56 protein-coding genes and 1 tRNA gene (2 of these 57 only partly in view) are annotated in these 55,978 nt (G+C 61.3%); 34 read left to right on the top strand and 23 right to left on the bottom strand.

All coding sequences use genetic code 11. The features are described from left to right. A protein-coding gene (bla, locus tag ROSMUCSMR3_RS16310; protein ID WP_237183467.1) for a class A beta-lactamase crosses the window boundary here: on the top strand, positions 1-634 show its 3' portion. It extends 251 nt beyond the left edge of the window; the window shows 634 of its 885 coding nt (coding positions 252-885); its start codon lies off the left edge, out of view; it ends in the stop codon at positions 632-634. A 108-nt stretch (positions 635-742) separates the two neighbouring features. Here the strand turns inward: bla and ROSMUCSMR3_RS16305 are convergent, their stop codons facing one another. Further along, complete coding sequence (locus ROSMUCSMR3_RS16305; protein WP_081507995.1) at positions 743-1,627, bottom strand: LysR family transcriptional regulator; 885 nt, start codon at positions 1,625-1,627, stop codon at positions 743-745. 114 nt (positions 1,628-1,741) lie between these two features. On the opposite strand from ROSMUCSMR3_RS16305, the gene ROSMUCSMR3_RS16300 reads away from it, so the two are divergent. Continuing rightward, positions 1,742-2,464 (top strand): SDR family oxidoreductase, encoded by a 723-nt coding sequence (locus ROSMUCSMR3_RS16300; protein WP_081507994.1) that lies wholly within the window; start codon positions 1,742-1,744, stop codon positions 2,462-2,464. Between the two features lie 23 nt (positions 2,465-2,487). Next, complete coding sequence (locus tag ROSMUCSMR3_RS16295) at positions 2,488-2,775, top strand: Atu4866 domain-containing protein (RefSeq protein ID WP_199861257.1); 288 nt, start codon at positions 2,488-2,490, stop codon at positions 2,773-2,775. Positions 2,776-2,953: 178 nt separating this feature from the next. Here ROSMUCSMR3_RS16295 and ROSMUCSMR3_RS16290 read toward each other — a convergent pair whose 3' ends face one another. Beyond that, positions 2,954-3,577, bottom strand: coding sequence for a TetR-like C-terminal domain-containing protein (locus ROSMUCSMR3_RS16290; RefSeq protein WP_237183466.1), 624 nt, complete (start codon positions 3,575-3,577; stop codon positions 2,954-2,956). 56 nt (positions 3,578-3,633) lie between these two features. Between ROSMUCSMR3_RS16290 and ROSMUCSMR3_RS16285 the strand changes: the two genes are divergently transcribed. The 11 genes from ROSMUCSMR3_RS16285 to ROSMUCSMR3_RS21290 all read left to right on the top strand — a co-directional run bounded on the left by ROSMUCSMR3_RS16285 (position 3,634) and on the right by ROSMUCSMR3_RS21290 (position 12,678). Beyond that, positions 3,634-4,071: a nuclear transport factor 2 family protein gene (locus ROSMUCSMR3_RS16285; RefSeq protein ID WP_008280009.1), complete on the top strand. Its 438-nt coding sequence runs from the start codon at positions 3,634-3,636 to the stop codon at positions 4,069-4,071. Further along, positions 4,068-4,241, top strand: coding sequence for a hypothetical protein (locus ROSMUCSMR3_RS21295; protein WP_157667344.1), 174 nt, complete (start codon positions 4,068-4,070; stop codon positions 4,239-4,241). Before ROSMUCSMR3_RS16285 ends, ROSMUCSMR3_RS21295 begins: the two co-directional genes overlap by 4 nt. A 776-nt stretch (positions 4,242-5,017) precedes the next feature. Further along, complete coding sequence (locus tag ROSMUCSMR3_RS16280) at positions 5,018-5,854, top strand: alpha/beta fold hydrolase (protein ID WP_198385622.1); 837 nt, start codon at positions 5,018-5,020, stop codon at positions 5,852-5,854. A 266-nt stretch (positions 5,855-6,120) separates the two neighbouring features. After that, the gene (locus tag ROSMUCSMR3_RS16275) at positions 6,121-6,816 is read left to right on the top strand and encodes a hydrolase (protein ID WP_081507991.1); all 696 of its coding nucleotides are present in this window, start codon (positions 6,121-6,123) and stop codon (positions 6,814-6,816) included. Positions 6,817-6,958: 142 nt separating this feature from the next. Then, positions 6,959-8,959, top strand: a complete 2,001-nt coding sequence (locus ROSMUCSMR3_RS16270; protein WP_087148907.1) for an amidohydrolase — start codon at positions 6,959-6,961, stop codon at positions 8,957-8,959. Between the two features lie 11 nt (positions 8,960-8,970). Continuing rightward, entirely contained in the window at positions 8,971-9,213 is a 243-nt protein-coding gene (locus ROSMUCSMR3_RS16265; RefSeq protein ID WP_081507990.1) for a XapX domain-containing protein, read from the top strand. Continuing rightward, the gene (locus ROSMUCSMR3_RS16260; protein ID WP_081507989.1) at positions 9,210-10,034 is read left to right on the top strand and encodes an efflux RND transporter periplasmic adaptor subunit; all 825 of its coding nucleotides are present in this window, start codon (positions 9,210-9,212) and stop codon (positions 10,032-10,034) included. Before ROSMUCSMR3_RS16265 ends, ROSMUCSMR3_RS16260 begins: the two co-directional genes overlap by 4 nt. Further along, positions 10,031-10,255, top strand: coding sequence for a hypothetical protein (locus ROSMUCSMR3_RS16255; protein ID WP_081507988.1), 225 nt, complete (start codon positions 10,031-10,033; stop codon positions 10,253-10,255). Before ROSMUCSMR3_RS16260 ends, ROSMUCSMR3_RS16255 begins: the two co-directional genes overlap by 4 nt. 15 nt (positions 10,256-10,270) lie before the next feature. Continuing rightward, entirely contained in the window at positions 10,271-11,236 is a 966-nt protein-coding gene (locus tag ROSMUCSMR3_RS16250) for a pirin family protein (protein ID WP_008279999.1), read from the top strand. Next, the gene (locus ROSMUCSMR3_RS16245; RefSeq protein WP_081507987.1) at positions 11,233-12,141 is read left to right on the top strand and encodes a ring-cleaving dioxygenase; all 909 of its coding nucleotides are present in this window, start codon (positions 11,233-11,235) and stop codon (positions 12,139-12,141) included. Before ROSMUCSMR3_RS16250 ends, ROSMUCSMR3_RS16245 begins: the two co-directional genes overlap by 4 nt. Before the next feature lie 171 nt (positions 12,142-12,312). Beyond that, positions 12,313-12,678: a hypothetical protein gene (locus ROSMUCSMR3_RS21290; protein ID WP_157667343.1), complete on the top strand. Its 366-nt coding sequence runs from the start codon at positions 12,313-12,315 to the stop codon at positions 12,676-12,678. A 98-nt stretch (positions 12,679-12,776) separates the two neighbouring features. Here the strand turns inward: ROSMUCSMR3_RS21290 and ROSMUCSMR3_RS16235 are convergent, their stop codons facing one another. After that, a complete protein-coding gene (locus tag ROSMUCSMR3_RS16235; protein WP_081507985.1) occupies positions 12,777-13,577 on the bottom strand; it encodes an alpha/beta hydrolase in 801 nt (266 codons plus the stop codon). A 701-nt stretch (positions 13,578-14,278) separates the two neighbouring features. Here ROSMUCSMR3_RS16235 and ROSMUCSMR3_RS16225 point away from each other — a divergent pair. The 3 genes from ROSMUCSMR3_RS16225 (at position 14,279) to ROSMUCSMR3_RS21285 (ending at position 16,246) form a co-directional block, all read left to right on the top strand. Then, positions 14,279-14,932, top strand: a complete 654-nt coding sequence (locus tag ROSMUCSMR3_RS16225; protein WP_081507983.1) for a hydrolase — start codon at positions 14,279-14,281, stop codon at positions 14,930-14,932. 531 nt (positions 14,933-15,463) lie between these two features. Continuing rightward, positions 15,464-16,096 (top strand): LysE family translocator, encoded by a 633-nt coding sequence (locus tag ROSMUCSMR3_RS16220; protein WP_081507982.1) that lies wholly within the window; start codon positions 15,464-15,466, stop codon positions 16,094-16,096. Between the two features lie 12 nt (positions 16,097-16,108). Next, on the top strand, positions 16,109-16,246 hold the full coding sequence (locus tag ROSMUCSMR3_RS21285; RefSeq protein WP_157667342.1) for a hypothetical protein: 138 nt from the start codon (positions 16,109-16,111) through the stop codon (positions 16,244-16,246). A 106-nt stretch (positions 16,247-16,352) separates the two neighbouring features. On the opposite strand, the gene ROSMUCSMR3_RS16215 is transcribed toward ROSMUCSMR3_RS21285, so the two are convergent. Continuing rightward, complete coding sequence (locus ROSMUCSMR3_RS16215; RefSeq protein WP_008279992.1) at positions 16,353-17,264, bottom strand: helix-turn-helix domain-containing protein; 912 nt, start codon at positions 17,262-17,264, stop codon at positions 16,353-16,355. 574 nt (positions 17,265-17,838) lie between these two features. Then, a complete protein-coding gene (locus ROSMUCSMR3_RS21280) occupies positions 17,839-18,009 on the bottom strand; it encodes a hypothetical protein (RefSeq protein WP_198385542.1) in 171 nt (56 codons plus the stop codon). Between the two features lie 336 nt (positions 18,010-18,345). Here ROSMUCSMR3_RS21280 and ROSMUCSMR3_RS16210 point away from each other — a divergent pair, with 336 nt between their 5' ends. Further along, the gene (locus tag ROSMUCSMR3_RS16210) at positions 18,346-19,809 is read left to right on the top strand and encodes a catalase (RefSeq protein ID WP_081507981.1); all 1,464 of its coding nucleotides are present in this window, start codon (positions 18,346-18,348) and stop codon (positions 19,807-19,809) included. A 187-nt stretch (positions 19,810-19,996) separates the two neighbouring features. After that, positions 19,997-21,253 (top strand): DUF5996 family protein, encoded by a 1,257-nt coding sequence (locus tag ROSMUCSMR3_RS16205; RefSeq protein ID WP_081507980.1) that lies wholly within the window; start codon positions 19,997-19,999, stop codon positions 21,251-21,253. A 211-nt stretch (positions 21,254-21,464) separates the two neighbouring features. Here the strand turns inward: ROSMUCSMR3_RS16205 and ROSMUCSMR3_RS16200 are convergent, their stop codons facing one another. From ROSMUCSMR3_RS16200 to ROSMUCSMR3_RS16165, 8 genes are all read right to left on the bottom strand, one after another. Further along, complete coding sequence (locus tag ROSMUCSMR3_RS16200) at positions 21,465-22,214, bottom strand: amino acid ABC transporter ATP-binding protein (protein WP_081507979.1); 750 nt, start codon at positions 22,212-22,214, stop codon at positions 21,465-21,467. Beyond that, positions 22,211-22,885 carry an amino acid ABC transporter permease gene (locus ROSMUCSMR3_RS16195; RefSeq protein ID WP_037297133.1) on the bottom strand — a complete coding sequence of 225 codons (675 nt, stop codon included), beginning with the start codon at positions 22,883-22,885 and terminating at the stop codon, positions 22,211-22,213. Before ROSMUCSMR3_RS16195 ends, ROSMUCSMR3_RS16200 begins: the two co-directional genes overlap by 4 nt. Before the next feature lie 3 nt (positions 22,886-22,888). Beyond that, complete coding sequence (locus tag ROSMUCSMR3_RS16190; protein WP_081507978.1) at positions 22,889-23,656, bottom strand: amino acid ABC transporter substrate-binding protein; 768 nt, start codon at positions 23,654-23,656, stop codon at positions 22,889-22,891. Between the two features lie 320 nt (positions 23,657-23,976). Next, positions 23,977-25,491 (bottom strand): VOC family protein, encoded by a 1,515-nt coding sequence (locus ROSMUCSMR3_RS16185; RefSeq protein ID WP_081507977.1) that lies wholly within the window; start codon positions 25,489-25,491, stop codon positions 23,977-23,979. A gap of 20 nt (positions 25,492-25,511) precedes the next feature. Further along, the gene (locus ROSMUCSMR3_RS16180; protein WP_081507976.1) at positions 25,512-26,096 is read right to left on the bottom strand and encodes a glutathione S-transferase family protein; all 585 of its coding nucleotides are present in this window, start codon (positions 26,094-26,096) and stop codon (positions 25,512-25,514) included. Between the two features lie 93 nt (positions 26,097-26,189). Next, a complete protein-coding gene (locus tag ROSMUCSMR3_RS16175; protein ID WP_008279984.1) occupies positions 26,190-27,023 on the bottom strand; it encodes an alpha/beta fold hydrolase in 834 nt (277 codons plus the stop codon). A gap of 85 nt (positions 27,024-27,108) precedes the next feature. Further along, positions 27,109-28,698: an MFS transporter gene (locus ROSMUCSMR3_RS16170; protein WP_081507975.1), complete on the bottom strand. Its 1,590-nt coding sequence runs from the start codon at positions 28,696-28,698 to the stop codon at positions 27,109-27,111. A 256-nt stretch (positions 28,699-28,954) separates the two neighbouring features. Beyond that, entirely contained in the window at positions 28,955-29,206 is a 252-nt protein-coding gene (locus tag ROSMUCSMR3_RS16165) for a DUF1427 family protein (RefSeq protein ID WP_081507974.1), read from the bottom strand. Between the two features lie 734 nt (positions 29,207-29,940). Between ROSMUCSMR3_RS16165 and ROSMUCSMR3_RS16160 the strand changes: the two genes are divergently transcribed. The 6 genes from ROSMUCSMR3_RS16160 to ROSMUCSMR3_RS16135 all read left to right on the top strand — a co-directional run bounded on the left by ROSMUCSMR3_RS16160 (position 29,941) and on the right by ROSMUCSMR3_RS16135 (position 36,532). Further along, entirely contained in the window at positions 29,941-30,267 is a 327-nt protein-coding gene (locus ROSMUCSMR3_RS16160; RefSeq protein WP_081507973.1) for a hypothetical protein, read from the top strand. 24 nt (positions 30,268-30,291) lie between these two features. Beyond that, positions 30,292-31,266 (top strand): zinc-dependent alcohol dehydrogenase family protein, encoded by a 975-nt coding sequence (locus ROSMUCSMR3_RS16155; protein ID WP_198385541.1) that lies wholly within the window; start codon positions 30,292-30,294, stop codon positions 31,264-31,266. 94 nt (positions 31,267-31,360) lie between these two features. Continuing rightward, positions 31,361-31,693, top strand: a complete 333-nt coding sequence (locus ROSMUCSMR3_RS16150) for an antibiotic biosynthesis monooxygenase family protein (protein WP_081507971.1) — start codon at positions 31,361-31,363, stop codon at positions 31,691-31,693. Between the two features lie 178 nt (positions 31,694-31,871). After that, the gene (locus ROSMUCSMR3_RS16145) at positions 31,872-33,527 is read left to right on the top strand and encodes an acetolactate synthase large subunit (RefSeq protein ID WP_081507970.1); all 1,656 of its coding nucleotides are present in this window, start codon (positions 31,872-31,874) and stop codon (positions 33,525-33,527) included. Positions 33,528-33,570: 43 nt separating this feature from the next. Then, positions 33,571-34,953 carry an aldehyde dehydrogenase family protein gene (locus tag ROSMUCSMR3_RS16140; protein WP_081507969.1) on the top strand — a complete coding sequence of 461 codons (1,383 nt, stop codon included), beginning with the start codon at positions 33,571-33,573 and terminating at the stop codon, positions 34,951-34,953. A gap of 181 nt (positions 34,954-35,134) precedes the next feature. Beyond that, positions 35,135-36,532, top strand: a complete 1,398-nt coding sequence (locus tag ROSMUCSMR3_RS16135) for an MATE family efflux transporter (protein WP_081507968.1) — start codon at positions 35,135-35,137, stop codon at positions 36,530-36,532. A 326-nt stretch (positions 36,533-36,858) separates the two neighbouring features. On the opposite strand, the gene ROSMUCSMR3_RS16130 is transcribed toward ROSMUCSMR3_RS16135, so the two are convergent. The 5 genes from ROSMUCSMR3_RS16130 to ROSMUCSMR3_RS16110 all read right to left on the bottom strand — a co-directional run bounded on the left by ROSMUCSMR3_RS16130 (position 36,859) and on the right by ROSMUCSMR3_RS16110 (position 41,516). Further along, positions 36,859-38,247 (bottom strand): lyase family protein, encoded by a 1,389-nt coding sequence (locus ROSMUCSMR3_RS16130; RefSeq protein ID WP_081507967.1) that lies wholly within the window; start codon positions 38,245-38,247, stop codon positions 36,859-36,861. A 6-nt stretch (positions 38,248-38,253) separates the two neighbouring features. Next, a complete protein-coding gene (locus ROSMUCSMR3_RS16125; protein WP_198385620.1) occupies positions 38,254-38,976 on the bottom strand; it encodes an amino acid ABC transporter ATP-binding protein in 723 nt (240 codons plus the stop codon). Positions 38,977-39,011: 35 nt separating this feature from the next. Beyond that, complete coding sequence (locus tag ROSMUCSMR3_RS16120; RefSeq protein ID WP_081507965.1) at positions 39,012-39,887, bottom strand: amino acid ABC transporter permease; 876 nt, start codon at positions 39,885-39,887, stop codon at positions 39,012-39,014. Then, a complete protein-coding gene (locus ROSMUCSMR3_RS16115; protein WP_008279970.1) occupies positions 39,884-40,627 on the bottom strand; it encodes an amino acid ABC transporter permease in 744 nt (247 codons plus the stop codon). The genes ROSMUCSMR3_RS16120 and ROSMUCSMR3_RS16115 overlap by 4 nt, the downstream gene beginning before the upstream one ends. A gap of 79 nt (positions 40,628-40,706) precedes the next feature. Next, positions 40,707-41,516, bottom strand: a complete 810-nt coding sequence (locus ROSMUCSMR3_RS16110; RefSeq protein ID WP_081507964.1) for a transporter substrate-binding domain-containing protein — start codon at positions 41,514-41,516, stop codon at positions 40,707-40,709. Between the two features lie 182 nt (positions 41,517-41,698). Between ROSMUCSMR3_RS16110 and ROSMUCSMR3_RS16105 the strand changes: the two genes are divergently transcribed. After that, on the top strand, positions 41,699-42,553 hold the full coding sequence (locus ROSMUCSMR3_RS16105; protein ID WP_081507963.1) for a MurR/RpiR family transcriptional regulator: 855 nt from the start codon (positions 41,699-41,701) through the stop codon (positions 42,551-42,553). A gap of 361 nt (positions 42,554-42,914) precedes the next feature. Here the strand turns inward: ROSMUCSMR3_RS16105 and ROSMUCSMR3_RS16100 are convergent, their stop codons facing one another. Next, the gene (locus ROSMUCSMR3_RS16100) at positions 42,915-43,916 is read right to left on the bottom strand and encodes an AraC family transcriptional regulator (RefSeq protein ID WP_081507962.1); all 1,002 of its coding nucleotides are present in this window, start codon (positions 43,914-43,916) and stop codon (positions 42,915-42,917) included. 186 nt (positions 43,917-44,102) lie between these two features. On the opposite strand from ROSMUCSMR3_RS16100, the gene ROSMUCSMR3_RS16095 reads away from it, so the two are divergent. From ROSMUCSMR3_RS16095 to ROSMUCSMR3_RS16080, 5 genes are all read left to right on the top strand, one after another. Beyond that, complete coding sequence (locus tag ROSMUCSMR3_RS16095) at positions 44,103-44,561, top strand: (2Fe-2S)-binding protein (protein WP_081507961.1); 459 nt, start codon at positions 44,103-44,105, stop codon at positions 44,559-44,561. Positions 44,562-44,564: 3 nt separating this feature from the next. After that, the gene (locus tag ROSMUCSMR3_RS16090; protein ID WP_081507960.1) at positions 44,565-46,808 is read left to right on the top strand and encodes a xanthine dehydrogenase family protein molybdopterin-binding subunit; all 2,244 of its coding nucleotides are present in this window, start codon (positions 44,565-44,567) and stop codon (positions 46,806-46,808) included. Positions 46,809-46,931: 123 nt separating this feature from the next. Then, positions 46,932-47,561 (top strand): isochorismatase family cysteine hydrolase, encoded by a 630-nt coding sequence (locus ROSMUCSMR3_RS16085; protein WP_081507959.1) that lies wholly within the window; start codon positions 46,932-46,934, stop codon positions 47,559-47,561. Positions 47,562-47,747: 186 nt separating this feature from the next. Then, a complete protein-coding gene (locus tag ROSMUCSMR3_RS21270; RefSeq protein ID WP_157667339.1) occupies positions 47,748-48,032 on the top strand; it encodes a hypothetical protein in 285 nt (94 codons plus the stop codon). Positions 48,033-48,114: 82 nt separating this feature from the next. Beyond that, entirely contained in the window at positions 48,115-49,509 is a 1,395-nt protein-coding gene (locus ROSMUCSMR3_RS16080; protein ID WP_081507958.1) for an MATE family efflux transporter, read from the top strand. 415 nt (positions 49,510-49,924) lie between these two features. Here the strand turns inward: ROSMUCSMR3_RS16080 and ROSMUCSMR3_RS16075 are convergent. Together ROSMUCSMR3_RS16075 and ROSMUCSMR3_RS16070 are read right to left on the bottom strand one after the other, a co-directional pair. Next, positions 49,925-50,010: transfer RNA gene (locus ROSMUCSMR3_RS16075), tRNA-Leu, on the bottom strand. A 70-nt stretch (positions 50,011-50,080) separates the two neighbouring features. Further along, complete coding sequence (locus tag ROSMUCSMR3_RS16070) at positions 50,081-50,563, bottom strand: Lrp/AsnC family transcriptional regulator (protein ID WP_008279962.1); 483 nt, start codon at positions 50,561-50,563, stop codon at positions 50,081-50,083. 101 nt (positions 50,564-50,664) lie between these two features. Between ROSMUCSMR3_RS16070 and putA the strand changes: the two genes are divergently transcribed. Continuing rightward, entirely contained in the window at positions 50,665-54,096 is a 3,432-nt protein-coding gene (putA, locus tag ROSMUCSMR3_RS16065) for a bifunctional proline dehydrogenase/L-glutamate gamma-semialdehyde dehydrogenase PutA (RefSeq protein ID WP_081508648.1), read from the top strand. 12 nt (positions 54,097-54,108) lie between these two features. Here the strand turns inward: putA and ROSMUCSMR3_RS16060 are convergent, their stop codons facing one another. After that, positions 54,109-54,711, bottom strand: coding sequence for a LysE family translocator (locus ROSMUCSMR3_RS16060; RefSeq protein WP_081507957.1), 603 nt, complete (start codon positions 54,709-54,711; stop codon positions 54,109-54,111). A 125-nt stretch (positions 54,712-54,836) separates the two neighbouring features. Between ROSMUCSMR3_RS16060 and ROSMUCSMR3_RS16055 the strand changes: the two genes are divergently transcribed. Together ROSMUCSMR3_RS16055 and ROSMUCSMR3_RS16050 are read left to right on the top strand one after the other, a co-directional pair. After that, positions 54,837-55,583, top strand: coding sequence for a rhomboid family intramembrane serine protease (locus ROSMUCSMR3_RS16055; protein WP_081507956.1), 747 nt, complete (start codon positions 54,837-54,839; stop codon positions 55,581-55,583). After that, a complete protein-coding gene (locus ROSMUCSMR3_RS16050; protein WP_081507955.1) occupies positions 55,580-55,948 on the top strand; it encodes a GFA family protein in 369 nt (122 codons plus the stop codon). The genes ROSMUCSMR3_RS16055 and ROSMUCSMR3_RS16050 overlap by 4 nt, the downstream gene beginning before the upstream one ends. 9 nt (positions 55,949-55,957) lie before the next feature. Here ROSMUCSMR3_RS16050 and ROSMUCSMR3_RS16045 read toward each other — a convergent pair whose 3' ends face one another. After that, positions 55,958-55,978: the 3' portion of a hypothetical protein gene (locus ROSMUCSMR3_RS16045; protein WP_157667338.1), read on the bottom strand. The gene runs 345 nt beyond the window's last position; 21 of the gene's 366 nt are visible here — the last part of the coding sequence; its start codon lies beyond the right edge, outside the window; its stop codon occupies positions 55,958-55,960.

The raw sequence follows: 55,978 nt of genomic DNA, 5'->3' as shown, positions 1-55,978 counted from the left end.
CTTGCATCGTGTCGATGAGGGCGACCTCGACCTCGAAGAAAGGATTGCGATCGAGGCCGCAGAAGTCCTCGAGTATGCGCCTGTCACCGAAAAGATGGTCGGCGAAACGATGAGCGTGGGCGAACTATGCCACGCCGCGCTCGACATGAGCGACAACACGGCGACCAATCTGCTGATCGACCGGATCGAAGGACCGCAAAGCGTGACCGCATTTTTGCGCGAGATCGGCGATCCGGTGAGCCGTCTGGACCGCCGCGAGCCGGACGTGAACACCTTCGCGCCGGACGATCCGCGCGATACAACCACGCCCGAAGCGATGGTGTCGACGATGGAGACGTTGCTGACGGGCGGTGCACTGTCCCCGCAATCGCGCGCGCTACTGGTCGACTGGATGAGCGACGGTGGCGTTACGGGCGCACTGATCCGTGCGAGCACGCCAGCGGGCTGGCATGTCGCCGACAGATCGGGAAGCGGGAATTTCAACCGCAACATCGTGGCGATGGTGACGCCGCCGGATCGGGAACCATACTTCATCGCCATCTTCCTGTCGGATGCAGATGCCGACTTTAACACCCGCAACGGCGCTATGATCGAGCTGTCCAAAGCCGTCATGCAGGTCGTGACAAGCCGGTGAGATGGTCGCGGCCGCGCCCAACAAGGCGCGGCCCTCTCCACCAACGCAAGTCGAAGCGCGCAGAGATTTCCAGACTGCGATTGCGAGGCTCCGACCGCGAAATCGTGATCAGTCCACAAATCGCCACTGGCGAATGTGATTGATCAGCGCCCGCAGCTTTGGTGCCATGTTCTGCCGCTGTGGGAAATACAGGTAGAATCCTGAAAACGGCGGCAGGTAGCCCGTAAGCAACGGGACCAGTGCGCCACTATCGAAATGTTCTCTCATGCAGTCCCATGGCGCAAAGGTGATACCACCATCCGCCAAAGCCACCCGCAACATCAGACGCAGGTCGTTGGTTGTCACCTGTGGATCCACCATGACATCGAAGGGCTTGCCATTCTCCTCGAACTCCCATCGCCACGGGGCCGTGTCGGGGGCGGGTCGCCATCCGACACAACGATGATCGAGCAGATCCTTGGGGTGGTTCGGTGCGCCATATCGCGCGATATAGGCGGGCGTGGCTGCCGCCACTTCGCGTTGCGGGCCGCCAACGGGCACGGCGATCATATCCTGCTCGATCACTTCGCCCAAGCGAACACCTGCATCGTAACCACCGGCGACGATATCCAACGCGTCATCTATGACCGTCACATCCACCGTAACCTTGGGATGCGCCTCGGCAAAACGCGCCAGCAGCGGCCCCGACAGAAACTCCTCGGCAATGGATGTGACGGCCAATCGCAGCCGCCCACTCGGCACATTTTCATTGGCCTCAAGCGCGTCCTGTACCGCCGCCATTGGAGCGCGCAGGCTCTCGACCAGCCGGGCACCGGCCTCGGTCAGGCGAACCGAGCGGGTCGTGCGCATGACCACCTGTATGCCCAAGGCATCCTCTAGCCGGCGTATGCCTTGGCTCACAGCGGATCGCGTCACACCGAGCCGGTCCGCCGCAGCGCGAAAGTTCTGCTCTTCGGCAACAGCGAGCAGGAGTGGCAGCAAGTTCAAGTCCATAGGACGCCCCCATTGTCGCGCAGCGCTAACCAACCAGTCCAGCAATAACGGTATACCGTTCACAATGATCTGCGTCCATCTTGCTTTTTGCAAAAGGCAGATAAGGAGAAAATCATGGACAAGGTCATCTTGATTACCGGCGCCTCCAGCGGCATCGGCGAAGGCATCGCGCGCACGCTTGCAGCGCAGGGCGCGAAAATCTTGATGGGCGCGCGCCGCACGGATCGGCTGGACGCCATCGCACAGGACCTGCGTGGCCATGGGGCCGAGGTCGCGACTTGGTCGCTTGATGTCACCGAGCTTCGCTCCATGCAGGAATTTGCGCAAACGGCGCTCAACCTGTGGGGCCGCATCGACGTGCTGGTGAACAACGCCGGCGTGATGCCCCTGTCGCCCATGTCCGCCGTCAAATTCGACGAATGGGAGCGGATGGTGGACGTGAACATCAAGGGCGTTTTGTGGGGGATTGGGGCCGTTCTTCCGGTCATGGAACGGCAAGGCGAAGGCCAGATCATCAACATCGGCTCTATCGGCGCGTTGCAGGCCGTACCGACGGCAGCCGTCTATTGCGGCACAAAATTTGCGGTTCGGGCGATATCGGACGGGCTGCGTCAGGAAAGTAGCGCCATCCGTGTCACCTGCGTGAACCCCGGCGTGGTAGAGAGCGAACTCGCCTCCACCATCACCCACGAAGAGACGCAGGCGCTCATCGGGGATTACCGCGCCATTGCGCTGAAACCGGTTGATATCGCACGCGCCGTAAGCCAGCTGATCAACGCCCCGGCGACCGTGGACACAACCGAGATCACCATCCGCCCCACAGCATCCGCAAATTGAGGTCAACCATGGAGAAATCAGCCATGCTCACCGCCGTCCTTCTGGCCATCGGTGCCGAATTCGCCCGGAGTGAAACCCCGCACCCCTATGTCGGGATGTGGGTCACCGCCGACAACCGCATCCGGCACGAACTGCTGCCGAATGGCCGCTACGTCGAGGCCCGCGGCGAACGAGAACGCGCCTACGAAGGCCGCTATGAGATCAACGGCACATATATCGAATACTGGGACGACAGCGGATTTACCGCCGACGGTGAATTCGTTGAACCCGATGTGCTGCATCATGCGGGCATGGTTCTCTATCGGAAGTAACCACGATCACGCTGGCACATTCTCACCCGTTTTAATCCGGAAGTCGTCGGCTCTTCCGCCTGAGGGGAGCCGACGCAGGTCTCCGGACTATATTTGACTACTAACCACCAATGGATTTCAATCTCTCCAGCCCGAAACGGCTATGGAGCCTTCGGGAGGGTTGTCGTGAACAAGAGAGTTAGCACCGGGGAGAGGACGCCCTTAGTGCCGCGACAATTGCGACTGCTTCGGTCGCAAGTTGGTCGCGCGTCGGGGTGATCCCCAAAACCACCATGCGCCAGTAGAGCGGTGCGGGAAGCAGATCGAGGGCCAGATCACGATCGACGGCCTGGTCCAACTCGCCCCGCGCAATCGCGCGGTCGAGAACGACCTGTGCCTGCTCCCGGCGCGCTTTGGCAACCTGAGTGTTCAGATCTCGCATCGGCGCGGACCGTGCAGCCTCGGCATGAAGATCCGGTAGGATGCGTCGGATCATGGGATGGCGAAGGACCACTCTCAGGCGGATCAGAAAGGCAAGTACATCGGCCTCCAGGCTTCCATGGTCGTCGGGCATGGCGATCGTCAACCCAATCGTTGACACTGCCGCGACTGCAAATTCGTGGTGCGACGAAAAGCGACGGTAGATCGCGGCTTTGCCGGCCCCCGCTCTGGCGGCAACCCTTTCCAGGCTTATGGCGGCAAAGCCGCGTTCCGCCCATTCCTCGAAGAAAGCGCGATAGAGCGCATCGGTCAGATCGGCACGTTGCACGGCAGCCCCGGAAGGTTTTCGTCGGGATTTAACGACGGAACGGTTGCGTTCCAACGAAAGTACTCCTATTTGGTCGATACGTTACCGTTCCATCCATATGAGGTTCCATCATGGCTGACAAGTTCGATAGTTTCTCTGACCTGCTGCGCGCGGCATTAGGTGACCGGCTCGCCCCTGCGGACAGCTTGCTCGGTCTTTTCACAGATGACGTGATCTTCGAGTTCCCCTATGCGCCTGACGGGCTGCCAAAGCGGCTGGACGGCAAGGCTGCCCTTGCGGCGCATCTTGAAAAGCTCGGCCCGTTGCTCATCTTCGGGCCGATGGAGCTCGGCAGCGTACATGCTGCTGGCGATACGGTGGTCTTCGAGTTTTCCTGCAGCGGCGCGGGCGTGAATACAGGTGCTCCTTATAATCAGAAGTACATTTCGGTGGTCACTGTGCGGGAAGGGCGCATTGCGCATTACCGCGACTATTGGAACCCGCTGGTCGTGCTGACAGCCTTGGGCGGCACCGAGGCTGCCGCCGCTGCGTATGAAGGGACAGCATGATGGTGGTCGAGCGGGTCCTCATCACCGATGTCATTGGCAGGCCGGTGCGCCACATTTCTCTTGATCCTGCCGCTCTGGCAGCGCGCTTCGTGGCGCAGGGCCTTCCGCCTGACGACGCCAAGACGCTCACGGGTCTGGGCGTAGTCAGGCGGGCGCTAAAGACTGTATGACCCTGGGCGTTGAGCGGATGACCGGGCAGCGGCCCACGTCATTCCGCGACTTTGCGCACCGCGTCTTCGAGCAGCTATCGCGCACAGATCCTTGCAAAGTCGATGTGCCGGATCGACCATCAGGAGTCATCACGCTTTGATCGGCTGACGGCCGCGAAAGCCTGACTGAAACGTCGGGAAAAAGAACTTGCGACGCCGGATGGGTTCGTCGACTGGGGGAGTTTGTAAGGCATGAGGCGTTGTCCGTGCTTGGGTCATTGTTACTCCAGATGTCGTGACCGCATGTCAATTTAGGCGCCGTGCAATCCTCTGTTCTCCATCGTCAAAAATGATGAAACGGCGTTCGAGAGTATCGCCGGGCATGTGAGATCATTGAGGGTCGCTGTCGTCGGATCGAGACGGCTTCCGAGGTCCAAAACTCCCGTGTGTCGACACATACCTTCTTCCGCGTTGCGCCGGTGCGGATGCCGGACAAAACCGGACTCGCATCGTGCAAACAGCGGGATGCAACAATGCGCAAATTCGGCACATGCACAGCAGAACACGCAACGCCAACGAGGCGGAGGCCGCCTAAGATGTCTTCGAAATTCCCGATGTACTGCATGCCGAACACCGATGACGCCTGACAAAGAAAGGGATCAGCAATGCGCATCAATGATCTGACCCACACGACACTGACGCGGCGCACGGCTCTCGCCTCTGCTGGTGCTTTTGCCACGGCAAGTGCGTTGTCCCTTCCAAGTTTTGCCCAAGATCAAACACAAGGAGATTTTGACATGGCAGAGATCACTACCCCCGACGGCAATCGCATTTTCTTCAAGGATTGGGGCCCGCGCGACGCTCAGCCGATCGTCTTTCATCACGGTTGGCCCCTCAGCTCCGACGACTGGGACGCGCAGATGCTGTTTTTTCTCTCAAAGGGCTACCGGGTGGTGGCACATGACCGGCGCGGACATGGCCGTTCGGAGCAGGTCGACAGCGGCCACGACATCGACCACTACGCCGCCGACGCCTTTGCCGTGGCCGAGGCGCTGGACCTGCGCAACGCGGTCCACATCGGCCATTCCACCGGCGGCGGCGAGGTCGCGCGCTACGTGGCGCGGCACGGTGGACCGGCTGGCCGGGTGGCCAAGGCCGTTCTCGTCGCCGCCATCCCGCCGCTGATGCTGCAGACCGACGCGAACCCCGAGGGCACGCCGATGGAGGTTTTCGACGGTTTCCGCGCGGCCCTCGCCGGAAATCGCGCGCAGTTCTTCCGCGATGTGCCCGCCGGTCCGTTCTACGGGTTCAACCGCGAGGGTGCGACGGTCCACGAGGGCGTCATCCAGAACTGGTGGCGGCAGGGCATGATGGGCAGCGCCAAGGCGCATTACGATGGCATCAAGGCCTTCTCGGAGACCGATCAGACAGAGGACCTGAAGGCGATGACCGTGCCGACGCTCGTCCTGCATGGCGAGGATGATCAGGTGGTTCCAATTGCAGCCTCGGCCGAAAAGGCGGTCAAACTGCTGCCCAATGGCACGCTCAAGACCTATCCGGGGTTCTCGCACGGCATGCTGACGGTCAACGCCGACGTGCTGAACGCCGATCTGCTCGAGTTCATCACGGGCTGATACACCTGCGGCCCGCCCCACTGCGATTGTCCGCGCAGGCAACGCCTATCGTCCCAAACAAAGGAACTGTGCCATGTCGAAACGCGATGCCACTTTCCCGCCGACCGCCACGCGCTTTGGCAGCGGTCGGCGTCTGCTGGCTCGCCGGTTTTGATGTCGAGATCACGGTGATGGCGCGCATTCCGGGTTGATGCCCGATCAATCGCGGTACCTTGAGGCAAGCGGAAACACCCAAGAACACATGAAATCACCCAAGGAGAGAGCACATGACCAAGCCTGAACTACTAACCCCGGACAATTGCCAGATCATCTTTATCGACCACCAGCCACAGATGGCCTTTGGCGTGCAGTCGATCGACCGGCAGGTTCTGAAAAACAATGTTGTGGCCCTCGCCAAGGCGGCCAAGGTGTTCGACATCCCGACCACGATCACCACGGTCGAGACCGAAAGCTTCTCGGGTCACACGTATCCGGAACTGCTGGAAGTCTTCCCCGATCATCCGCTGCTCGAGCGCACCTCTATGAACTCCTGGGACGACCAGAAGGTGCGTAATGCGCTCGCGAAGAACGGCCAGAAGAAGGTCATTGTCTCTGGGCTCTGGACCGAAGTCTGCAACAACTCTTTCGCCTTCAGCGCAATGGCCGAGGGCGGCTACGAGATATTCATGGTCGCTGACGCCTCCGGCGGGACCTCGCAGGAGGCGCATGACTACTCCATGCAGCGCATGATCCAGGCCGGGGTTGTGCCGGTGACCTGGCAGCAGGTGATGCTGGAATGGCAGCGCGATTGGGCGCACCGTGAGACCTATGATGCCATCATGAGCCTCGTGCGGGAGCATTCTGGCGCTTATGGCATGGGCGTCGATTACGCCTACACCATGGTTCACAAGGCGCCTGAGCGGGTCGAGCATGGAGAGCGTCTGGCACCCGTAGCCGCCGGATCGGCCGCCGCCGCCGAATAGCGATCTCGATGCGCCGGGTCCGGCGGCTGCTATGCCCCGCAGCCGCCCCATTCCCTGCCGACGCATCGAGCGGGCCTGCATCGCCCCGCAGGCCCGCCCTTACTTTCAGGCTGGGGTGAAGCGTGCGGCTGGGACGTTTGACATGCACGAGACGAGACAACACCCGATCAAAACCGCCGCGCCGGTCACCCGCCGGTGGGTCACGAAATCAGGCGCCGCGCTTGGCGCGCTTGGGCTTTTTGCACCCGACACTGCGCAGGCACAATCCAACACGGAGGACGGCATGGCCGACACGATCATCAGAAACGCGCGTGTGACGACGCTTGATCCCGCGACGCCAGACGCCGACGCCGTCGCGATCCGGGATGGTCTCATCTTGGCAACGGGAAGAGAGAACGAGATCATGTGGCTGGCAGACTCGGACACGCATGTGATCGACGCGGGCGGCAGGCGCGTGATTCCCGGCCTGAACGACAGCCACACGCACCTGATCCGTGGCGGGCTCAACTACAATATGGAACTCAGGTGGGAGAATGTTCCCTCGCTCGCTGACGCGCTGCGGATGCTGAAGGAACAGGCGGACCGCACCCCTGCCCCGCAGTGGGTCCGGGTCGTCGGCGGCTGGTCCGAGTTCCAGTTCGCCGAGCGGCGCATGCCGACGCTTGACGAGATCAACACCGCCGCGCCCGACACACCCGTTTTCATCCTGCACCTCTACGGTCAGGCGTTGATCAACCGGGCGGCCATCGCGGTGCTGGGTTTCGGGAAGGAGACGCCGAATCCGCCGGGTGGCGAGATCCAGCGGGACGCCCAAGGCAACCCCACGGGCCTTCTTATCGCCAAGCCCTCGGCGCTCATCCTATATTCCACCCTCGCGATGGGGCCAAAGCTGCCCCTCGAGGAGCAGATCAACTCTACCCGCCATTACATGCGCGAGATGAACCGCCTCGGTATCACATCGGTGATCGACGCCGGTGGCGGCGGCCAGAATTATCCGGATGACTACGCCGTCATCCAGCAGCTGCACGACGCGGATCAACTAACGGTTCGAATCGCGTTCAATCTTTTTGCACAAACTGCGGGTGCAGAGCTTTCGGACTATGAGAACTGGGTAGCAATGACCGAACCCGGTGCTGGATCGAACATGCTACGGATGAACGGAGCGGGTGAGAACCTGACTTGGTCGGCAGCGGATTTCGAAAACTTCCTCGAACCCCGTCCCGATCTCGTCCCCACAATGGAAAGCGAACTGGAGCCGATCGTCGAGCTGCTGGCGGTGAACAAATGGCCGTTCCGCATCCATGCGACCTATGACGAAACGATCGACCGGTTCCTAACCGTCTTCGAGCGTGTGAACCAGCGCCAGCCCTTCGAGACGCGGTTCATCATCGACCACGCAGAGACGATTACGCCGCGCAACATCGAGCGGATCACGGCGCTTGGCGGCGGCATCGCCACGCAGCATCGAATGGCGTTCCAGGGGGAGTATTTTGTAGACCGCTACGGCGCGGAGGCGGCGCAGGCGACACCACCAATCCGGCGGATGATCGACATGGGCACCCCGGTCGGTGCTGGCACCGATGCAACACGCGTGGCTTCTTACGACCCGTGGGTCAGCCTCTACTGGATGACCATCGGCAAGACGCTGGGCGGCATGCCGCTTTACAGCGAGGACAACCTGCTGACGCGCGAGGAGGCGCTGCGGCTCTGGACGCATGGGTCGGCATGGTTCTCGGGCGAGGCGAATGAAAAAGGCACGTTGGCGCCCGGCATGTATGCCGATCTCGCCGTGCTCTCGGCAGATTACCTGAGCGTGCCGCCTGACGAGATCCGGCAGATAAACGCCGTCCTGACCATGGTCGGCGGCCGTATCGTGCATGGCGAGGGCCCGTTCTCCGATCTTGCACCGCCGCTGCCGCCCGCCTCGCCGGGCTGGAGCCCAGTCGGCGCGGTCCCAAGTCCGGGCGCGCGGCAGGCGACCGGTGCCACTGAGATGCGTATTGACCGCGCATGCCACGATGGCTGTGCCAGCGCCTGCTCGCTGCACGGCCATGACCACGGAATTGCCTGGACGAACCCCATTCCCGTGAAAGACGTAAAGTCCTTCTGGGGCGCACTCGGCTGTTCGTGTTTTGCGGTGTGAGGGGAGGCAGGATGGATTGGAAACCCTATGCTGTGTCGTTTGCGTTCGGGCTCGCCGTCGGGGGGCTCTACGCACTTTTTGGCACACGCTCCCCCGCGCCACCAATCATCGCGCTGCTTGGCCTGCTCGGAATGCTGCTGGGCGAGACGGCGGTTTCATGGCTTAGGGACCGGACGACAGCCGCAGGGGCCGCCGCCCATTGCCTGCACGCGAAACATTTCGCAACGTCCGAGCGTCAGAAGACGGAGGGATGACACGCTGTCTTGCACTTCTGTTCGCAGTGACGACCGCGCATATGGCTGTCGCCGAACAACTTGTCTTTGAAGGACGGATCGAAGCCTCCGACCGTGCGGTCCTGTCCAGCCGCCTGAACGGCGTCGTAGCTGAAATCCTGTTTGAGGGTGGTGATCACGTCAAAGCGGGTCAGCCGCTGATCCGTCTTGATCCGACCGATGTGGCACTCGCACTGGAGATGACCGAGGCGCGGCTCGCCGAGGCCCAAGCACGCCTCGACGGGGCGGCCCGGCGAACCGCCCGTCAGGAAGAGATGCTTGACCGCGGGGTCGCTGCGGATGCCACTGTGGGTCCCGCCCGCACCGAAAGGGCGATGGCCGAGGCCGCGGTTGCGCTGGCAGAGGCCGAGCGGCGGCGGGCGGCGCTCGATCTCGAACGTGCGATCATACGCGCCCCGATCACTGGCCTCATCTCGCCGCCGGCCGTTGCCGTCGGCACCTTCCTCGAGGCGGAGGTTGCCCCGCCACTGGCGACGATCATCACGCTTGACCCGGCGGTCGTCGCCTACCAAGCACCCTATGCTGAACGGCTCGCCTCCCTCGAAGCGACCGGGTCCAGGACGGTTGCCGAGTTGCTGGAAACCGTCCGAGTAAAATTGCGGCTCCCCGGCGACAGGATCTATCCCGGAGAGGCGAGCCCCCATGCAGCAAGCCCCGAGGTCGATGCGGAGACTGGCACCGTAACCGTATGGGCGCGGTTTCCAAACCCCGATGCGCTGCTACGGCCCGGCATGGCCGTAATGGTCCTCTCGGAGATCGGCCAGACCGAGGTAGCGCAATGAGCGAGACCGCCACAGTTTCGATGCCAGTGTCCTTGGCCTTCGCCCCCCACGGGTGCAGGGCTCTGGCGATCCTTGGGCTCGCGACGGTCGTTTCTACTCTCGGAAGCTGGATGCACGATTTCGGCGCGCGCAGGCTCGGGCTTGGAACTTTTGCATCCAGCGCCGCGCCCAAGATATACTCTCTGGTGACCACAGCCGGTCGCCAGCCCGAAGACACCTAAACAGGAGACCAAAACATGAGCTGGAGCCCTTGCCCCGACCCAACCCTCGGTGACGCCGAAAGCGTCGATGCCATTGAGACAGTCATCGTTCCTCGCGCTGTCGATCTCGGCGAGATGACTGTGCGCAGGGCCCTACCCTCGACCGCGCGTCAGATGGTCGGGCCCTTCATCTTCTTCGACCAGATGGGACCAGCCGAGTTCCTAACCGATCAGGGCATTGATGTACGGCCGCATCCGCACATCAACCTCGCGACTGTAACCTATCTCTTGGAGGGTGAGATCCTGCACCGTGACAGTCTCGGAACCGAACAGGCGATCCGTCCCGGTGCCGTGAACTGGATGCGCGCGGGCCGCGGGATCGTCCACTCCGAGCGGACCGCGCCCGAGCTCAAGCGCACCGGGCAGCGGCTATTTGGGTTGCAGACCTGGATGGCGCTACCGGCTGCGGCAGAAGAATCCGATCCGGCCTTCATCCATCATGGTGAGCCGGACCTGCCGACCATCGAGGACGGCGCGCTGACTCTCCGCCTGATTGCGGGCGCGCTCCACGGCGTGCGCTCGCCACTCGCGACGGCTTCTGAGACGCTCTATGCCGACATCGCTCTGGCGGCGGGCGGGACCTATCGCGTGGAGGCCACGCATGACGAGCGCGCACTCTACATCCTGACCGGCCCGATCGCTGTCGATGGAAAGACCCACGAGCCTGGGACCTTGCTGATCCTCGCTCCGCGCGCCGAGGCGGTGATCACGGCCGAGCGCGACGCTCGCTTGATGCTTTTTGGCGGCGAGCCAATGGAGGGCCCGCGTTACATCTGGTGGAACTTCGTCTCTTCGCGCCCCGAACGCATTGAGCAGGCTAAGGAGGAATGGCGGCGCGGCCGCTTCGACACTGTGCCCGGCGACGAGGCGGAATTCATCCCGCTGCCCGAGACGAACAGTCCCCAGCAACGCGCCACGGGCCGTGAGGATCACCAGACATGACCGCCATCCCGGGGCTGCACCACGTCACCGCCATCTGCTCTGCCCCGCAGACCAATCTCGATTTCTATACCGGCACGCTTGGCCAGCGGTTGGTGAAGAAGACGGTCAACTTTGACGATCCCGGCACGTATCATCTTTACTACGGGGACCGCGCCGGAACGCCGGGGACTATCATGACCTTCTTTCCCTTCATCGGTTCCGGACCCGGACAGGCGGGTAACGGCATGGCCTCTGCCGTGGCCTACGCCTTTGATGCAGCGGGCCTTGACGCATGGGTGGACCTTTTGGCGCAGGGCGATGTCAACTTTGACGGGCCGGAGGAGCGGTTTGGTGCCAGGGTGATCACGCTCGCCGACCCCGACCAACTGTCCATCGAAATCGCCGAGACCGTCGACATGGCGTCCGGCGGCTTTCATTCGGTCACGCTACGCCTTGCCGATCCAGAGCCGACCGCGCGGCTCCTGACCGGGATCATGGGCTACGAAGAGCTTGGCGAGGAGACCGGCCCCGGCCTGTCGCGCCTGCGCCTGCGCGCGCCGGGCGGAGAAATGGGCAGCGTCATTGATCTCGTGCGCGACGATGGCACAACGACCGCCCGACAGGGCGCGGGCACCATCCACCACGTCGCCTTCCGCGCCCGCAACACCGAAGAGCAGCGCAACTGGCAGGAGCGCCTGCGTGCCGCGAGGCTCGACGTGACGCCGATCATCGACCGCCAGTATTTCAAGGCGATCTACTTTCGCGAACCGGGCGGCGTGCTCTTTGAGATCGCCACGGACCCGCCGGGTTTTGCCATCGACGAGCCGGAGGAGGCACTGGGCCGCAACCTGATGCTCCCCACGCGTTACGAACCGTACCGCGCGCGCATCGAGCGCATTCTCCCGCCACTGTCCGGGCATATATGACGGACGATCCACACAGTGCTGGCCGCATCCAACGGCGCGGGCCTAGCTAGCCCTCGTGCTCCTGCACAGCCGGGGGCCGAGACCAACGAAACCTTCGACTGCGGCGCGGCCCTTGTTCCGGCCGGTGCTGCATTGTTCGCACCCTAAGCGGGCGGGCGGCAACTGAAGGCCGTGGGTGGCCTGTCGGGCGGCCTTGTCGGCACTGGTGATGCGACGGGCGACCCCTTTGGTGGCCTCAACGGTCATACCCCGAAACACTTTGACTACGCGGCCGATCTCTTCGAATTGCCTATCTACTTTGGCTGCCACACCCGCGACCTGCATGTCCCGCTTGCCCGCGTGCGAGAGGGCGAAACGGTCCATGCAGGCTCGCAAGCTGATTGTCGAATGGCGATAAACCCCGGTGCCGGACACGCGACCACAACGCACGATGTGTCCACTCTGCGCAGGCTGCTATCTGACCCCGACGCAGACATAGCTCTTCTTTTGCGTCCCGCACTTGAGATTATTCGTCAGCCTATCGCGCCACCCTTTTAACTTCGAGCATCCCAAATTCAGATTTTCGCATTGGGCAGTGCATCATCTTTGCACCCCGAACCGAGGTCGCGCATTGAGACGCATAGCGTCTTTCCACCTCACTTCGTCGAAGCAGCCGTGGCCCCGGCATCCGTGCCTTGGACGGCCTCTGCCGCCCCCTTGGCTGCCGCATCGATCACGTCGGCAACCGCCTTCGGCTGCGTCAGGAACACGACATGGCTGCCGCGTACCTCAGTGGTCTCGGCGCCGATCCGACGGGCAGTGCTGCGAAGGAGATCTGGCGCGATGGCACCGTCCTCGGTGGCGACGACAAACCAGCTGGGCTTGGTCTTCCAGGCAGCGACAGTCACCGGCGCTGCAAGTGCGGCCATCGCGATTGGCACTTGAGCATCACGCAGAAACGCCGCCTCGGCCTCATCGGTGTCACCTGCAAAGCCAGCATGGAAGTGGTCGGCATTCAGGTAGGCAAAGCCGTCCGGCTGCTCTTCGGGCACAAAATTCGGAGGCGGCGGGATCTCGGAGTACTGATCAAGCGTGGATTGGCCGACCTCGGGCGCGAATGCGGCGACATAGACGAGGCCGACAACCTTCGGATCGGTGCCGGCCTCGGTGATCACGCTGCCGCCATAGGAGTGGCCGACGAGAATGACCGCGCCGTCCTGCCTGTTCAGCACGCGCTGGGTTGCCGAGACATCGTCGGCGAAAGAGGTCAGCGGGTTTTGTACGATGCTCACATCATAGCCACGCGCGGTCAGCTCATCATAGACCCCGCGCCACCCGGATCCGTCGGCGAATGCACCGTGGACAAGGACGATGTTAGGGACGGGGTTGGCATTGACGCCGAAGGCGACACTGCCGGCCAAGGCTGCGGCGGTCAGGGTTTTCAGGGTATTGGGCACGGTCGTATCTCCTTTGTGAGTTGAAACACAATGCTGCCGCTGGTCGTCGCGCCGTGAAGCGTGAACGGACAGACATCAAGCGCAGGCGCGTTGAAGGGACCAACAAAGCGCCACTGGTCACGCCGATCACAAGACCAACGACCAGCGAAATCACATCGAGTTGAAGATGGCGCAGGAGTTCGTGGATCGCGGAACGGCAATGGGTAAACTCTAGCGAGCGCCCTTATGCCCTGCAGCGCCGAAGCTGTCGCGAAGGTGCCGATCTTGCGGCCTTTCTGATCCGTGCCTGAGAAACAGAGCCGCGAGACTGGGGCTGTTTCGGTCGAGCGCCCTTCTGCGGACGCATCTGGCCACCGCGACTACGGTCTCGCCCTCAGAGCAGGCCGCGCCGGACGACCGCTATGGGGCGCGTGCGAGGTCATCCAAATCTTCATCCGGATCGACGGTGGCCGGTTCTGACGAACCCGTTCGGCCCCCGACAGCCGACAGATCTCGGCATTGTCCGGCATCCCGACCAACCACAAAGTTGCGGTGCACAAGCCTTTTGCAGTTTGCGTTCAGCAAGGCAAGCGCGCTTGGCAAAAGCGACATCACAGCAAGATCGGCACTGTCGCGGCAGTTCCCGCGCCGCACTCCTCAGGCATCTTCTATAGTTTTTGTCATCAGGACTCACCTCTTTCTCATACGCAAAGGATGATATCATGACCTTCCGCAACGGCCTCGACTCGCTTCTTCGACCCGAGGATTCGGTCCTCGTTCTGATCGACCATCAGCCCTATCAACTCGCAAACCTCAATAGCCACGACCCGCACATGGTGGTGAACAACACCACCGCACTGGCCAAATGCGCAAAGGTATTCGGCGTGCCCACAATCCTGACAACCGTCATCGCCGCCCGGGGTGGCGACCTCTTCCCCCATGTCAGCGAAGTGTTCCCCAACCAAGAGGTGATCGACCGCACGACAATCAACACCTGGGAAGATCCGAAGGTCGTGGAAGCGGTCAAGGCGACCGGCCGCAAGCAGTTGGTTATCGCCGGTCTCTGGACAGAGATCTGCGTGGCAATGCCCGCACTCCAGGCGGCGGGCGAAGGCTGGGACGTGACCGTCATCACCGACGCGTCTGGTGGCACGTCGGTCGAGGCTCATGAGGTCGCTATTCAGCGGATGATCGCGGGCGGCATCAACATGATGACTTGGCTGGCACTGGCATCGGAATGGCAGCGCGACTGGGCCCGGGCCGAGACTGCAATCGCTCTTAACGACGCCCTAAGGGACCATCTTGGCGGCAGCGCCATCGCCTATCTGTGGGAACAGCAGCTGCTCAACACAGAGGTTCCAAGCGTCGCCGCCTAACCTCGGCGGGGATGACGAAGCGCCTGGCCGCCCCCTCTTACGCGTTTACGGACGCAGATGCCGAGATCGCCTTGGCCTCTCAATAGGGCGGGCAGCCGCCCGACATCCAGACCGGCCAGACGCGGCGGTTCAAGGCGGATAGAGAGGCCAACAGGCTCGTTACGAACACGGCCAAACAGGCGAACGCGCGTGCGCTGATCGAAAGCTGTCTCGGGGCGAACAAGCCGGTCGCCCTAAGCTGCCATGTGCCCGGCGTCCTGCGCCATGTCACGGCGCCTGACCGGCACCGATGTCGCCAATACTGAGGACGGGCGCATTCCAACCGTGCTTTCGTTCCTTTACCAACCGGGCACTTGTTTGGTGCCCCCCCGTTTCGACCGACACAGGCCCTTGCATGCCAGGCATTGTGCAAAACCCTGCAGATATCCAGCGATTGACCGCGCGGGCCTGCCTGTCCGCACCATCTTTGAACCCGAAGGCGCTGAGCCTACTGCGCCCAATCCTACATCAACCCTTTGCTCGGTGAGTGATATGGACCTTTCTGCCTACCTTACATTCGTGATTGTCAGCGCCGTCCAGACCGCGACGCCTGGCCCCTCTACGTTGTTCATCGTGAACAACGCCGTCGCCCACGGCTGGCGGCGCGCACTGGGCGCGCTCAGCGGCGATCTAGTCGCAATCGCGCTGCTGGCCACGCTGTCCGTCGTCGGATTGGGGGCGCTGCTCCAAACCTATCCTGCCGCCTTTCTCACACTGCGCCTTGCCGGAGCTTTTTACATCATCTGGCTCGGTTTGACCTTTCTACGCGCCGCGCCCCCGCAACCACATCCGTCGGCACAAAAGACCATCCACGAACAAAGTGGATTGGCGCTTTGGATCAACTCCTTCGGCGTTGGCATCAGCAATCCCAAGGCCGTACTGTTCTTTGCCGCGCTGTTTCCCCAGTTTCTTCCGGCTGGCAGCGGAACGGCTGTCTTGGCCCTTTTGGTTTCAACATTCGTGGTCGTGAAATTCGTCATTCTCGGGGGCTACGCGATCGGAGCGCGACAGGCGGTGCGGCTCCTGAGCAAGCCCGAACATGCAAAGCGTGGACGCATGCTGACCGGCATCATCTTCCTCGCCTTCGGGGCGATTATGATCTGGTCTGCGCTGACCGCCACATAAGACCACGTCGCCATGCACGGGCTGACCCGCGACTGGGCCGAAGCGCCTCAGATGGGCGTCGACATCTTCCGCGTCGAGGGCGGGAAGCGGGCGGAACACCGGGAGGTTCTAGAGAGCAAGATGCCACAACTCTTGGCACCGCCGGCCTGATGATGTTCGACCCTGGGCAAGACACGCATCAACCCTGAACGGAACATGCGTGAACGTCCCTTTTCGTTGGGTCTGGGACATACGTCCCGGCTTACACCGGCAAGCATCACCGCAGCGTGTAGGAGCGCACCGGGTCACGAACGGCCCTGCGATAATCGGACGGGCTCACGCGCATTAGCTTGACGAAAACTCTGGCGAGGACCTGGTTGGACGAATAGCCAACCTCAAGCGCGATCTGCGTGACCGGCAGGTCCGTGTGTTCGAGCAGTTCGCACGCCTTCTCCACTCTCAGCCGCGTCATGTAGACCCGTGGCGGCACCCCGACGCTCTGTTTGAACATGCGGGCGAAATGGTAGGGTGAGAGCCGCGCCTCGGCCGCCAGATTATCCAGACTGATGTCTTCCGAGAACCGCTCATGCATCAGCTCGAGGCAACGACGTTCTGCCCACGGCGCAAGGCCGCCCCTTGCCGGAGCAAACGGCGTTCCGCCCAAGCGGCAGAGTTCTGCGAGGATCTCGCAGCCTGCGGCCCGCGCAAGCAGCCGCGACGGTGCCCCTTCATCCTCGCAGAGTGCCCAAAGGTTCCGCAGCGCCGACCGGATGGACGGCGAGTCCAACACTAGGCCGTAGGTGAAGGAGGTGTCTAACGAGAACCGACCGTCGGCGGCCTCGTCGAGCACGTCCTGCCACTGCGCCAAGGGAAACACCAAACTACGCAGCCGATGGCTTTCGTCATTGATCACTGTGGTCGCAAAGTCAGGCGCGGCTAAGGCGAGAGTGCCTTTACCGGTTCTCACATCAAAGCGGCCTCCTCCCAAGTTTCCCCTGACACGACTACAGCCAAGCATGTCCTCCATTAGGACGATGTCCGGCAAGGCCGGGCGAGACATGTCTCCGGCCGGGCGCGCCACTTCCAGAAGATCCAAGACCCCACCGGATGATTTTCTGGCCCGCACATAGGACGCATGTTGGCCCTCGCTGTGCCACTGGGCGAATGAAGAATGCGCATGAAAGGTCATTGTCGTCCCTCTAGAGCCACACGCGCGCCAAAGGGTTTTCGCGCCCGTTGATTAAGACGCCTGTCGACCTTCGCGATGGGGAGGACGAATATGCAGGCAGTGTCATCGTTGCATCTCCCATCAGGGAGACAAGCCGAACTTCAAAACAAACATGTCTGTTCGGCAGCGTTGGTACCGATGTTTCACTATCTACGTTGACCTCGAGAATATTAGTCGAATCTGACGTTGATCGCAACAAACGAAGACCGATGACGCGGCGGCGGTTCGCCCTGAGTGTTCCCCATGGTCAGGAGTTTGTTGCGTCAGCAACAAGCAGGAACAGGTTGCATCAAGCGAAAAACGTGTTGGGCATCTCGACACAAACCTGAGTTCAATCTGCTCTTCTTGCCAAATATTATGTATTTGATAGTCATATATAAATCAGGAAAAAATCCCGATAACGGGCAAGGATTTCTTACGAAAGCCACCATCAAGTCCTGTTGCAACATCTTTTAAGGCACAGTTGATTGCGGCGACCAAATCAGGTGCTTTGGTCGGGCAATTGACGGGCGTCAGTTCGTGGAGGACGGCAAATCTATCCGCAAGAGCGGTGCCATTGCAGCAATGTCAGCGCGTCGTTTCCGCCATCATCGGCTGCTTCGCTTTCGTGGCCGGGCGCGGCTTGGTCGGGCCATGGCCTGACACGTGCCATGAAATGCGCTGTCGATTTGTCGGAAAAGGCCGGGTGATCACGTCGGTGCGGCACCAACCCTTCTGGCGTAACGGCCACTGACCGACAGCAGGAATTCAAGCCATTCGCAGAAACTCAACCGTCCAGAGCAAGCCCGATACAGATACCGGTAAGTAGACGCAGTGGACCAACTGCGACCTTCCGCACGCGGACCCGAGTGACCGGCTCGTGCGCATCAAATCGCAAGAGCGGCATCGTCGTAGCAGGATCAGAAACGTGGGGTCGGACGGCACGCGCTAGACCTGTCTCACTGCAACGCTTTGCGCCCAAACCTCTGCGAACCAGTACGATCTTGTGTGGGCGGACAAAGCAAGCCGGAAAACGGCATGGCTCCAACGAACAGGATTGACCATGACTACCCAAGATTCCCCGACATCACGTCTGACAACCACTGCTGGCGCACCCGTCGCCGACAATCAGAACAGCCTCACCGCCGGGGATCGTGGCCCTGTTCTGATTCAGGACTGGCAGCTGATCGAGAAACTGGCCCATCAGAACCGCGAGCGAATTCCCGAACGTGTTGTCCATGCAAAGGGCTGGGGCGCGTATGGGACGTTGAGGATCACAGGCGACATATCGCATCTGACCTGTGCAGACGTGCTGCAACCCGGCACCGTGACGCCAATGATCGCGCGCTTTTCAACCGTGGCCGGGGAAGCGGGTGCTGCAGACCATGAGCGGGATGTGCGTGGCTTTGCGCTCAAGTTTTATACCAACGAAGGCAACTGGGATCTGGTCGGCAACAACACGCCGGTCTTCTTCGTGCGCGATCCGCTCAAGTTCCCAGACTTTATCCACACGCAAAAACGCCACCCGCGCACCAACCTGCGATCACCCACCGCCATGTGGGACTTTTGGTCACTCTCACCCGAGAGCCTGCACCAGGTGACAATTCTGTTCTCGGATCGCGGCCTGCCCGTCAGCCCAATGCATATGAACGGCTATGGCAGTCACACCTACAGCCTCTGGAACAACGAGGGCACTCGGGTCTGGGTCAAGTTCCACTTCAAGACCCGACAGGGTCATCGCCACTACACGAACAGCGAAGCGCAAGACGTCGTGGGGCGAACCCGAGAAGGCTATCAAGAGGCGCTGTTCGGCGCGATCGAGGCGGGGGAGTTCCCGCAATGGACTGTAGAGGTGCAGATCATGACACAGAACGAAGCGGAGGCGTTCGCGTTTAACCCGTTCGATCTGACCAAGATTTGGCCCCATGCGGAGTTTCCCCCGATCAAGATCGGCGTGCTCGAACTTGACCGCAATCCCGACAACTACTTTGCCGAGATCGAGCAGCTTGCCTTTAGCCCGTCAAACGTCGTGCGCGGCATCGGCCACTCGCCGGACCGGATGCTGCAAGGCAGGATCTTTTCCTATGCCGACGCCCATCGCTACCGGCTGGGCACCCACTACGAGGCGCTGCCGGTCAATAGGCCGCGCTGCCCAGTGCATCATTATCACAAGGACGGGGCGATGCGCTTTTTCGACGCCGCAGCCAACCCGGACGCCTATTACGAGCCGAACAGCCTAGACGGCCCGCAGCAGGATGCGTCCTTCGCCGAACCAACGTTCGACCTGCAGGGTCCGGTCGGCCGGTTCGACCATCGCGACGGCAACGACGATTTCATCCAGCCGCGCGCGCTGTTCCAGCTTTTCGACCAAGAGCAGAAAGACCGGCTCTACGCCAATATCGCCACGGCTATGTGTGGCGTTCCTGCCGCCATCACCGAGCGGCAGATCCGGCTGTTCCACCGGGTTCATCCAGATTTCGGCGCGGGTGTCTGCGCGGCGCTTGATGCGATGGACCCGCAATTCTGAACCAAGCCAGCGCGGGAAGAATGACTTGAATAAATCGGGGGCCCCCTCGAAGCAGGCCTTCACAACAGAGCCGACAGAGACGCTATCGACACGCGCTACCGACGGGAATGCCGAGCCGCCTTTCAATCGACAGAGGATCGGATGACCAGAGTCCATCGTGACACAGGGTGAAGGGAGAAGAAACGCGATGAGCACCGAGTGGCCTCACCTCGACTACCTCGGGTGGCGAGAGACCTGCTCTGCCCTCCACCTATTTCTGCAGATTGCAGGAAAATACCGGCTCGCGCATACGCCGTGGCTTAACCATTCCTGGAACGCGACATTCTATGTCACGCCGACGGGGCTGGCATCCTCTCAGATCCCCGACGGTCCGGGCATCGAGCTCCTGTTCGACTTTCGAGAGCATATGGTCGTGGGAAGCTGTGGCAACGGCCACCGGGCGTCTTTCGCGCTCGGGCCGACCACGGTCGCGGCATTTCGTGCAAAGTTCGAGACGCTGATCACCGACCTTGGGGGCACGCCGAGCTTCAACGACACCCCGAACAAGGTGCCCTACCCCGTGCCGTTCAGCGAGGATCATCGCGACCGGCCCTATGACCGGGACGCGGTGCAGCGCTACCATCAGGCATTGGTGGCGATCGACACGGTGTTCCACCGGTTCCGGACGTCCTTTGTCGGCAAGTCCAGCCCGGTCCACCTGTTCTGGGGCGCGCTGGATCTCGCCGTGACCCGTTTTTCGGGGCGGCGCGCCCCGCTGCATCCCGCCGGGATCCCGTTTCTGCCAGACGACGTGGCGCAGGAAGCCTATGACCGCGAAATGTCCGCCGCCGGGTTCTGGCCGGGCGGCAATGGCATCGACTACCCCGCCTTCTATGCCTACGCCTATCCGTCCCCCACCGGGTACCGAAGCGCGTCGGTGCGTCCCGACGCGGCCTTTTGGCACGCGGGGCTGTCGGAATTCATGCTGCCCTACGAGGCGGTACAGAGCGCGCCAGATCCCGAAGAGACGTTGATGGCGTTCTTGGTCTCGACCTACGAGGCCGCGGCCAACCTTGGCGGATGGGACCGCGACCTGCTGGAATGTGCCCATGGACGCCCGCGTCAGGTGCGCGCGCCCAATGCCACACAGACGATTGCCGCCTTGGCGACGGATGGCACGGTCGAGCGGGAAGACGGCCCGTCGAAGGGGCGCTATCGGCTTGTCGTTGATGGTGTCGAGGCTGAGATGAGCTATAGCCGCGTCAGCGCAAGCCAGATCATCATTGATCACACCGAAATCCCCGACGCCTTGCGCGGTCGCAAGGTCGGAGCAAGGCTGTTGCAACAGGCGATCGAGGACGCGCGGCAGGATCAGGTGGTCATCATCCCACTCTGCCCGTTCGCGAAGGCGATGATCGGTCGCCATCCGGAATGGCAAGACGTGTTGTCCCCATCAAAGACCTGACCGTCGTGGATCGACCTTGTGGGCTTAAAGCCTTTGGCGATTTACGGATCACGGTTTCCGAGGGCCTCTATCCGGGCGACACTCTGTTCGCACTGTCACGCGAAGCCCCCGAGCAGCTTGCGTCCTCACACGCTGGCCTTCTTCTAAGGCTCCCCCTCACGAACTCAGCCTTGAAAAGACGAACACCAAATTCGAACAACCTGAACTGGCTTCAACCATCTATCCGGGCCAGAAACCGCCGGAGCCGCACATCCTGTGGTGCTTCGAAGATCTGCGCCGGTGTGCCCTGCTCGACGATCTTGCCACCGTGCATGAACAGGATGCGATCGGCAATCTCGCGGGCAAACTGCATCTCGTGGGTGACGATCAGGATTGTCTGTCTCTGCTCCGCAACCCGGCGCATCAGATCGAGCACTTCTCCGACCAACTCCGGGTCCAGAGCCGAAGTCGGTTCATCGAACAGCATCAGCTCCGCTCCAAGTGCCATCGCGCGGCCAATGCCGACCCGCTGCTGCTGCCCGCCGGATAGCGCCGCTGGATAGCTGTCGGCCTTGTCGGCGAGACCTGTCTCGGCAAGCACAGCTTTGGCGCGCGCAACGGCCTCGGACTTGGGCAAGCGCTGCACTGTTATCAGCGCCTCCATGATATTCTCAATCGCCGTCTTGTTGGCGAAAAGCGCGTAGTTCTGGAACACGAACCCGGTGCGCCGCCGCAGGCCAAGGATATCAGAGTTGCGTGCATGGGCGGCATCCACCGTCAGATCGCCAATAGAGATCAGACCAGCATCCGGCCGGTCGAGGTAGTTGAGGCAGCGTAGCAGGGTCGATTTTCCGGTGCCCGAGGGACCGATGATCACCACTCGCTCGCCCGCCGCAATGTCGAGGTCGATACCGTCAAGGACAGGCTTTCCGCCGAATGTCTTTGTCAGTCCCCTGATCGAGATTCCGGTCGTCGATGTCATCGCGCGTAAGCCTTATCGAGATAGGTTTCCAAAACTTTCTGGCCCTGATTGAGCGCTTCGACCATACCCCAGTAGATCACTGCCACGACAAGAAAGGCCTCGAAGTAAAGGAAGCTGCCGGCAGCTTCTTTCTGGGCGGCGCCCATCATCTCGGTGACACCAAGGGTAAAAGCGAGCGAGGTCGCCTTGAGCATGTCGATGAAGTAGTTGACCAGCGTTGGCGCCGCCACACGCGCGGCCTGCGGTAGAATAATGCGCTGCATCAACTGCCACTGGGTCATCCCAATAGACTGGCCCGCCTCCCACTGGCTGCGGTCGACGCTGATAATTGCGGCGCGGATTGATTCTGCCATATAGGCCGCGAAGTGCAGCATCAGACCCAGGATCGCCGCCGTGACCCCGTCGATCCTGGTCAGAACAGACAGTACCTGTGGCAGCCCGTAGTAGAACAGAAAAAGCTGCACCAGAAGCGGAGTGCCGCGAAAGAAGCTGATAAAGACAATCACCAGCCAATCCAGAATCGGCACACGCACGACCCGTTCAACCGCCAGAAGGGCTGACAACACCAGCGCGCAAACCATGGCCACTGACGCCATTGCCAGCGTCAGCGGCACATAGCTCAGGATCACCGGCATCAAGCCGACCATGTACCCGATGTCGAGCCCCTGCACGGACTATTCCGCTAAAAGCGTGGTGATGTCGGACCCGAACCACTTCTCAGAGATCTCGGTCAAGGCGCCGTTCTCGCGCAAAACGACAAGTGCTGCATCGACCTTGGAGCGCAGGGCGCGGCCGTCTTCGTCATCACGAAACGGCAGGGCATTGCGAATTTCCGAGAACGGCTGGCCAGCCAGTTGCAGCGGCAGTGGGCTTTGCTTGATCACCTGAGCCGAGGACACCCGGTCCATCACAAAGGCATCGACGCGGCCAAGTGCGGTGTCCTGCTCGATATTGCTGTCGTAGGTCCTGATCTCGACCTCACCGGCAAAGGGCAGATCGCGCAGCAACTGTTCAAAGTTCGAACCGAGGTTTACGGCCACTATCTTGCCGCGCAGATCGTCGACCCCGGCGATAGCGTCATTGCCCTTGCGCGTTACCACTTGGGCACCGTCGATCACATAGGGTTCGGTAAAGGCGAACTTCGCCTCTCGTTCTGGCGTGATGGTGATTTGGTTGGCAATGGTGTCAATACGGCCCGCATCTAGCGCACCCACCAGCCCGGAAAAGGACATGGTTTCGAATTGGATGTCGAGATCGGCCACCTCGCCCACCGCATTCATGACATCAACTTCAAAACCCTGCAGGACATCTTGGCGCACAAAGGTGAAGGGGAAATAGGCGCCGGACATGCCGACAGTCAAAGTGCCGTCCTCGGCCTGAGCAGCGGCGGCAGAAGCGGCGACAAATCCGGCCAGAGTGGCGGCGCGAAGGATATAGGACATGGCGAGAGACTCCTTGGTGTCTGCAACAGGGGCAGAGATGCCCACCCATGTGGGCAACCACAAGAGCGACCGGAAATCAGGTCCCGACATCCCCACAGACGGGAAATATCGGAATGGACCGAGCATTTTGGCCGTAATCTTCGAAACCCGTTCCATCAGAACGACCGGAACCGCGACAAATGTCCCTGAGCTGAGATGTCGTTTCCAGCCGCAACGCGGTTGGGCATGGCGGCTATGCATCCAACGCAGGGGAGATTGGCCGCAGTGAAGTCTATGATCTTGGGCGATGTTCCGGAGCCCCGCTTTTTCGCCTTGACCAGTCATTGGCCCGCATAGCCCAGTCCAAGCCAGTCGGCCACCTCGGCGACGTCTGCGGCGATCAGCTCATGGCCGCTAGGTACTGTTCGGGTGTCGACCTGCGCACCCTGCGCCCTCAGATTATCGGCCAGTACTGGAGCGTAACTGTCCTGCCCATTGACCATCAGCACATGCGTTCCAGAGAGATCCTCCGCCGGTAGCGGATCAAGGACCTGAACCGCGCGTAGCAAAACAGCACGGCGTACAGCGGACGGGTAGACCTGCATCACGGCGGCCAGAAAGTTCGCGCCGTTGGAATAGCCGAGAAAGAAAAGCCGGGTCACATCGATCCCGTAGTTGATCACCGCGTCCTCGACGAAAGCGGCGAAGGCTGCGGCTTCGCTTTGGATATCGGCCTGATCGAATGTCGTGGCGTCGAACCGTCGGAACCAGCGATTGATCTGTTCCTCGGTGGCCCGGCCACGCACCCCCAGAAGCGTCGCCTGCGGGGCGATGCGGCGCGCGATCGGCATCAGATCGGCCTCGTTTCCTCCGCTACCGTGGAGCAGCACCAGAGTAGTGCCGTCGGGCCTTTCTGGCCGGTTGAAGCGGTGCACGAAGGGGAGCTTTCGGACGGGGAACCGCTCGTCGCCCGGCATCGAGAATTGAGGCAGCATGGCCTCGATATCTTGGGTGTGGCCCGCAACATGCGGCGGAAAGAACAGGGTCCGGCCAAGGGCCTCCGGTGCTTCGTCAATGGTCATGCCCGGCCCGTCAGTGGCGTATTCCATCAGGATACCAGCCGGATCGCGAACATAGAGCGACAGGAAGTACTTTCTGTCATGAATTTCTGTCGGTCCATGATCCAGGAGCGATTGCCGCAGGGTTCGGATGTCATCGGCATCCTTCGCCCGAAAGGCCACGTGATCGGGCACGCCGGCCCCTGCGACCGATGGTACGAAGCCCGATGCGTCCCGGACATCGACCACATCTGTCTCTGACGTCATGCGTTGCGTCAGGCCTGTGTGTTGCGCGTACTTATAGCCGAATACTGTCAAGAACTCTGCGGTCTCTCTGGCCTTATCGGTAAGGACGGTTACGCCCCGCAAGCGTATGGGTCCCTCCGGAAGCGGAGCGGGGGTCGACAAGGCGACGCCAACCAGTTTCACGATCAGCCCGTCTGGATCCCTGAGCCGCAGAACCGGCTCTCCGAATTCGCGCGATGGCCCCTCGAACGGGACACCCGCCGCGAGCGCCTTGCTCAGCCAGCTTTCGATGGAGGCCGGGGGAACCGCTAGTGCAATTTCCAGAACCTGGCCGATGCCAGTGCGTCCGCGGCCTGTGGCCTCCCAGACGAGGAAGGTCAGAAGGGATCCGGGGCTGCCCAAGCCATCGCCGTAGATCAGATGCAATTGCTCGGAATCCGCATAGCCCGCCGTCCGCTTGACAAGTTTGAGGCCAAGGAAGCCAACATAGAAATCGACATTGGCCTGCACATCAGCGGTGATGCCGGTGACGTGGTGAAGTCCACTCATCATTCCTCCGGCATCACCTGCGCTCACGCCCTGCCCTCCCGCGCAATGATCTTTTGGACGGCGGGTCCTGCGGCGATCCTGTCACGCAGCCTCTGCACATCGGAAAAGTTCTGAAGCCCGCCTTGCAGAATTTTCGCCCCGAAGCGGATCATCTGGAAAGCATAGGCATCAATCACCGATCGTCCGCCGAGATGGCGGTTCGGAATTCCGAGAGGCTGAGAGGCCAGCTTGACCCCGGCCCCGACCGTTGCCTTCCGGGCTGCATCGCTCTTGTTGATTGTGTGGCGGTTGGGCATGAAGATCAGCCAGAATGAGGCGTGAAGGTCCGCAGTGAGAAAGGCAGACCAGCATTTCGCGCGGATACTATCACCGCCGGACAGTCCGGCCTCCGATAGCTTTTGCCCTAGATCATCGAGGATCGCGCCGGCCCGAGTCAATAGCCAGCCGCTGTCTTCCCGAAAGGTCGGGACGGTGCCGGCGGGATTCATGGCGAGAAGCTCCTCTGAGCCGATCCTGACCTTGACCGCCTTGTAGGGTGCTCCGATCCATTTCGGCACGATGTGCGGTACCAGAGAGCAGCCAGCCGGGGCGTAGTAGACAGTGGGCATTGCGTTCCCTTTCCGGGATGAACTGTGACGTCAGAGATCACCGCGTGATATGCGCGCATGATGGACGCAGCATACCGGCGACACCCCATCACGTCAGGCCGAGCGCGCGAAGGCAAGAAGATCGGCATTGATGAGATCCGGATGCGTGGCAAAAAGCCCGTGTGAAAGGCCGGTGTACGACTTCAGCGTGCCATCCCTGACCAGCCAGATCGCCTTGTGGGCCGAATTCGAAATCGGCACGATCTGGTCATCCTCACCGTGCAGGATCAGAACCGGTGCGGTGATCGCTTCCATATCCTCGCTGAAATCGGTCTCGGAGAATGCGGCGATGCAGTCGAAATGTGCCTTTGCGCCGCCGGACATGCCCTGCCGCCACCAGTTGTCGATCAGACCCTGACTGACCTTCGCGCCATGCCGGTTGAAGCCGTAGAATGGGCCGCTTGGCAGATCGAGAAAGAACTGCGCTCTGTTGGCCGACAGCGCAGCGCGCAACCCGTCGAAGACCTCTGGCGGCACGCCATCCGGATTCGCATCGGACCGCACCATCACCGGCGGGATCGCAGCGATCAGCACCGCGCCAGCGACACGGCCCCGCTCGGCCCGCGCCGCATAGCGCGCAACCTCGCCGCCCCCGGTCGAATGCCCGACATGGATCACGTCGTGCAGGTCCAGCGCCCAGGTGATCTCGGCAACATCGGCAGCATAGGTGTCCATGTCATTGCCGCTGTCGGTCTGGTCGGATCGCCCATGTCCGCGGCGGTCATGGGCTATGACGCGGTAGCCATGGGACAGGAAGAACAGCATCTGGTTGTCCCAATCGTCGGCGCTCAGCGGCCAACCGTGGTGAAACATGACGGGTTGGGCATCTTTCGGACCCCAGTCTTTGTAGAAAAGGCGCGTCCCGTCGGATGTGGTGACAAATGCCATGGAAAAGCTCTCTGAAGTGCAACTTGAGTTGATGGGTGGTTCGGGCAGACAGAAGGACGTCAGGCCTTGGGCGTCTTGCGGCGTGTCATGGTGGCCGCAGCAGGTGGCGGACAACTGGCGGCTTATCGCCCAAATGGTATTCGTTCAGGAGGTCCTGATCCAACTGGTCGGCCCGGGTCACCCGCTCGTGCTGGCGCTGATGCTCGACCCAGCTTTCCACCACGAACGTCTCGACGATCCGCCCCGGTTCGGCGACATCTTCCCAGACATCCCATCGAATTGCCCCGTCGCGATGCCTCACAGACTTGAAGCGGCGTAGGGCAGACACGAACTCGACCAGCCGCGAAGGCTCGACCCGATATTCGATTTCGATCAGGACCGGACCGCGGTCCATGCCCGGCTGCACGGAAACGACGGGGTCCGCCCAATGGTGCGAGGGCGCAAGATCGGTGCCCGAATGCTGCGGCAACCGCCAGCGGACCGCCAGGACAACGGCCAGGATCTGCCCCACGCCCGCGATCACCAGAGCCGTGGCAACGCTGGTGCCGGTGGCAAGCGTTCCCCATAGGACGCTGCCGCATGTCATCGCACCCTGAAACGTCAGTAGATAGACCGCCAGCGCCCGCGCCTTGACCCATCCCGGCGCGGCCATGTGCGCGGCAACGTTCAGCGACGTCAGCATGCCGATCCAGCCCAGGCCGGCCAGGAAGAGAACGGCTCCGGCGACCCAGGCATGGCTGGCCCGCGCGAGCGCCAGCATTGCAAGCGCGAAGAGGAGTGTCGCGGCGACAGACACCGGATTGGCGGGCACTATTGTCCGCACCCGCTTGAGCAGGATCGCACCGGCGACCGCCCCGGCACCCATGCAGCCAAGAAGCACGCCATACCCGGCTGCATCCAGACCAAGCCCGCGTCGCGCGATGAGCGGCAGCATCGCCCAGAGCGCGCTTCCGAACAGGAAGAACCCCATCGCCCGGATCAAGACAAGGCGCAGCGCAGGAGAATGGCGCGTATAGCGGTAACCGGCTTTCAGGGCACCGAAGAAATGCTCGGGTGGCAGGGTGCGGGCGGCCTGAGGGCGCTTCCAGGTGACCAGCACAACAAGCACGCCCAGCACGGAAAGCGCGTTCAGCGCGAAAACGGCTGGAATGCCGGCTATGGCAACGATCGCCCCGCCCAGCGCCGGGCCCACCGCGCGCGAGATATTGACGCCGAGGCTGTTCAGCGCGATGGCGTCCGGTAGGGCCTGCCTGTCCACCAATTCCGGGACGATCGCCTGAAATACCGGAGCACTGAGCGCGGCCGCAATGCCTAGCATGAACGTCGCGGCGAGCAGGATGCCAGGAGAGACAAGCCCAGCCGCCGTCAGCATCGCCAGGGTCATCGCCGCAAGCAGACCAAGCACCTGTGCTGCCAGCAGCATCTTGCGCCGATCCACGATGTCGGCCAGTGCTCCGGCAGGCAGGGCAAGCAGGAACATCGGAAGCGTCGTCGCGGTCTGGACCAATGCGACCAGCAGCGGGCTGGGCGACAGCGAGGTCATCAGCCATCCGGCACCCACATCATGCATCCAGGTCCCGACATTAGAGACAATCGTAGCGATCCAGAGCGCCCGAAAGACCGGGTAGCTTAGCGGGCGGGCGCTGCCAGTATCCTCCGACATTTTCTCAAGCATTGAATTTTCCAGTTGGGGGGAAGCGGCCCGCGCTGGCAAAGACGGTCAGATCTGCTTTGGACATGAGATTTTCCATGGTTTGAACGGACGCAGGACGCGCGACGCCACCCCATCAACGTTGCGGGACGTGTTGGATGACGCAGCGCCAGAAACGGATTGCCGCCGGGCCATGGCTTGCGATGACCACTTCGGCACCTGCCGAGCGATCGAAAACCCGTCCTCCTTTTGAGCTGCGATGGACCGGATGCGTTGATCTTCAGGACGCATCTGATTTCCTCGCAGAGTCATCCCGGGCGGGAAGCGCGAAGGACTTGGCGTGCAGAACCGACTGCACGACGCTTGCATGGCCCTTGAGCCATTGAACTCCGGCCTCTCCGGCAAGCATGCCCAAGAGACCGAGCAAGGCGATTATCGGTGGTGCAGGCGAACGAACCGAAACGAGGCCATAGATCATGCCGATGACGAGACCGACAACCAGCGAAACGATGAACGGTTGAAACTGGCTCATGAGGGGGTGCCTCCCTTAGGATCAGGTCAAGGGCAGGATATCGTGCGGTCCACCGCCACGCGGCGCAGATGCTGCCTCGAAGGTGCCGATCTTGCGGCCTTTCCGCTCTGCGCGATCGGAACGCAAAGGGGGCTCCTTGTCCGGACCTCTGCCCCCGGCGTGAATCGCCGCTGCCGCGTGCGTTTGACTGCAAAATCGGAGCCGTGGCAGCAAGGCCTGCAACGAGTTCTACCGGAGCACATTGAAGGGTTCGCGCAGTCTGGCCCATTGCGGTCGGGGGTCGTCAGCATCCTGTCTTTATGGAACCAAATGTCCGGCTGGCGATGATAAACGGTGGAAACCTACGATTCATGCTCGCACCACACGCGATCTTGGCGAGGTGCGCGGTTTGAGGGGAGAGGGCGAGGCCTGAGGACGTGGCTAGGACGGTCTGGCAGTTGGGGCCACGCGATAGCGACGCGAAGGCACAATATACGCTAAGGGCAGCCGAGCGGTGAACCTTGGCCTCGCACTGCGAGAACAAAGGTTTCTTTACCAAAAGGTCGGCTGGCCGCGCAGACAAGTCCGCTAACAAAGCACCGTATCCCCGTTTTTGCCACTTGGTCCCGCAATTCCACGCAGAATGGATAGCAAGAGCGGTCCATGCCAAGCAAGTTCAGCACCGCGCGCAAGTGATGGATTTGCTAACTTTGCTAAGTGCAGTTCGGATCCAGTGCAATCTGAGGGAATAAATCATGCCCTATCCCAACGACCTAGCATTCATGCCTCAGGACATAGAGGTGCCGTTCGTTGTCATCGGCTTGATCAAGGTTAATCAACCCGTCTGCACGCCGCGCAGTGGTGCGCAACGCTTGGGTCCGAGTTTGGTTGAGAACGGCGCATCGAACAGCACGTGTCACCTGCTTTCCACGGTGTGCGCCAATGAGCGCGTAGACGGCAGAATGCCGAAACGAAGTGAGTATTCGGCACTCTTCCGGGGGCATGAGTACGACCCCACACCAACCTTCAAAGCGGACGCCTTGAACCAGAAGATCGCAAATGCGCGATATCAATTCATCTGAAACTGGAGAACAATCATGCGAGCTATGAGCCTCACTGAATTCGGCGGCCCCGACGCTTTCGCTCTTTCTGAATATGAGACCCCCAAGGCCGGCGCTGGAGAGGTATTGGTCCGGGTCCATGCAACCTCTATCAACCCGCTCGATTATCAGGTGCGTCGCGGCGACTACCCCGATCTGGTGCCATTGCCTGCGATTACCGGTCACGATGTCTCAGGCGTCGTGGAAGCCGTCGGCTCTGGCGTATCGGCATTCAAGCCTGGCGATGCCGTCTGGTACACACCGCAGATTTTCGGGGGTCACGGCAGCTATGCCGAGTACCACGTCGCGAGCGAGGCGATTGTTGGTCACAAGCCGGCTGGTCTCACCCATCTTGAGGCAGCCAGCCTCAGCCTCGTGGGCGGCACGGTCTGGGAGGCGCTGTTCACGCGGGCGGGCTTGCGCCTTGGAGAAACTGTCCTTGTCCACGGCGCGGCTGGCGGCGTGGGGCATGTTGCGGTTCAGGCCGCCAAAGCATCTGGCGCGTTCGTTGTAGCGACCGCTTCGGGCTATGATGCCGACTTTGTGCGCAGCCTCGGTGCCGATGTGGTGATCGACTATCGCACCGAAGACTACGTGGCCGTCGTGAACCGCGAGACTGGCGGCGTTGGCGTGGACGTCGTCCTTGACACGATCGGGGGCGACACGCTTGAACGCAGCCCGCGCGTGCTCGCACAACTCGGTCGCATCGTCTCGATCGTCGACATTCCCAATCCGCAGAATCTGATCGAGGCCTGGGGGTGCAACGCCAGCTATCATTTTGTGTTCACACGTCAGAACCGGGGGAAGCTGGACGAGCTTGCAACCCTTGTTGACCGAGGATTGTTGAAGCCGCATGTCGGCGCGGTCTACCCGCTGGCCGGCATCCCCGACGCCCACGCCCTGCTGGAGCGCCCGCGCAATGGCGTACGCGGCAAAATCGGGATCGCCGTCGTCGACGAGAATGCGTCCAGTCAACCATGAGCCCTCGGTTGATCGCATGTCCGGCAATAGAAAAACCGGGAATAGATGCAGCTCCGTTTTCGAGAGCGCATCAGGGAACTAAAGGAAAGCTGTCATGGTTATAGAAATTGCTACCTTCCAACTGGCACCAGGAAAGGCCGCAGAGTTCTTCAAGGCCATGGAGAACGCAGCAATGCATTTGCGCACAGCGCAAGGGTATCGCGGTCACACCGTCGGCCTTGGCGTCGAGGCGCCGGGCACGGCGACCTTGATCGTCGCATGGCGCAGCTACGCAGATCATGTCGAACACTTTGAGCCGAGCACGGCGCATGAGCAGTTTGTCGGCATTCTCGATGGCCTTTATGACGGTGAAATCAGCGTCATGCATGTCGAAGCCGAGTCGCCACAAGGCCCCGTGTCGCTGCCGATCTTTCAAAGTGAGGCTTAGATTCAAGGCAAGATCGGCACCATTGCCGCAACTCGCGCTCTGCGGTCTTCGCAGTCCCATGCTATAGTATTCGGATGCCGTGGAGGACCTGCATGGATCGGTCGAAGCCTGACAGCTTCACAGATCGTGAGCATCTGGCCTGACCTTGGTCGAAACAATTAACGAATGGACTGAAATCATGCCCAAAGGGTCAGACCTGTTTGTCGCCGCACTGGAGAACGAAGGGGTTGACCGAATTTTCGGCGTGCCCGGCGAGGAAAACCTCGACATCGTCGAGTCCTTGCGCACCTCTCGCATCGAGCTGGTTCTGACACGGCATGAGCAGGCGGCCGCCTTCATGGCGGCGACGCATGGGCGGCTTACCGGCAAGCCCGGCGTCTGCCTCGCCACGCTCGGCCCCGGTGCCCTGAACCTTGTGACCGGCGCGGCCTATGCGCATCTGGGTGCCATGCCGATGATCCTCATCACCGGACAGAAGCCGGTGATGAGCGCCAAGCAGGCCCGGTTCCAAATCGTCGACATCGTCGCCTCGATGAGGCCGCTCACAAAGATGACACGCCAGATCCTGAGCCCCGCCGCCATTCCCGCGGCGGTGCGTGACGCGTTTCGCGTCGCGGCCGAGGAACGGCCGGGGCCCGTGCATCTCGAACTGCCGGAGGACGTCGCGGCGGCGAACGCCGAGGGCGCCAGCGTCATTCCGCGCCATGCCTACGACCGTCCGGTCGCCAGTGCCGCCGTGCTCGACAACGCGGCCAAGATGATCCTTGCCGCCAAAAGGCCACTGGTCATGATCGGCGCGGCCGGCAACCGGCCCGCGCTGGTCGAGCCGCTGTCAGGCTTCATGGCGCGCACCCGCTTGCCGTTCTTCAACACGCAGATGGGCAAAGGCGCTGTCGATGGCGGCTCAAACCTCTATGTCGGGACCGCCGCGCTTTCCGAGGGGGACTATGTTCACGAGGCTATCGAACGCGCCGACCTGATCGTCGCCATCGGCCATGACACGATCGAAAAGCCACCGTTCCTGATGAAAAACGATGGCGGACCCAGAGTTGTCCATGTCAGCTATGAGTCCGCGACGGTCGAACAGGTCTACCATCCGGATATCGAGGTGATCGGCGACATTGGCGCGTCTGTCAAAGGCCTTGCAGAGCGGCTGGAAGGCAGAGTGTCACCCGACGAGGGAATGCTCCAATTGCGCCAGAGGATTCTGGCCCGGCTCAACGATCGCACTGAAGAAAATCGCTTCCCGGTGACGCCTCAGCGTCTTGTGCACGATGTCCGCCGGGTCATGCCAGAAGACGGCATCGCCTGCCTTGACAACGGCATGTACAAGATCTGGTTCGCCCGCAATTACCGCACCCATGTGGCCAATACGCTTTTGCTCGACAATGCGCTCGCCACGATGGGGGCGGGACTTCCCTCGGCGATGATGGCAGCGATACTTCACCCCGAGCGCCGCGTGATGGCTGTCTGTGGCGATGGCGGGTTCATGATGAATTCGCAGGAGATGGAAACAGCGGTGCGGCTTGGGCTGAACCTTGTCGTGGTGATCCTCAACGACAGCGCCTACGGGATGATCCGCTGGAAACAGTCGGTCGACGGTTTTCCCGATTTCGGCATGACCTTCGGCAATCCGGATTTCGTGCGCTACGCCGAGGCCTACGGCGCGAAAGGATCGCGCGTAAGTGCGGTCGAAGACCTTTTCCCGGTACTCGAAGCTGCCTTTGACGGCGGCGGGGTCCATCTGGTCGATGTGCCGATCGACTATTCAGAGAATACCCGCGTTCTGGTCGACGAATTGCGCAACCGCACACCCGATGTGGAATGTTCATGACCCGTTGCAGAACGCAGACCCCTGAGATGCGAGGAGATCGGAGATGTTGACTGTCGTGCAGGCCTTTGATCGTGCACCGATCGCCCAGATCGAAACCGACGATGCCGCCGCGCTGGAGCGCAAACTTCAAGCCGCCAGCCGCGTGTTCGGGGATCGCGATGGCTGGCTCAAGCCGCATCAGCGGGTCGCGATCCTGCGAAGGCTGGCGGTTCTGATGGAGGGCAGGCGCGACCATCTTGCCATGCAGATCGCGCGCGAGGGCGGCAAACCTCTGCCTGATGCCATCGTCGAGACCAATCGCGCCATTGATGGCGTTCAAAACGCCGCTGACGAACTGCGCACCTTCGCTGGCCGGGAAATCCCGATGGGGCTGTCAGCGGCGGCGGACGACCGCTGGGCCTTTACCACAAAAGAACCCATCGGCATCGTCGCGGCGATTTCCGCATTCAATCACCCGCTGAACCTGATCGTGCATCAGATCGCCCCAGCCATCGCGACCGGCTGCCCCGTCATCGTGAAACCGGCAAGCGCAACACCGCTGTCCTGCCTCGACGTCGTGGCGCTGGTCCACGAGGCTGGCCTGCCCGAACCTTGGTGCCAGACCTTCGTCACTAATGACAATACGCTCGCCGAGAAGCTGGCGACCGACAGCCGGGTTGCCTTCCTGAGTTTCATCGGCTCGGCAAGGGTCGGCTGGTCCCTGAAGGCCAAGCTCGCGCCGGGAACACGCTCGGCGCTGGAACATGGCGGTGCCGCACCAGCCATCATCGACCGCAGTGCCGATCCTGGCAAGGTCATCGAACCGATTGTCAAAGGTGGATACTACCATGCCGGTCAGGTCTGCGTATCGACACAGCGCATCTACGTTCACAACGATATCGCCGACGATTTCACGCACCGCTTGGTCGCCCGCGTTGACACGCTGCGCACGGCTGATCCGACCCTTGAGGATACCGAGGTCGGACCGCTGATATTGCCGCGCGAGGCCGACCGTGTCGCAGATTGGACCCGCGCGGCGGTGTCAGGCGGGGCGGTCCTCGCGACCGGAGGTGAACGCCTGTCCGAAACCACCCTGAGCCCGGCGGTGCTGCTGGATCCGGCCCATGACGCGAAGATGTCCATGCTGGAGGTCTTTGGCCCCATTGTCGCGGTATATCGCTACGATGATCTCGACGACGCCATTCGCCGCGCCAACGCGCTGCCAACGGCCTTTCAGGCCAGCATCTTTGGACAGGACATCGATGTCGCCCTACGCGCGGCCAACCGCCTTGATGCTTCGGCAGTGATGATCAACGATCCGACGGCCTTTCGGACCGACTGGATGCCTTTTGCGGGCCGCAGGGAATCCGGATACGGCACCGGTGGCATCCCCTTCACGATGCAAGACATGACACAGGAAAAGATGATCCTGATGCGCAAGAGTTAATGGAAAACAGCCCCAAAACAACGCTGCCCGAGGCGGCATGTTCACCGGCACGCAGGAAAGCCCGCCCTGCTTCCCCAATTGTCTGCCCGCACGTTTGCACAAGGACGGCGCTTTTGACGCGGCTTGTGAGCGTCCGGTCAAGTTGCGCTTAGTCTGATCTGATCACGCATGGAGCAGTCTCATGGTTGAAGTCGTCGCCCGGTTCGTAGAAGGCAATATGATGCGGCATGTATCGACCATGTCGCTGACGTCGAGTATCGGCTTGATGGCGATTTTCGCCGTAGACCTTATCGACCTGTTCTTCATCTCCATGCTTGGGCAGGACGCGCTTGCCGCAGCGGCCGGGTATGCCAGCGTGGTGATGTTCTTCGCGAGCGCGATCAATATCGGGCTTTCGATTGCAGCAGGCTCACTGGTGGCCAATTCGTTGGGAGCCGGCAAGACTGTTCCCGCACGTGAGCACGCGTTCAGTGCCAGCATATTCGCCATTGCCTTCGGACTTCTGATCCCCCTGTTGGCGCTGCCTAATCTGGGCTATCTGCTGGGGCTTCTCGGCGCCTCCGGTGAGGTGGCCGACCGCGCAGCGGATTACCTGTGGATTATCCTGCCGGCCACCGTCTTTTCCGGGTTGGGCATGACCACGGTGGCGGTGCTGCGGGCCTATGGAGACAGCAGGCGCGCGATGTTTCCGTCATTGACCGGGGCGATGGTCAACGGGGTGCTCGACCCGATATTTATCTTCACGCTGGGGCTGGGCCTTGAAGGGGCAGCCTGGGCAACTGTTGCGGCAAGGTTCGCCACCATGCTGATGGCGCTGTGGCCAACCATCCGGCTTTACAATGGTTTCGCAATCCCGCGCATCGGTTGTTTCCTTTACGATATCCGCGAGGGCATGCAGATCGCGCTTCCAGCCATCTTGGCCACCGTCGCCACGCCGGTTGGCACTGCCATTGTCACCCGCGAGATGGCCAAATACGGGACCGATGCGGTGGCCGGCATGGCGGTGATCAACCGGATGTCTCCGGTCGTGTTCGCAGTAGTGCTTGCGCTGTCGGGTTCGATCGGGCCGATCATGGGGCAGAATTTCGGGGCCGGGCGGCGTGACAGGGTGCGGGAAGCCTTCTACGACGCGGTTATCTTCTCGGCGATCTACGTCCTGGTGGTCTCGATCATCCTGTTCCTGTTTCGGGGCCAGATCGCCGATTTCTTTGGAGCCAAGGGCGAGGCACGGGAGCTGATCCTTCTGTTCTGCTGGCCATTGGCGCTGGCAAGTTTTTTCAACGCGGTGATCTTCGTGGCCAGTGCCTCGTTTAACAACCTCGGGCATCCGAGTTATGCGACTTGGGTAAACTGGGGACGCCAGACGCTGGGCACCCTGCCGCTGGTGGTGATCGGCGGGGCACTGTACGGGGCGACGGGGGTGCTTATTGGACAGGCGGTCGGCGGCATCATCTTTGCCTTGATCGCGGGATGGCTGAGCCTTTGGATGATCACCGAGCAGGCTCACCCGCTAAAGCAGCTGAAGTGTCGGTTCCAATTGCAACGGCGCATGCACGAGATGTATCAAGAGGTAGGGTGAGCCGGTTTTCCCTGCGTGGGAAAAATGTCGGGGCCCTGCGCAAATTCCGGTTCGGCGCGCTCATAGTCGCTGGGGCTTCCAATTTCGATTGACGCTAGTGCGAATTTTCCGATGATTTGAGAGCAGGCTTAGGCTGGACCTATGTATGCTGCAAATCGCAGATAGAAAAACACCGCAAACAGGATAACGGATTTCAGATAAAATGTGCCTTTGAAAGCAACCATCGCGCTTTCCAGCTATAGCTGCGGGCTGATCTTCTGACGCGATGCGCCCGCAACACCAACAGCACCCCTAGGACCTTTGCGACAAAACCCTTGTGGCGGCTGTCAGTCCGCCGGAACCGACGCATGGCGCAGAACATCGCGAATATCAGATTGGGACAAAAGACCGTCTTCAACAGCGATATCGGCCAGCGGCTTGCCCTCAGCGAGCGCCCGTTTGGCCATGGCCGAAACACGTGTATACCCCAGTTCTTTGAGGAAAACGGTTGAGACGCCGAAGGATTGCGCGAGGTTGAGATAGCTGCGGTCCTCATCCACCTCCAGTCCGACGATGCAGCGCGCAGCAAAGCGTTGGGCGGCGGCGGTGATCAACGCCATCTGCTCAAAGAGAGACAGGGCGATCAGCGGTTCGAAATGGTTGATCTCCATCTGGCCAGACTGCGCGGCGATGGCGATGGCGGCATCATGGCCATGCACGCGCATCCAGACCTGTTGGACGGTCATAGGGATCACCGGATTGACCTTGCCTGCCATGATCGACGAGCCGGGTTGCACAGGCGGCAATCGCAATTCGCCCAAACCCGACGCGCCGTCGCTGCCAAGGATCACCAAATCCGCAGCAAGCTTGGCCATTATAGCGGAAAGATTACGCAGTTCTGCCGACAGGCGCACAAACCCGTCGGCGGCATGCATGGCATCGAATGGGTCCTCCGCCAAACGGATTTCCATGCCGAACACCTTTGACAGAGCGGGGGCAATGGCGCGGCGATAGCCCGGAAATGCGCCAAGACCTGTCCCGATTGCGGTGCCGCCCATCGGGACGGTGCGCAAGGCCTCAACAGCGCTTTGCACCGCCGTCAATGCGCGTGACAGGGCGCTCGCGTGACCCAAGAAATATTGCCCCCATGTCATCGGTTGGGCCGCCTGCATGCAGGTCCGTCCCGTGCGCAACATGTCCTTGGTTTCGTCAGCCTTGACGCGCAGTGCCGAAATCAAGGTTTCTATTTCTGCGGCAAGGGACGGCCCTGTCAGAACACAGGCCAGCTTCACCGCTGTCGGTAGGGCATCATTGGTGGACTGGCTGCAGTTGACGTGATCGTTTGGATTGACGCGCATATAGCATCCCGGTTTGTCGCCCAGGATCTGGCCCGCACGGTTTGCGATCACCTCATTGAAATTCATATTGGTGGATGTGCCCCCCGACCCTTCTAGAAGGGCTGTGGGGAATTGATCGGCATGACCGCCAGCCACGATCTCGTCACAGGCGGTGATGATGGCATCTGCCACGTCTGATGCCAAAGCACCCACCTCTTGATTGGCCATAGCTGCCGCGCGTTTGACCAGCGCCATAGCGCGCATGAAATCAGGATAGGCCGAGAGAGGCAGCCCCATACCGGCAAAGTTTTCCAATGCGCGTGCGGTATTGGACCCATAGAGCGTGTCATCAGGCAACTGGACGTCGCCAAGACTGTCGGATTCAGTGCGATAAGTCATGAGCGCCTACAGGATCTGAGCAAGGAATTGCTGTGTGCGGGGGTCTTGAGCGTTGTCAAAGAAGGTCGCGGGTGGACCGGACTCTACGATCACCCCGCGATCGGTGAAGTAAATGCAATCTGCGATCTCGCGGGCAAAGCCCATTTCATGCGTGACGAGGATGCAGGTCATGCCATCTGCCGCAAGGTCCTTGATCGTCGTAAGAACCTCTTTCACGGTCTCGGGGTCAAGCGCGGCGGTCACCTCGTCAAACAGCATCACGTCGGGGTTCATGGCAAGCGACCGCGCGATTGCAACGCGCTGTTGTTGGCCCCCGGACAACTCGCCGGGGTAGGCATCTTCCTTGCCGTTCAAACGGACCTTGGCAATCAGCGCCCGCGCGCGTTTTTCCACCTCTGCGCGGTCTTGGTTGAGCACTTTAATTGGTGCCATCATCACGTTTTGTAAGGCGGTCTTGTGCGGGAAAAGATTGTATTGCTGGAACACCATGCCAACCTTCTTTCGTAGGGCGAGTTTGTCCAGCTTTGGGTCGTTGACCTCTAACCCCTCCACGGTGATCGAGCCTGCCTGAATGTCGTTCAGCGCGTTGATGCAGCGGATCAGGGTGGATTTTCCCGAGCCCGACGGCCCGATAATACAGACCACCTCGCCTTTCATCACGTCGAGCGAGATACCTCTGAGCACTTCGACAGCGCCAAAGGATTTGTGCACGTCTTTCAACGACACGATTGGCTGTTGGGGGGTCCAGGTCATGGAAGCCTCGCTCATAGTTTCACCGAGTATTTTCGTTCCAGAACGCGCGTCAAAGAGCTGATCGGGTAACAATAAAGGAAGAACCAAGACAGAATATAAAGGTACATCGGGATCAGAAGATCAGCGCGCCCTTCAGCACTCAGCGCAGCGCGCGTCAGGGCCATAACATCATCAACCCCTATGATGGACACCAGCGGCGTCGCCATCGTCAGGACAGCGTAGAGATTCATCCAAGACGGCAGCACGCGCTTGACGGTTTGTGGAAGAATGATGTTCGTCAGGGTCATCCGGCGGCTGAACCCCAAGGATTCAGCAGATTCCCATTGGCCCGTCGGGATGGACAGGATCGCACCCCGCATGAACTCCGACGTATAGGCCATCACGGGCAACGACAGGCCGATCACAGCCTTGATCCAGCCGGGGAACGGGATCTTCACGCCGAAGACCTCGAACTGGAATGGGATCAGCAGGATGCAATAGAACAGAAGGACAAGCCAAGGCGAGTTGCGAAAGAACTGTGTGACAAGCCATGCAGACTGCCGTATCGGACGGATCTGCGACACCTGCAGAACACCCAGGAACACCCCCATAACCGTCCCTATCACCATCGACAGAACGGAAATCAGGACGTTAAAGCCAAACCCTTTGGCCAAGGTGGGTGTCCATTCCAAAAGGATCATGAGGATCGTGCGTTCGTCTGGCGTTGCAAGCTGGGCGAAGGCGGGACCGATCAGTACGGCGGCCAAGGCCAGCACAAGCGCTGTAAGCGTCCAGAGATTGAAGAGCCGATCCGCAAGCGGCAACCCATCGGCGCGCAGGCGCATGGGCAGCATCACCGGCATGTGGCCGCGAACCTTGGGTTTCAGATGTGGGGAATACATGGTCATTCTCCGTATCCGGGGATGCGAAGCGCCTTTTCCCAACGATGCAGGACCCAGACCAGGATGGCGACCAGACCCACGTAGGACACCAGCAAAACGTTCATCATCTCGCGCACGTTCAGATCCTCGGACCAGATTTGCGCCGAGACATAGAGCAGTTCCGGTACGGCAATCGCATAGGCGAGCGTTGTGGTCTTGACCAGGTTCACTAGATTTGTCCCAAGCGCCGGTAATGAGACGCGCACCGCCAGCGGCAGCACGATATCGGTATAGATTTGCAGGCGCGTATACCCGAGCGCCTCGGCGGCCTCTACCGTGGAACGCGGCACGGCCTCGACCCCTGCGCGAAAGATTTCCACATTCAAAGCGCCCGCAAACAGCGACAGCGAGATGATGGCCCATCCGAAATTGCTGATCAAAGGCTGCGGCAAACCATTCTCGCCGGTGATCCGGAGCACCGTGCCGATGGCAAAGTAAAAGAAGTAAAGCTGAACCAGTGGAGGTGTGTTGCGAAAGAACGCGACAAAAAGCCCGACAGCCACCCGTAACGTGCGTGACGGTGCACCTTGGACAGCGGCCCCCAGAACGCCGACAACCAGCGACAAAAAGATCGACACGACCGAAAGTTTGATCGTCATCCAGAGGCCAGAAACATAGCGACCGCGATTGTAATCGTCACTGACCACGGCAAGGTTCAAGAACCAGTCGGGGCGCAGCCAGTCGATAAGGGGGTTAACAAAGTCCATCGGATCGGATCACCTCTGTCGCAGCGCAAAGAGATGCCCGGCAGAGACAGGCGCTGCCGGGCAGTTCAGCAAGGACAGGTTATTTCAACCTGTCGTGCTCTGCCTGCAGGAACGGGCTGGGCGCGATGCCATTTGCGGCGTTCCGTTCGATCAGATAGCCGGATTTGTGCCAATCCGTGACGATCTCGCTCATCAATTGACCATAGGGTTGGTCAAGCTCTTCCAGCGGGACTGCGATGGACCATGCCTGCGGGTCTTCGGTTGGGAAAGGCATTTCAAACTCGGCCCATTGTGCGTCAGAGGCCAGTTGCGATTCGATCCACGTATTGTCGTAGAGAAAGGCGATGCAGCTTCCGTTCAAGAGTGCCGCAGTCGCCTCTGGAATGCCTGCAAAAGCGACCAGATTGGGGCCATAAAGTTGCGTGACTCGCTTGTTATAGTAAGAGCCTTGCAGCGCGCAGACGTCTGCGCCCTTCAGGTCGTCCCAATTCTTGAGACCCGCGGCCTTGGGTGCCAGAACATTGGTGCCGCCGGCGTAGTAATTCGGCTCGATCATGCCGATGACTTGACGCCGCTGTTCGTTGTCGCCCATCGTTGCGATGATCAGGTTGATACGCCCTTGTTGCAGGAATTCCATGCGGTTAGACGCGACCACCGGGACCAGCTCGACGTCGACCCCCAGCCGCTCGGCGACATCCTTGGCCAGGTCGATCTCAAGACCCTGCAACTCGCCGTCAGAGGTCAGATACCCCCAAGGCTTGTAGTCCTGCTTGACGCCAACGACGATCTTTCCGGCATCCTTGATATCTTGAAGAGCGTCGGCCATGGCGGCGGTGCTGGTCAAGGTGGCCACAACGGCGGTCAGTGCAGCTTTAATATAAGTCCTCATTCCACTCTCCTGTTGTCTGGTGCCAGCACGTCTTGCGTGCTGCTTCGGAAGTGATGAAGTTTTGCCTCTGACGAGTCCAGAAAAAAAATTGCATTTGTTATTTTTTACAAAGAAAAATTACACTTGCGCCAATTCAACCTCCGCATGACACTGCGGGTGCCAAGGTAAGAGGTTTGCCGGTTATGAAAATTGACGAAAAGTTAACCCAAGCGTTGCCAAACCTGCCGCGCAAGTTGGCCGTCGCGGCCCGCTATGTGCTTGATAACCCAGAGCGGATTGCAGTGGATTCGATGCGCTCTGTGGCTCAGGCCTGCGGTGTGGCCGCCCCGACGATGCAACGACTTGCGCAACATATGGGATATGAGGGCTACGATGGGTTTCGACAGGACTTTCAGAAACTGTTGATGGGGCGCGGCTTTGGGGCGCGGGTTGACGCATTGCGCAGCACCTTTCAGAGTGACTCATTGGCTAAACTGGTCAGTCACATGACAGAGGCCGCTCAGAATAACATCGCAGAGGTTGCCGCGCATCTTGAGCCAAAGGAGGTTGCGGCCTTTGTTGCCGCTGTCCGTCGCAGCGGGCGCACCTATGTGATTGGCGCAGGCTCCATGTATTGGGCAGCTGGTATGATCGAGGCAACCGGACGACTTGCGGTGCCCGATCTGGTGTCTTTGCCTGCAGGCACAGTGGCGGCGAGCGAGCGTATTTCGACAATCTCCAGTAGCGATACTGTGCTCGCGCTCGGAATCGCGCCCTATTGCGCCCAGACAATTGACGCCATGCAATATGCACGTCGCGCGAGTGCGTCAGTTTATGCCATCACCGACAGGCCCAGTTCGCCATTGGCACCCTATGCGGACGGGCTCTTTCTGGCACCGACGGCAAGTCCGCATTACTTCCCGTCAGCCATCGCCGTGCAACTTGTCGCAGAAATTCTATTGGCGGCCTGTGCCGCAGCCAGCGGTGACGCCTCACGGCATCGGCTACGGCAATTGGATGAGATCCGACGCTCCAGCGGTGCCTATCTCGACGAGTAGTGCAACGACCAGTCTCGACACTGCGCCCCGGTCGAATTCCGTTTTGATCCTGATCCGCACGTCATCGTCAGTTGGCTCAGGAACCACGCGAGAACACGTTGCACGACCAGATCAAGGCTGCGCCAAGCTCGAACCGTCAGGTTCGCGCATCAGACCTGTGTCGCGTCACCGGGCAAGCCGCTTGTGGCGCTCGGGTCATCAAGGTCATTCGGCAAGGCTCGACCTTTGAAGGCAAATAATGGGAAATAAAGCCTGATGGTTACGCGGCATGTCCATGTTGCACTGCCTCGCCCCAGAGACGCGATTGCGCCATCAAATCGATCACCGGCGGCGGCCTTGCTTAATGTCACCAAACCCGTGTTTACCCACGGCGTCTTGCCTGACGAAAGGCACCGGGTGCCTGGCCTGTCCACCGCCGAAAGCTTCTCGAAAAGCTACTGGCATCGCGGTAGGCCAACACAAGTGCGATCGCGTCTACGCCAAGGGTTGTCTTGGTCAGATACCTAATCGCAATATCCCGCCGTGTCGCATCTAACTCTGCTTGAAAAGACGTCTTTTCCTGCCGCAGGCGGCGTTGCAGCGTGCTGCGGCTGATCCCAAGAGAGATGGCAACGTCTTCGGCACCTGTGCGCCCAGATAGCATCAGATCGGCCAATGCTGCCCGCACCCGCGCGGCGGCGGGCAAAGGATCATTCTGGGCCGCCAGCTGTAGCTTCAGGTCTGCCTCTACATCCGCCCAAAGGGCGGGGTTTTCGGAAATGAAACGGCGTTTCGCGTCCTCTGGCGAAAAGGTGACAAAGGTTGTAGCCGACCGCTCGGGCATGATCCCCAGATGGCTCGCGATCTGTCGCCTTTCCTCTTCTGAGCCGTCGAACCCCGCCGCAACCGGGCAAACAAAATGAGCGGTGGCCCCCCGAATGTTTTCCAGCATGCAGACAAGCTGCAAGGCGCCAAGGCTGGGTGGCATCGGACTATGGATATCGACGCTGTCATACTCTGCGCGCAAGAGCTGGCCATCCTTGAACACCTGCATCCGGGTCGGACCCAGTAGGGACTTGAATTGTGCCAGGCGCGTCAGGCCTGTTTCCAGGTTTGGGGCACAGGAAAGGGTGAAAAAAACCGGGATCACCGGACCCCGGGAAATCGCGACACCCAGATAAGGGACGAAATCGCGACGGGGCGAGAGACGTGCAATGGTGTTCCAGGCGTCGAAATACTGGCCAGCCGTCACGCGCAATTCGCTGCGGTCCTGCGCAAGGTTGGCCAGACCTGCCGTCTCGAGCATCACCTGCGGATCGATGCCAAGGATCCGGCAAGACACGTCGGTTCCCATGAAAAGGGAATAGGTCTGTGGGCTGTCCATCGGCTTGGTCCTTGAGGAGTTGGCCATTTATGCCACGGGGCAAAGACCAAGACCATATCCGCAGGGCCGTCTGACCCGATTTGCCAGTGATTGACCACATCTGCATGTCGCTCTTGCTAAGTGCTGGATTTACACTCTCAGGGCGCGCGGTGTCACGCCACGTCCACGAACCGATTGGAGTGAAACATGCTACTCACGGTGAACGGTAAAAGTCATGATGTTGATTTACCATCTGACATGCCCCTTCTTTGGGTTCTGCGGGACGGGCTGAACGTAACGAGTGTGAAGTACGGATGTGGCATCGCGCTCTGCGGTGCTTGTACGGTCCATATTGGCGGCGATGCCGTGCGCTCCTGTCAGGTGTCCTTGGGCGATGTCTGGGCAGACGTCACAACGATCGAGGGGCTGGGAAGGCCCGGCGCTCTGCATGCGGTGCAGGCGGCATGGATCACGCATCAGGTGGCGCAATGCGGGTACTGCCAATCCGGCCAGATCATGCAGGCCGCCGATCTTCTGGCCCGCAATCCCGAGCCATCCGATGACGATATCGACGCCGCGATGTCGGGCAACCTGTGCCGCTGCGGGACCTACCCGCGCATCCGCGCCGCTGTCCACGCCGCGGCCAGCGCGATGCGGGAAGTGTGAGGGATGGGCCGCGCCAGAACCATCGCCCGCCGCAGCTTCCTGATCGGATCCGCCGCCATTCTGGGCGGGGTCGCCTTCGGGGCCTATTTCGTGTCCCGCCCGATCGCTAATCCTTTGCTTGACGGTCTGGCACAGGGCGAGGCCGCATTAACCCCTTTCGTCAAGATCACACCGCAAGGCATCACGTTGATCGTGCCGCGCGCCGATGTGGGCCAAGGCATCGCCTCGACCCAAGCCATGCTGATTGCCGAGGAGTTGGACATCGACCCGGCCACCGCCACGCTCGACCCCGGCCAGCCACATCAGGCCTATTTCAACGGCGTCATCGTGGGTGAAAGCATGCCCTTCCCGGCATGGGAGCATGGGGCGGTGGCCAACACTATGCGCGACGTGATGAGGAACGTCGCACGCCTGACCGGCTCTCAATTCACCGGCGGTTCGTCATCGGTTGCTGATCTGCACGAAACCCTGCGCCTCGCTGGTGCCACTGCCCGCGAAACCCTCAAGGCCGCCGCATCGGCGCGCACGGGCGTGCAGCGCGCCGACCTTCGGACCAAGGCCGGGCAAGTTGTTTTGCCGGACGGCACGCGCATTCCCTACACCGAGCTTGCCGGCGAGGCGGCGGCCATCGCGCCTGTCGCCGACGTAACGCTGCGCCCTGCCTCCGACTGGACGCGCTTGGGCAAACCCTATCAGCGCCTCGACATCGTAGCGAAATCAACCGGCACGCAGGATTATGGCATCGACGTGGTGCTGCCCGGCATGCTGCACGCCACTGTGCGCGCGAACCCGGGGCGTGGTGGGGCCATGGCGGGTTATAACGCCGATGCAGCGCTTGCGATGCAGGGCGTGCGCGCGGTCGTTGCGGTAAACGAGGGGCTGGCGGTCATTGCCGACAACACTTGGTTCGCGTTTCAGGCGGCGCAGGCGCTAGAGGTCGATTGGCTGCCCCCCGACCATCCCGCCAGTTCCGCCGAGATGTGGCAGGCGCTGTCAGCTGCCCGCACGGACGCGTTTCGCAACAGCCGCCTGCGCGACGACGGCGATGTCGAGGCGGCGCTCGCCGGGGCCACCGTGATCGAGGCGGAATACCGCACGCCCTTCCTCGCCCATGCCGCGCTCGAGCCGCTTAGCGCGACGGTGCTGGTCGAAGCGGACAGCGTGCAGATCTGGACTGCAACGCAGATCCCCGCCGTGGTGCGCGATGCAGCGGTGGCGCTGACCGGCCTCGATCCGTCGCAGGTCACACTTCATGCCCTGCCCGCAGGCGGCAGTTTCGGTCGCAGGCTCGACCATGACTATGTGGTGCAGGCGATCCAGATCGCCGCAACCATGCCCGGCACGCCGATCAAGACTACCTGGAGCCGAGAGGAGGACATGACGCACGATTATCCCCGCCCCCTGCACATGGCTGTTGGCCGGGGCGCGGTGGGGAATGGCCGGGTGCTGGCCTATGATCTCGACAGCGTCAGCCCCTCGCTCATCTCGTCCTGGTTCGGGCGCATCTCCAGCGTGCCGCCGGGGCCCGACACGATGCTGGTCTGGGGGGCCTTCGACCAACCCTATGCCATCCCCAACTATCGCGTCACCGGCTATGCCGCGCCGCAGATGATACCGGTCGGGTCGTGGCGCTCGCCCGGGGCCTGCTCCAATACCTTCTTTCACGAAAGTTTCCTGTCCGAATTGATCCATGCCGCCGGTGCCGACCCCTTGGAGGAACGGCTGCGCCTGATCGCCGACCCCGATAGCCGCCGCGTGCTCGAGGCGGTGGGCGAGATGGCGAACTGGGCGGGCGCTGACATCGGGCCGGGGCGCGGGCGAGGCATCGCCTTTGCGCATACCCACGGCGTGCCCGTGGCCGAGGTTCTTGACGTGACCCTGACCGAGCGGGGCATCCGCATCGACGAGGTCTGGATCGCCGCCGATTGCGGCACCGTCTTTGACCCCGCGAACGCCGAGGCGCAATTGACCGGGGCCGCGATCTTTGGCCTTGGCCATGCGATGAACTGCGAACTGACCTACGAAAACCACGCCGTGCTGCAGACCAATTTCGATGCCTTCGAGGGAATGCGCCTGCACCAGACGCCGCGCTTCCACACGCAGCTTTTGGGGCGCGCCGAGCGGGTGCGCGGTTTGGGCGAGCCCGCGACCGCGCCCGCCGCCCCTGCCCTCGCCGATGCAATCTTTGCCGCGACGGGCCGACGCCTGCGCGAAATGCCGTTCAGCAAATTCATCAGTTTCGCATGAGAGCGCTCACGCCCTTGAAGCGGCACCAGCATGCCTGCTGCGCATTCTGGCGGCCCCAACCCTTATCCCAGATCAAATAACGCGCGGGACAGTCCCGCCTGACGCGAACGAAAAGGAAAACCCATGGACGAAACCATCTATCCCCAAGGCCGCACAGCGCTTCTTTGCGTCGATCCCTATAACGATTTCCTCGCCGAGGATGGCAAGATGTGGCCCGCCCTCAGCGAGGTCTCGAAAACCGTTGATCTGCATGCCAACCTGATCAAGATCCGCGCGGCCGTGCGAGAGGCCGGACATCCGATCTTCATCCTGCCCCATCACCGCCACCGCACTGGCGATTTCGAGGGGTGGGCACACCTGACGCCGTTTCAGGCGGCGGCGCATGACCACAAGATGTTCGCCGAGGGGAGCAGGGGCGGTGACTGGTATGAGGGATTCGGCCCCGACCACGGCGACATTGTCGTCAAGGAACACTGGGGCGCCTCCAGCTTTGCCAATACCGACCTTGATGTGCAGCTGCGCCAACGCGGCATCACCCATGTCATCTTTATCGGGGCGATCGCCAATACCTGCATCGAAGCGTCAGCCCGGTATGCGGCCGAACTTGGCTATCATGTGACCCTTGTTCGCGACGCAACGGCGGCCTTGTCCCCGGATGCGCTGCATGCCGCGCATGAGATCAACGGCCCAACCTATGCCCACGCCATTCTCACCACGGCAGAGGTGGTGGGGAAACTGCGTTCACGGGCATAGACATCATCCGCTTTGATGAGGCTGGCAAGATAGCGGACCTTGTGGTGATGATCCGCGCGATAGCTGCCATCATAAAGCTGGGCGAAGAAGCCGCGCGCCGCAGGGCAACCGCGAACCAAGCGGCTCAAGACCAGAGCGCCGAATAGGGTGTTTGAACCGTCGAGATTGCGAGCGTTTCACGAGGCCATGAATGGATTGTTTGCCAATATATACTTGGTGATCCTATTTATGATCGAAGGGCGTAATCCGATGAAAGTCTTTGTTTTCTTCAATGGACTTACCCATGCCAAACAGAAATCTTTGCGCTCACCGGGACAAGCTCGGGTATGTGCCCTCGGCCGATTTGGAGCCGCGAAACCAACACTCTCGATCTTCACACTATCGGCGCCGCTCTTGATATCAGCCTTGGCCAGTCAGGCCTTGTCCGATAGGCTTGGGCTGCTTCATTTGCCTATTTCAGATCACGTTTGAATAGTGTTCTGATGGGGCACGGAACTTAGCATCTGGAACGGCTCATTTTCGGGCGGCGATCCATCAATCAATCGGAAGCCCTATGGCCGAAGCACGCGCGGTTTTTCTAGAGGGGAACCTCTTTCGTCATATCACGGTGATGGCGCTGACCTCGTCGGTGGGTCTGATGGCGGTCTTCGCAGTCGATTTCATCGACATGGTCTTTATCGCGATGCTGGGCAACGCGGAACTGGCGGCGGCGGTGGGCTACGCGGGCGCGATCCTGTTCTTCACCACCTCCTTTGGCATCGGCATGGCGATTGCGGCGGGCGCACTGGTGGCCCGGGCGCTGGGACAGGGCGACGCCGAGCTGGCCCGCGCGCAGGCGGCGGCAGCGCTTGTCTGGGGGGTGGTTTTTGGCGCGGTCTTCGCGGCAACGGTCTGGCTGAACCTTGCGGGACTGGCGGCGCTGATGGGGGCTACGGGCGAGACGCTGGATCTCGCGGTGCATTACCTGCAAATCATCGTGCCCAGCCTGCCCTTTCTGATCGTCGGCATGGTGGGCGGTGCGATCCTGCGCGCCCATGGCGACGCACGCCGCGCGATGATGGCGACGATCTGGGGGGCGCTGGTCAATGCGGTGCTGGACCCGATCCTGATCTTTGGCCTTGGGCTCGACCTGACAGGTGCTGCACTGGCCAGCGTGGCGGCGCGGCTGGTGATCGCGGGCACTGCGCTGATCCCGATCTTTCGCCATCACGGTGGGCTGGTGCGGCCCGGTCTGCCAGAGATGTCCATCGCCTTCGTACCGATCGTGACCATCGCAGCCCCGGCGATCCTGACCCAATTGGCGACGCCCGTGGGACAGGCCGTCGTCACCCGCGCCATGGCCAGCTTCGGCGAGGCGGCGGTTGCAGGCATGGCCATCGTGGGCCGGATGACGCCGGTGGCCTTCGGCGTGATCTTTGCGCTGTCGGGTGCCATCGGGCCGGTGATCGGCCAGAACTTTGGCGCGGGGCGGATGGACCGGGTCCGGCAGGCCTACCGCGATGGGCTGCTCTTCTGCGCCCTCTTCACCTTTGCGATGACGGCGCTGCTGTTTGCCTTGCGCGGGCCCATCATTGCGCTTTTCGGGGCTGAGGGGGTGACGCGCGACCTGATCCTCCTGTTCTGCGGACCGTTGGCGCTGGCGTTTTTCTTCAACGGGGTGATCTTTGTCTCGAACGCGGCCTTCAACAACATGGGTCACCCGTTCCGCTCTACCTGGATCAACTGGGGGCGGCACACGCTTGGCACCGTGCCTTTTGTTCTTGCGGGCGGTGCGCTGTTTGGCGCGTCAGGGGTGCTGATCGGGCAAGCGGTGGGCGGCGTGATCTTTGCCGGTGTTGCGGCGCTGATGGTGCGGCGGATGATGGACGGCAAGGCAGGTGCGCCGCCCCCGGAAAAGCCGTTCGACCGGCAGGCGCGGCTGATGAGCCTGATGCACAGGCGCCGGTGACTCTGCGCGGGGGCCTTTTCGATGGGGTAACCAGGGTTGACCATCCGTTATAGGTATGTCGCAGGAAAAGGCCCAGCCGATGCCGCACGACGCGTCCCAAGACCGATGCCAATCAGTCCAATCGCCCCCTGCCACCCGGCAGATTACCTGTTGCCAGACAGCTAAACTCCACACATCCCTCGGGGCAAAGCGCACTCGCGACCATCAAGCCTATGTTTTCGCTAAGCAGGCATGCATCTGAACTTGGCACCCTCTGCCCGCCAACCGAAATGCCAGCAACGCTGCACAGGCGGCTGGCGCGGTGCGTGCCTCGCACGGGGCGTAAAGCCGCGCGCAGAAGGTGCTTAAATTGGGGTATGAGCAGAGAAAGCAGGGTGGCTTTATCCACGCAAAACAACGGCCTATGTTATGATCATGGTGCCCGCGGCCGGACTCGAACCGGCACGGCCATACGGCCGGGAGATTTTAAGTCTCATGTGTCTACCATTCCACCACGCGGGCACGAGGGGCGCGGGCGGACAATATCCGCTTTGACGGAGGTGTAAAGCCATAGCCGGGCCTACGCCACGGATCAGATCACATCCGAGAGCGCATTTTCCTTGACCGCCTGCATCGCCACATAGGTCGAGGTATTGGCCAGATGCGGCAGGGTCGAGATATGTTCGGCAAGCACCCGGCGATAATCAGCCATGCTCTGCGTGCGAATTTTCATAAGGTAGTCGAAATTGCCTGCAATGAGATGCACTTGCTCGATCTCGGGGATTTTCGACACGGCGGCGTTGAATTCTGCCAGGGCCGCTTCTCGGGTGTCGTGCAGGCGCACTTCGACAAAGCTCACGTGATCGAGGCCGAGGCGGATAGGATCAAAAAGCGCGCGGTAGCCGGTGATGACGCCATCGCGCTCGAGCCGCCTGAGCCGCGCTTGGGTGGGTGATTTCGACAGACCGATCTCGCGCGCCAGCTCGGTGACGCTGATCCGCCCGTCCCCTGCCAGAACCCGCAGAATCGCCCGGTCAAAGCGGTCGAGGTCAAGCTGTTCGTTTTGATCCATCATATGCTCCAAATTCAAACCATCCGACCTGAGATTTCATTCTAATCAGGAAAAGTCACTGGTTCAATGATGCTATGATATGCCATCCAACCATGGGGATCCGCATGCCATACGACACCGATATCCGCCGCGCCATCGAGTTTGCCACCTATGCAGATGAGAGCGAGACATTGGCACGCCTGACCGCTGCCGCAAACCTCTCTGAGGCAGACCGGGCGCGGATCTGCGCGCGCGGTGCCGCGCTTGTTCGGTCCATCCGCGGGCAATCGAGCCCGGGACTGATGGAGGTGTTTTTGGCGGAATATGGTCTCTCGACAGATGAGGGCATCGCGCTCATGTGTCTGGCAGAGGCGCTTTTGCGCGTGCCCGATGCTGACACGATCGACGCGCTGATCGAGGACAAGATCGCGCCTTCGGACTGGGGCAAGCATATGGGGCATTCAACCTCGCCGCTGGTCAATGCCTCGACCTGGGCGTTGATGCTGACCGGCAAGGTGCTCAAGGATGAAAAGCCCGGCCCCGTGGGCCATCTGCGCGGGGCCATCAAGCGGCTGGGCGAGCCGGTGATCCGCACTGCCGTGGGCCGCGCGATGAAGGAGATGGGCCGCCAATTCGTGTTGGGCGAGACCATTCAAGGGGCCATGGACCGCGCGGCGGGGATGGAAAAGAAGGGCTACAGCTATTCCTATGACATGCTGGGTGAGGCGGCGCGTACTGATGCGGATGCCACCCGCTATCACCTCAGCTATTCGCGCGCCATCACGGCGATTGCCAATGCCTGCACGCAGGTCGACATTCGCAGCAACCCCGGCATTTCTGTAAAGCTCTCGGCGCTGCATCCGCGCTATGAGGTGGCGCAGCGCGAACAGGTCATGGCGGTTCTGGTGCCGCGTCTGCGCAGCCTCGCGCTCTTGGCGAAATCAGCCAAGATGGGGCTGAACATCGACGCCGAAGAGGCCGATCGCCTGTCGCTCTCGCTGGATGTGATCGAGACCGTTCTGGAAGAGCCCGCGCTTGCCGGATGGGACGGGTTTGGTGTGGTGGTGCAGGCCTATGGCCAACGCGCGAGCCACGTGATCGACTTTCTCTATGATCTGGCCACGCGGCTTGACCGCAAGATCATGGTGCGTCTGGTCAAAGGCGCCTATTGGGATACCGAAATCAAGCGCGCGCAGGTGGCGGGGATCGACGGGTTTCCGGTCTTTACCTCCAAGGCCGCAACCGATGTGAGCTATATCGCCAATGCGCGCAAGCTTTTGTCGATGACCGACCGCATCTATCCGCAATTCGCCACTCATAACGCCCATACCGCCGCCGCCATCCTTGATATGGGCAGCGACAAGGGCGCGTTTGAATTTCAGCGCCTGCATGGCATGGGCGAGGCGCTGCATGACATCATCCTCAAGGCAGAGGGCACGCGGTGCCGGATTTATGCCCCAGTGGGCGCGCATCGCGATCTCTTGGCCTATCTGGTGCGGCGACTGCTGGAAAACGGGGCGAATTCCAGCTTTGTGAACCAGATCGTCAACGAAGACGTGGCCCCCGAAGAGGTCGCCCGCGATCCTTTTGTGGCGGTGAACGATCCGCAACCGCACTTGCCCAAAGGCCCGGACCTGTTTCAGCCCGAACGGCCCAATTCGCGCGGCTTTGATCTGCGCCATCAACCGACGCTGGACCGGATTGAGGCGGCGCGCGCGCCCTTTGCGCAGCATCGCTGGGAGGCGGCACCGCTGATCGCGGGCATGGCTGCACCGCAAACCCCCGAAACAGTCGAGAACCCGGCAGATCCCGCAGACATGCCGGGCACCGTAGCCTGGGCCAGCAAGGCCGACATCGAGGCGGCGCTGGCCGCCGCAGCGCCATGGAACGCACCTGCCAACGCCCGAGGCGTGATCCTGAACCGCGTGGCGGACCTCTATGAGGAAAATTACGGCGAGATTTTCGCGCTCCTGGCCCGTGAGGCCGGGAAATCCATCCCAGATGCCGTGGCCGAATTGCGTGAGGCGGTGGATTTCCTGCGCTACTACGCCGCCAATGCCCCCGAAGACGCCCCTGTCGGCACCTTTACCTGTATCAGCCCGTGGAATTTCCCTCTGGCCATTTTTACAGGCCAGATCGCGGCAGCACTGGCCGCTGGCAATGCCGTGTTGTCAAAACCTGCCGAGCAGACGCCGCTCATCGCGCATTTGGCAGTGGGCCTCATGCACAAGGCGGGCGTGCCTGCCACGGCGCTGCAACTGTTGCCCGGTGCGGGCGATGTGGGGGCAGCACTTACCTCTGACGCGCGTGTGGGCGGTGTGGCCTTTACCGGCTCGACCGAAACCGCGCTGAAAATCCGCGCGGCCATGGCCAAGCATCTGGCTCCCGGTGCGCCGCTCATCGCGGAAACCGGCGGCATGAACGCGATGATCGTAGACAGCACCGCGCTGCCCGAACAGGCCGTGCAGGCGATTGTCGAGAGCGCGTTTCAATCGGCCGGTCAACGCTGTTCCGCGCTGCGCTGCCTTTATGTGCAAGACGACATCGCACCGCATTTCCTAGAGATGCTGACCGGCGCGATGGATGCGCTGAGCGTTGGCACCCCTTGGCATTTGAGCACCGATTGCGGGCCTGTCATCGACGAAGAGGCGCGCGCCGGAATTGCCGCGCATATCCAGACCGCGCGCGCCGAAGGGCGGCTGTTGCACGAGCTGAAAACCCCGAACGCAGGCACCTATATTGCCCCCACGCTGATCAAGGTTGGTGGGATCGGCGAGATTGAGCGCGAAATCTTTGGGCCCGTCCTGCATGTGGCCACGTTCAAATCCGGCGATCTTGACCGGGTGATCGGCGCGATCAACGCCACCGGCTATGGTCTGACCTTTGGCCTGATGACGCGGATCGACGACCGCGTGCAGCATGTGACCGAGGCGGTGCATGCGGGCAATATCTATGTCAACCGCAACCAGATCGGCGCCATCGTCGGCAGCCAACCCTTTGGTGGCGAAGGCATGTCGGGCACCGGGCCCAAGGCCGGCGGGCCGCATTACCTTACCCGCTTTACCGCGCGCGCAGCGCCGGAACAGGGCGAAAAGTGGACCGAGGCCATGTCGGCCAATGCCGCGCAAAAGGCGCTTGATGCGGCCAATGCCGCCGCCCGCACGCCGCGCGCCGCCCTTGTTCTACCGGGGCCGACGGGGGAATCGAACCGCCTGACCAGCCATGTCCGCCCTGCACTTCTTTGCATGGGGCCGGGGGCAGATCTGGCGGCGGCGCAGGCCCGCGCGGTTGAGGGGCTGGGCGGGGTGGCGGTGATCGCCACGGGCCGCGTTGACCCAGAGGCGCTTGTGACCATGGGCGGCCTCTCTGGCGTGATCTGGTGGGGATGCGAAAGCGAGGCGCGCGCCTATGCCGGGGCCATGGCGCGGCGCGCAGGTCCGATCCTGCCGCTTATCACCGGGTTGCCGGATACCGGCCATGCGCTCCACGAACGGCATGTCTGCGTGGATACCACTGCGGCGGGGGGCAATGCGGCGCTTTTGAGCGGGATGTCCTGAGCCTCGGGTGAATCAGGACAAAAGCATCCACAGGGCCACGGCCCCCAGGGTCACGCCGAAAGCTGTATTCAGTGCCCGCGCGCTTCCAGCGCGGGCAAAAAGCTGGCCCAATCTCACACCCATCATGGTCCACAGGGTAAAGGCCACCAGGTTGTTAAGCGTAAAAATCGTGGTGATACCCAGAACCAACACCGTCCGGTTGGTGTCCGAAATGCTCAGGAATTGTGTGAACATCAACGCGATGATCACATAGGCCTTGGGGTTGAGGAGCAAGAGCACCGCCCCATCCCCAAACGAGGCCGGGCGTGCCTCAATCGCGCTGTCGCGCGCCCCGGCACGCAGCAAACCCCAAGCGATCCAGAAAACGTAGAGTGCACCCGCGAGTTTGAGCAAGACGAAGACCCCCGGCGCAGCCTCAAGCGCGCCGACAAAGCCGAAACCTATGGCGGCGGTCACCAGCCATGTGGCGATGTGATACCCAAAGCTTGCCGGAAACGTCGCCCTCATCCCAAAGCGCGCGCCATTGGCGGCGAAAAAGAGATTGCCGGGACCGGGACTATAGGCCAGCGGCAAAAGAAAAAGCACAAGCGCAAATGCAAGCTGGGTCATCGTCATCTCCTATGGATGGGACAACTTTGCGCACCGATCCCGATATTGGGCGACCCGGTTCTTGCGCAAATCGTGGCGGCGGGTGCAATCACCGGCTTTCCGTCCCCCGTGATCCGCGCTAGCTTTCGCGCATGTTTCCGATCCGCGATCATAATCCTTCGGGGCGCACACCCTATGTCACCTACGGGCTGATTGCGCTCAACGTGGTGATATTCTTGGCCTATTGGCCGCTTTTCTCAGATGAGCGGGCGCTCAATGTCTTTTTCTACGACTGGGCGATGATCCCCGCCAAAGTCACGCAAATCGGTGACTTCACCGGGCTTTTGACCTCGATGTTCCTGCACGGCGGGGTGCTGCACCTAGCGGGCAACATGCTGTTTCTGTGGATTTTTGGCGACAATATGGAGGACCGGATGGGGCATGTGCCCTATCTTCTTTTCTACATTGCCACTGGCGTTGTGGCGGGGCTGGCACAGATCTTGGATAGTCCGGGGTCGATGGTGCCAACCGTCGGGGCCTCTGGGGCGATTGCCGGGGTGATGGGGGGCTATCTCTTGCTTTTTCCGCGCGCGCGGGTCGATATCTTGCTGATCTTCATCGTCTTTTTCCGTGTCATCACGATCCCGGCGGCGATTTTGTTGGTGCTGTGGTTTGCCATTCAGGTGATGGCTGGCCTCGGCAGCGATCCCGATATGGGCGGGGTCGCCTATTGGGCGCATGCGGGTGGCTTCGTGGCGGGCGTCCTTCTGACCCTGCCGATATTTCTGCGGCTGGGCGGCCCGCTTTTCTGGCGGGCGACAGCAGGCACCCCGCCCAATCCAGAGGCTGACTACCGCTTTCGCCGCAGTTCTATTCCAGCCGTGAGAAAACGCCGATGAATACCCCCCTCAAAGTGACCTGCCACTGTGGCGCGGTTGAGCTACGCGTGACGCTCTCGGACGGGCTCGAGACTGCGCGGCGGTGCGACTGCTCGTTTTGCCGCAGGCGTGGGGCAGCGGCGGTTTCGGCCCCCTTGGACAAGGTCGAGGTGGTCCGGGGTGCGGATAATCTGACGCTTTATCAATGGGGTACAGGCACGGCCAAGCACTATTTCTGCAAGACGTGCGGGATCTACACGCATCATCAGCGCCGCTCGAACCCGAATGAATATGGCGTCAATCTTGGGGCTATTGAAGGCGTCAATCCGCGTGATCTGGACCCGATCGGTTGGGTGGACGGGGTCAACCATCCATCAGATCGCTGACCCGGCGCATCAGGGGGCCGACAAAACCCA

The organism is Roseovarius mucosus (genome assembly GCF_002080415.1).
GTDB lineage: Bacteria > Pseudomonadota > Alphaproteobacteria > Rhodobacterales > Rhodobacteraceae > Roseovarius > Roseovarius mucosus_A.
Note: the sequence above shows the minus strand (reverse complement) of the source record. Positions and strands in the feature narration are given on the sequence as shown.

Coding starts and splice junctions, on each gene's coding strand:
- ROSMUCSMR3_RS16305 (WP_081507995.1), bottom strand. CDS start 1,627: ATGGACTTGAACTTGCTGCCACTCCTGCTCGCTGTTGCCGAAGAGCAG.
- ROSMUCSMR3_RS16300 (WP_081507994.1), top strand. CDS start 1,742: ATGGACAAGGTCATCTTGATTACCGGCGCCTCCAGCGGCATCGGCGAA.
- ROSMUCSMR3_RS16295 (WP_199861257.1), top strand. CDS start 2,488: ATGCTCACCGCCGTCCTTCTGGCCATCGGTGCCGAATTCGCCCGGAGT.
- ROSMUCSMR3_RS16285 (WP_008280009.1), top strand. CDS start 3,634: ATGGCTGACAAGTTCGATAGTTTCTCTGACCTGCTGCGCGCGGCATTA.
- ROSMUCSMR3_RS21295 (WP_157667344.1), top strand. CDS start 4,068: ATGATGGTGGTCGAGCGGGTCCTCATCACCGATGTCATTGGCAGGCCG.
- ROSMUCSMR3_RS16280 (WP_198385622.1), top strand. CDS start 5,018: ATGGCAGAGATCACTACCCCCGACGGCAATCGCATTTTCTTCAAGGAT.
- ROSMUCSMR3_RS16275 (WP_081507991.1), top strand. CDS start 6,121: ATGACCAAGCCTGAACTACTAACCCCGGACAATTGCCAGATCATCTTT.
- ROSMUCSMR3_RS16270 (WP_087148907.1), top strand. CDS start 6,959: ATGCACGAGACGAGACAACACCCGATCAAAACCGCCGCGCCGGTCACC.
- ROSMUCSMR3_RS16265 (WP_081507990.1), top strand. CDS start 8,971: ATGGATTGGAAACCCTATGCTGTGTCGTTTGCGTTCGGGCTCGCCGTC.
- ROSMUCSMR3_RS16260 (WP_081507989.1), top strand. CDS start 9,210: ATGACACGCTGTCTTGCACTTCTGTTCGCAGTGACGACCGCGCATATG.
- ROSMUCSMR3_RS16255 (WP_081507988.1), top strand. CDS start 10,031: ATGAGCGAGACCGCCACAGTTTCGATGCCAGTGTCCTTGGCCTTCGCC.
- ROSMUCSMR3_RS16250 (WP_008279999.1), top strand. CDS start 10,271: ATGAGCTGGAGCCCTTGCCCCGACCCAACCCTCGGTGACGCCGAAAGC.
- ROSMUCSMR3_RS16245 (WP_081507987.1), top strand. CDS start 11,233: ATGACCGCCATCCCGGGGCTGCACCACGTCACCGCCATCTGCTCTGCC.
- ROSMUCSMR3_RS16225 (WP_081507983.1), top strand. CDS start 14,279: ATGACCTTCCGCAACGGCCTCGACTCGCTTCTTCGACCCGAGGATTCG.
- ROSMUCSMR3_RS16220 (WP_081507982.1), top strand. CDS start 15,464: ATGGACCTTTCTGCCTACCTTACATTCGTGATTGTCAGCGCCGTCCAG.
- ROSMUCSMR3_RS21285 (WP_157667342.1), top strand. CDS start 16,109: ATGCACGGGCTGACCCGCGACTGGGCCGAAGCGCCTCAGATGGGCGTC.
- ROSMUCSMR3_RS16215 (WP_008279992.1), bottom strand. CDS start 17,264: ATGACCTTTCATGCGCATTCTTCATTCGCCCAGTGGCACAGCGAGGGC.
- ROSMUCSMR3_RS16210 (WP_081507981.1), top strand. CDS start 18,346: ATGACTACCCAAGATTCCCCGACATCACGTCTGACAACCACTGCTGGC.
- ROSMUCSMR3_RS16205 (WP_081507980.1), top strand. CDS start 19,997: ATGAGCACCGAGTGGCCTCACCTCGACTACCTCGGGTGGCGAGAGACC.
- ROSMUCSMR3_RS16200 (WP_081507979.1), bottom strand. CDS start 22,214: ATGACATCGACGACCGGAATCTCGATCAGGGGACTGACAAAGACATTC.
- ROSMUCSMR3_RS16190 (WP_081507978.1), bottom strand. CDS start 23,656: ATGTCCTATATCCTTCGCGCCGCCACTCTGGCCGGATTTGTCGCCGCT.
- ROSMUCSMR3_RS16185 (WP_081507977.1), bottom strand. CDS start 25,491: ATGATGAGTGGACTTCACCACGTCACCGGCATCACCGCTGATGTGCAG.
- ROSMUCSMR3_RS16180 (WP_081507976.1), bottom strand. CDS start 26,096: ATGCCCACTGTCTACTACGCCCCGGCTGGCTGCTCTCTGGTACCGCAC.
- ROSMUCSMR3_RS16175 (WP_008279984.1), bottom strand. CDS start 27,023: ATGGCATTTGTCACCACATCCGACGGGACGCGCCTTTTCTACAAAGAC.
- ROSMUCSMR3_RS16170 (WP_081507975.1), bottom strand. CDS start 28,698: ATGCTTGAGAAAATGTCGGAGGATACTGGCAGCGCCCGCCCGCTAAGC.
- ROSMUCSMR3_RS16165 (WP_081507974.1), bottom strand. CDS start 29,206: ATGAGCCAGTTTCAACCGTTCATCGTTTCGCTGGTTGTCGGTCTCGTC.
- ROSMUCSMR3_RS16160 (WP_081507973.1), top strand. CDS start 29,941: ATGCCCTATCCCAACGACCTAGCATTCATGCCTCAGGACATAGAGGTG.
- ROSMUCSMR3_RS16155 (WP_198385541.1), top strand. CDS start 30,292: ATGAGCCTCACTGAATTCGGCGGCCCCGACGCTTTCGCTCTTTCTGAA.
- ROSMUCSMR3_RS16150 (WP_081507971.1), top strand. CDS start 31,361: ATGGTTATAGAAATTGCTACCTTCCAACTGGCACCAGGAAAGGCCGCA.
- ROSMUCSMR3_RS16145 (WP_081507970.1), top strand. CDS start 31,872: ATGCCCAAAGGGTCAGACCTGTTTGTCGCCGCACTGGAGAACGAAGGG.
- ROSMUCSMR3_RS16140 (WP_081507969.1), top strand. CDS start 33,571: ATGTTGACTGTCGTGCAGGCCTTTGATCGTGCACCGATCGCCCAGATC.
- ROSMUCSMR3_RS16135 (WP_081507968.1), top strand. CDS start 35,135: ATGGTTGAAGTCGTCGCCCGGTTCGTAGAAGGCAATATGATGCGGCAT.
- ROSMUCSMR3_RS16130 (WP_081507967.1), bottom strand. CDS start 38,247: ATGACTTATCGCACTGAATCCGACAGTCTTGGCGACGTCCAGTTGCCT.
- ROSMUCSMR3_RS16120 (WP_081507965.1), bottom strand. CDS start 39,887: ATGACCATGTATTCCCCACATCTGAAACCCAAGGTTCGCGGCCACATG.
- ROSMUCSMR3_RS16115 (WP_008279970.1), bottom strand. CDS start 40,627: ATGGACTTTGTTAACCCCCTTATCGACTGGCTGCGCCCCGACTGGTTC.
- ROSMUCSMR3_RS16110 (WP_081507964.1), bottom strand. CDS start 41,516: ATGAGGACTTATATTAAAGCTGCACTGACCGCCGTTGTGGCCACCTTG.
- ROSMUCSMR3_RS16105 (WP_081507963.1), top strand. CDS start 41,699: ATGAAAATTGACGAAAAGTTAACCCAAGCGTTGCCAAACCTGCCGCGC.
- ROSMUCSMR3_RS16100 (WP_081507962.1), bottom strand. CDS start 43,916: ATGGACAGCCCACAGACCTATTCCCTTTTCATGGGAACCGACGTGTCT.
- ROSMUCSMR3_RS16095 (WP_081507961.1), top strand. CDS start 44,103: ATGCTACTCACGGTGAACGGTAAAAGTCATGATGTTGATTTACCATCT.
- ROSMUCSMR3_RS16090 (WP_081507960.1), top strand. CDS start 44,565: ATGGGCCGCGCCAGAACCATCGCCCGCCGCAGCTTCCTGATCGGATCC.
- ROSMUCSMR3_RS16085 (WP_081507959.1), top strand. CDS start 46,932: ATGGACGAAACCATCTATCCCCAAGGCCGCACAGCGCTTCTTTGCGTC.
- ROSMUCSMR3_RS21270 (WP_157667339.1), top strand. CDS start 47,748: ATGAATGGATTGTTTGCCAATATATACTTGGTGATCCTATTTATGATC.
- ROSMUCSMR3_RS16080 (WP_081507958.1), top strand. CDS start 48,115: ATGGCCGAAGCACGCGCGGTTTTTCTAGAGGGGAACCTCTTTCGTCAT.
- ROSMUCSMR3_RS16070 (WP_008279962.1), bottom strand. CDS start 50,563: ATGATGGATCAAAACGAACAGCTTGACCTCGACCGCTTTGACCGGGCG.
- putA (WP_081508648.1), top strand. CDS start 50,665: ATGCCATACGACACCGATATCCGCCGCGCCATCGAGTTTGCCACCTAT.
- ROSMUCSMR3_RS16060 (WP_081507957.1), bottom strand. CDS start 54,711: ATGACGATGACCCAGCTTGCATTTGCGCTTGTGCTTTTTCTTTTGCCG.
- ROSMUCSMR3_RS16055 (WP_081507956.1), top strand. CDS start 54,837: ATGTTTCCGATCCGCGATCATAATCCTTCGGGGCGCACACCCTATGTC.
- ROSMUCSMR3_RS16050 (WP_081507955.1), top strand. CDS start 55,580: ATGAATACCCCCCTCAAAGTGACCTGCCACTGTGGCGCGGTTGAGCTA.